Genomic DNA, 57,671 nt, shown 5'->3' with positions numbered 1-57,671 from the left:
GATGTGCTCCACGCCCGTCGTGAATATCCCTGACTCAGCTGCTTGATGCCCTCCAGAACGCTGCCTGGGTGCTAGGCAATGTCTGAAAACTGCCTGTGCTCGGCTATACGACGTTGAAAATCTGCTCGCGCGCGAGTCCGATCAAATTGCTCATTTACTCCTTGTAAACTCCGCATTTTCACAGATTTTCGCCTTGTCTAACCTTCGCTCGTCGACTTTTCAGACAGTGCCTAGGCATTGCCTGAAACCTGTCTGCACCCGGTTAGACGATGTTTACAGGTTACTCCGCTCGACCATACGGCGTTGAAATCTTCTCGCGAGCGAGTCCGATCAAAATGCTCATTGACTCTTTGGTGTGCTTCAGGCGCAGGGGTATTCACCGTGCCAGCTCTTCTTCCAGGGCTGCGAGGGTCTGGTCGACCTGGGCTTCGGTGTGCTCGCAGGAGAGGAAGAAGCGCAAACGGGCGCTCTGCTCGGGTACGGCGGGGTGCAGTATCGGCTGGACGTTGATGCCGCGCTCGAACAGGGAGTGCGAGAGGCCGGCGGCGCGGGCCGAGCTGCCGATGATCACCGGGACCACGGCGGCGCCGATGCTTTCCCCCGTGTCCAGCCCCATTTGCCGGGCCTGCTCCAGGAAGTAGCGCGAGATGGCCTGCAGGCGGTGCACGCGCTGAGGCTCCTGGTGCATGAGTTCCAGCGCCTTGAGTGAGGGGCCGGCGACCTGGGCGGGCATGCCCACGCTGTAAAGAAACCCCGGCGCCAGGTGGCGCAGGGTATCCACCAGTGCCTGGCAGCCGGCGATGTAGCCGCCACAGCCGGCCAGTGTCTTGCTCATGGTGCCCATCCAGATATCGACACTGTTGGCGGGCATGTCGAAGTGCTCACGCAGGCCCAGACCATGTTCGCCCAGTACGCCGAAGGAGTGGGCTTCGTCGACCATCAGCCAGCTCTGGTGGCGTTGCTTGATATCGACGAAGCGCGGCAGGTCGGGCAGGTCGCCGTCCATGCTGTAGAGCCCTTCGATGACGATCAGCACGCGCTCGAACTGCGGGCGATGACGGCGCAGCAGGTCGTCCAGGGCGTCGGCGTCGTTATGCGGGAAGCTCATGCGCCGGGCGCCGGAGAGCTGGGCGCCGACCAGGGCGCTGTTGTGGATGTACTCGTCGTGGAGGATCAGGTCGCCAGGGCCGAGCAGGTAGCCCAGTGTCGAGACATTGGTGGCGTGGCCGCTGACGAAGGCCACCGCCGCCTCGACGTCGTAGGCCTCGGCGATGGCGCTTTCCAGCTCGCCGTGGATGGGGCGTTCGCCGGAGACGATGCGGCTGGCCGAGACGGAGCTGCCGTAATGCTGCACGGCGTCGATGGCCGCCTGATTGACGCGCGGGTCGCCGGAGAAGCCCAGGTAGTTGTAACTGGCGAAGTTGATGACTTCTCGGTCGTCGATGCGACTGGTGGCCCCGGCATTGCCCTGGTGGCAACGGAAGAAGGGGTCGACCAGGCCGAGCCGCTTGGCGGCATCGCGCATCAGGGTCAGTTGCTGATAGCCGGGATGGGCATCGAAACGCGTGAAGCGTTCCGAGACGCGCCCCTGGCCGGCCGTGGCGCCCGGTTGTGGCTCGCCGGCGGGGCGCGAGCGCTTGCGGCTGCGCGCCCCGTCGAGGAGCTGGCGCTTGAGGTCATGGCGAGGGCCTTGTTGACTCATCGCGTCGTGGCCTCTTGCGGTTGCGTTTCACCGGAGTCGGCGATGGCATCGGCACCGTGCTGGGCCGCCAGCGAGGCCAATCCGGCCTGGTCGTCGCCGTTCTCGTCGTCTGCGTCGTCGCCGCGCGTCAGGCGCTCGATGAGCACGCCGCTGAGCTTGTCCAGCGTCGAGGCTTCGCTGAGCACCATGACGGGCACGCGTACCCCCAGCCGGGACTCGATGGCGGTCATCAGTTCGACGCCCATCAGGGAGTCGAAGCCCATGTCATAGACGGAGCGGTGAACGTCGATCTTGCTTTCCTCCACCAGCAGGATGCTGGCCAGTTCGGCCTTGAGCAGCTCGGTGACGGTGCCGTGGAGTTCTTCCGGCGAGAGGTCGGCGAGCAGCTGCGCGATGTCCTGGTCGCTGTCGTCCTGGTGGTTCTCGTCGCCGGCGGCGCGGGCTATCTCGCTGAAGCGCGGGCTGTCGGCGGTGGGCAACGAGCGGGCCAGCGCCGGCCAGTCGAGCTCGAGCACGCCGAGGCTGGGCCCCGGTGCGGCGAGCATGCGGCCGAGCACGCTCAGGGCGTCATCGGCGCGCAGGGCCGAGCCGCCGAGGCGCTCCTGGAGCGCATCCCGCGTGCGGGTATTGCGGGCCAGGAAGCCGGCATCCTCGATGGCGCCCCAGCGCACGCAGGTGGCGGGCAGCCCCTGGCCACGGCGGCTGGCGGCCAGGGCTTCGAGCCAGTGGTTGGCCGCCACATAGCTGGCCTGGCCAGGGTTGCCGAACAGGGTGGTCGCCGAGGAATAGAGGACGAAGAAGTCCAGGCCGTCCTGGCGGGTCAGTTCATCGAGCAGGCGCGCGCCCTCGACCTTGGGCGTCAGCACGCGTTCGATCCTGGTGTCGTCGAGGTTGCGGATCAGGCCGTCCTCGATGACCGCGGCGGCGTGAACGATGCCCTTGAGCGGCGGATGCTCGGCCCGGCAGCGCTCCAGCAGGGCGCTGAGAGAGGCGCGGTCGCCCACGTCACAGGCGGCGGCCTCCACCGTCACGCCCATGGCTTCGAGGCGGGCGATGCCGTCGGCGGCTTCCGGAGAGGCGGCGCCGCGACGACCCACCAGGATGAGGTGACGGGCGCCGCGCTCGGCGAGCCATTGCGCGGTGCGCAGCCCGAAGCCACCCAGGCCGCCGGTGACCAGATAGCTGGCATCGGCCTGCAGTGCGGGGGCCTCGAGTGGCGTGACCTGTTCGGCAGAGGCCAGTGGCTGGTCCTGAGTGACCACGACCTTGCCGATCTGGCGGGCCTGCTGCATGTAGCGGAAGGCCTCGACCACCTGCCGGTTGCCGAAGGCGGTGTAGGGCAGCGGGGTGAAGGTGCCGTCCTCGAACAGCGCCATCATTTCGCCGAACAGGGTCTGTGTCAGCTCGGGGCATTCCTTCATCAGCTGGTCGGAGTCGATACCGAAATAGCTGAGGTTATTGCGGAAGGGCCGCAGGCCGATATGGGTGTTTTCGTAGAAGTCGCGCTTGCCGAGCTCGAGGAAACGACCGAAGGGGCGCAGCACGCGCAGGTTCTGGTTGATGGCTTCGCCGGCCAGCGAGTTGAGCACCACGTCCACGCCACGGCCGTCGGTATCGGCGAGGATCTCCTCGGCGAAGGTCAGCGAGCGCGAGTCATACAGCCGCTCGATGCCGCTGAGGCGCAGGAAGTCGCGCTTTTCCTCGGCGCCCACGGTGGTGTGGATCTCGGCACCCAGCCAGCGGGCCACCTGGATGGCGGCGAGGCCGACGCCGCCGGCGGCGCCGTGGATCAGCACGTGCTCGCCGGGAGCCAGGCGCGCCAGGTGCTTCAGCGCGTAGTAGACGGTGAAGAAGGTGGTCGGGATGGTCGCCGCGGCGGCGAAGTCGATGCCGTTGGGCAGCGGCGCGATAGCGTGCTGGCTGGCGATCAGGCGGTCGCTGAAGCTGGCCGGGCCGAAGCCGACCACGGCATCACCGGCGGCCACGCCCTCGACGCCGGGTCCGACGTGCTCGACCACGCCGGAGAACTCGAGGCCCAGGGTTGGGCCGGCGAAGCCGTTCTCGATAGCCTCATCCGAGAGCATGCCTAGGGTGTACATCACATCGCGGAAGTTGAGGCCGGTGGCCTCGACGCGAACCTGGACCTGGCCTTCGCCGGCCTGCTCCAGGCTGGTGGGTTGCCAGCTCAGGTGACGCAGTTGACCGGGCATGGGGAAGCCCAGCGTCATGGCGCCGTGAGGCTGTGCCTTGGTGTTGGTGGCCGTCGGGCTTTCGCCCGGTGCCGGCATGACCCGCAGGCGGGTGGCATAGCGTTTACCCTGGGCATCGATGACCACCTCGGTCTCGGCGTCGCTGCCGATCAGCTCGTCGCTGAGTGCCGTGAAGGCGGCAGTCGGGAGCTCGCCGGCCGGCAGGTCGAGGAGTCGCACCGTATAGCCGTGGGCCTCGTTGGCCAGCGAGCGGCCGAAGCCCCAGAGGGCGGCATCGTCGCTGACCTCGGCTGCGGCGTCGTCGCGCCAGGTGCCGGCCACGTCGCGGGTGATCAGCCACAGGGTGGGCGCCTGGGCGGCGTTTTCCGCAACGGGCTCGAGAATGCCGGGCCAGCGGGCGGCCTGCTGGCAACGCTCCAGACCGCCATTGCGCAGGTCGATGATGCGGCTGGCGCGATGGGCGTCCTCGGCATCGCCGATCATGGCGTAATGGTCCTGACGCTCCAGGGCGGCGGCGAGCTCCTCGGCCAGGCTGGTATCCCCTTCATCGGCGACCAGCAGGAAGTCGCTGGAGGCCTCGGCGGTGGATTCGCGATCCGGCACGCCGTTGCCGGCCTGATGTGCCTCGGGCAGGCGGGCGTGGATCAGGTAGGCACCGGCGTCGTCCTCCAGCGGCAGTGGCTGAATATCGACGGCGCCGAGCTGGGACAGCCAGGCGCTGACATCCTCGAGCTCGCAGGCCGTGGGCCGGTTCGAGGTGTCGTCCAGGCCGGGCGTGGCCAGCAGGGTGTCGATCCAGGCCGAGGGGGCGACTCCCAGCAGCAGGACACTGGCACCGGGGGCCAGGCGCTGCGGCAGGGCATCGACCAGGCGGCGGCTGAGCTCGGGGTTGGTGACGTCCAGCGACACCAGGGCGAGCTGGGCCCGGGCCGAGGCCGTATCGTGATCGGCCGATTCGAGTGAGGCGACGTCGATCAACGGCTGGCGCTCGCGCAGTTGTTCGGCGTGCTGCCAGGCGAGTTCGCCGGCGGTGAGCAGGCGGTAGTCGCAGAGGTCCGGGTCGAGCAATCGGGTCAGACGCTCGCCCAGGGCCGGGGCACTGACGCCGGCTTCGAGCAGTGACAGGCGCTGGCCCTCGGGCAGTTCGGCCAGGGTCTCGCCGAGTGCCTTGCCGAGCGACGCGGCGAGTGCCTGCCAGCCGTGGTGGCCGATGAGTTGCCGATTGAGGCGTGTCAGGCGGTCACGGTCGAGGCCGATGTCCTCGGCACAGCGGTGTCCGGCCAGCAGCTCGCGCAGGTTGAGGCCGAAGCGGCCCAGGCGATGGATCGGGCCGATGTGGCCGGGATAGTCCTGCGCCAGCAGCCGCCAGATGGTGACGGCATCGACGTCGTCATCCGTGGCCAGCTGTGCCCAGCCGTGCTCGTGGCGCTCCAGGCGGCCGGCGTCGACGAGCAGGTGCAACAGCTGGTCGAGCAGGGGTTGTGTCTGGGGCTGGGCGGCGACCATGGCCTGGTAATGGGACTGGCTGAGTTCGCCATCGACCAGTTCGGGCGCCAGGGCCTCGGCGGCGAAGGCTTCCGCCAGACGGTCGAGCAGCGGGGCCAGCTCGCTGGCGTAGCGCTGTCCGGTGGCGGCGGCATAGCCGTCGACCAGCTCGGGCATGGCGGCAACCAGCGAACTGAGGTCGGCCGGCTGCTGCTGGCTCGGGTGCGGTGCCGGGGTCAGGCAGACGTCCAGGTGGCTCAGGCTCTGCTCGGCGTTGCTGGTCAGGCGTACGGCCTTGAAGCGGGTCTCGCTGACCACGGCCACGGCGCGGCCCTGGGCGTCGAACAGTTCGAAATCGGCGGTAAAGGAGTAGGGCGCGCGCTTGAGCAGGCGGGCCCGGGCCACGACCGGGCGTCCGGCGTCCGGCGACCACTGGATGCGGCCGACCCGAATCGGCACGAAGGCCAGCCCCTGGCGCTCGAATGCCTGGCCCTGACGCGCGCTCTGGCGCGCCAGCAGCGGCAGGAACAGCTGGAAGGCGCTGTCCAGGATGCCGGGATGCAGGTGCTGTGCCTCGAGTTGCTCCTCGATGACCGGCGTGGGGTTGATGCGACCCAGCACTTCCTCGTCCTCGATCCAGGCGCGGTCGATGGCCTGGAAGGCCGGGCCATAGTCGAGGCCCAGTCGGCTGGCCATGGCCAGGTGGTCGTCGAGGATCAGGTCCGGCTCGCGTTGTGGCAGGCCGGGAGCCGTGCGCTCGAGCAGCAGGCCCTTGCTCTGTTTCATGATGCGGGCGGTGGCATGCAGCTGCCACTCCTCGCCCGTGGCCGGTTCGCGGGAGTGCACGCTGATGCGGCCGTCTTCCGGTGCAATGGCCAGGCGGCTGAGTCGGCCGTGCTGGCCGTCGAGCATCATTGGGGCCTGGATCTCGAGTTCCTCGATATCCAGCGGGCGGGCGTCGCGCCAGCGGGCGGCGGCGGCCAGGGCCAGTTCGATGAAGCCGGCGCCGGGGAAGATGGCGGCATTGCCGACCACATGGTCGGCCAGCCAGGGACGGCGGCCGGTATCCAGCTGGCTTTCCCAGGTCAGGGTGTGCTGTGCCAGCCGATAGCCCAGCAAGGGGTGTTCGTAATGGCGGTTGAGCAGGTTCAGCCCGTCCGAGGTGCTGGGCATCCAGTAGGACTGATGCTGCCAGGGGTAGCGCGGCAGTTCCACCAGCTGGCCGGTCACCGGGAACCAGTGATCGGTGTCGGTGGCCAGGCCCGAGAGGAGCGTCTGGCCGATGGTGCGGTCGATGCACAACGGCCCGGCGAGGTCACGCTCCAGGGTGCCGATGACCTGACCGTCGAGTTCGGCGTCGCGCAGTGCTTCGCTGAGATAGCGCTTGAGGATCGGGTGGGCGCCGATCTCGATCAGCACATTGGTGCCATCATCGGTGAGCGCACGGGCGGCATCGGCGAAGCGTACCGGCTCGCGAATGTTGCGCCACCAGTAGGCGGCGTCCAGTTGCTCGCCGTCCAGCTCCTGGCCGGTGACGGTGGAGATGTAGGGAATGCGCGAGCGATGCGGGGTCAGGCCCTTGAGCGAGGCGATGAGGTCATCGCGGATGGGATCCATGGCCGGGCTGTGGAAGGCATAGTCCAGCCCCAGACGCTTGGCGAAATGCCGCTGACCATGCAGCTCGGCCTCGATACGCTCGAGTGCTTCGGCAGGACCGGCGAGCGTGACACCCTTGGTGCTGTTGATGCCGGCCAGGTGGATATCCTGATGGGCCGGCTGTTCCAGGTACTCGGCGATCGCTTCGGCCCCCAGGCCGACGGCGGTCATCTCGCCCTGGCCACGGGTCAGCCCCTGGAAGTGGCTGCGCAGATGGATGACGCGCACGGCATCAGCCAGTGACAGGGCGCCGCAGGCCCAGGCGGCGGCGACTTCGCCGACGCTGTGCCCGGTGACGGACACCGGTTCGATGCCCTGGGCGGCGAGCATGCGCGTGATACCGACCTGCACGGCAAAGAGGGCCGGCTGGGCGATTTCGGTGCGTTCGAAGCGCTCGGTGCCGTTGTCGCCATCCAGCTCGGCGCGCAGCGAGAAGTCCGCATGCCGCTGGAAGAGGGCATCGACTTCATCGATGGCGGCGGCAAAGACCTTGGATTCATGCAGCAGGTCGCGGCCCATGGTTTCCCACTGGCAGCCATTGCCGTCGTAGACGAAGGCCGGGCCCTGGGCGCTGGCGAGCCGCTGGCCACGAATCACCGGGTGTTCGATCTCCAGGCCGCGGCTGTCGGTGTCGCGCCCTTCGGCAAAGGCCGCGAGGCGCTCGGCGGCTTCCTGCTTGTCGTCTGCCAGCAGCAGGGCGCCATCGGTATGGTGCTCGCGGCGGCGATAGAGGCTATCGGCGATGTCGTAGAGGCGGCTGTCGGTGTGACGCAGCCAGTCGGCCAGCTCGCCGGCCATGGCGCGCAGAGCCGGTTCGCCCCGCGCGGAGAGGCGCAAGGGCAGTGCTTGCTCCGGCACCACGGGCGACGGCTCCGGCCGTGCCGGGGCGCTCTCGAGGATGACATGAGCATTGGCGCCGCCGAAGCCGAAGGAGTTGACGCCGATGACCAGGCGCCCTTCGGGCTTCAGCTTGCGTGCCTGGGTGACGATTTCCAGGTTCCAGTCATCGAAGCGAATCTTCGGGTTGGGGCGCCGAATGCCGATGGTGGCCGGGACTTCGCGATGACGCAGGCTGTAGAGCGCCTTGGCCAGGCCGGCCACGCCCGAGGCGGTTTCCAGGTGGCCCAGGTTGCTCTTGACGGAGCCGATGGGCAAAGGCGTGCGGCGGTGCCGGGCCAGGGCATCGCCGATGGCGTGTGTCTCGATGGGGTCGCCGACGGCGGTGCCGGTGCCATGCGCTTCCAGGTAGTCGATCTCGTCGGGGCTGATACCGGCGCGCTCGTAGACCTGACGCATCAGCTGGGTCTGGGCGTCCGGGTTGGGGACGGTCAGGCCCTGCTTGTGGCCGTCGGTGTTGACGGTCGAGCCGGCGACCACGCCCAGGATGTTGTCGCCGTCTTCCACGGCCTGGTCGTAGTCCTTGAGCATGAAGAGGCCGGCGCCTTCCGAGCGCACATAACCATCGCCATCGGCATCGAAGACGCGGCAGCGGCCGTTGGGCGAGAGCATGCTGGCCTTGGAGAAGATGATGAAGCCGTAGGGATGCAGGTGCAGGCTGATGCCGCCGGCCAGGGCCATGCTGGTCTCGCCGCTGCGAATGGCCTGGCAGGCCTGGTGGAAGGCCACCATGGACGACGAGCAGGCGGTGTCCACCGACATGCTCGGCCCGTGCAGGTCGAACAGGTAGGAGAGCCGGTTCGAGGCGATGCTGGAGGTGTTGCCGGTGGCGGTGGAGGCATCGATGGCCCCCATGTCGCCGGTATAGCGATACGAATAATCGAGCGCTGCGACACCCAGGAAAACACCGCACTGGCTGCCGCGCAGCCGAGAGGGGGCAATGCCGGCGCTTTCCATGGTTTCCCAGGTCAGTTCCAGCAGCATGCGTTGCTGCGGGTCCATGTTGGCCGCTTCACGCGGCGAGATGCCGAAGAAGTCGGCATCGAAGCCACTGATATCGCCCAGACTGCCGGCCGCGAAGGTCACGCTGGTGCCGGGGTTGCGCTTGTCAGGGTGCTGGAAGGCTTCATGACTCCAGCGGTCAGGGGCGACCTGGGTAACCAGGTCCTTCTCGTCCCTCAGGTCCTGCCAGAAGCCTTCCGGGGTGGTTCCCGGCATCCGGTGGGCAACACCGATGATGGCCACGCGTCTTGTCATGCTCGCTCCCGATGCTTCTGGTTGCAGTCGTCATCGGCGCCTTGTGCCTGATCGATGACGGCCTGCCATATCCGTAGACTCAATTGCTCGGCGCCCAGCGACTCGCTCGTCTGGGCCCTGTTACGGCGGCCGCGACTCGACCATAGCCAATAGGGCGTGTCGCCGTCGGGCTCGCCATGATGTTCATACGCGTTCGGCATGATCGGTACATGGTCACCATACCAGCACAGTAGGCCTTGTCTGGTGCTGGTTGCCAATTGTTGTCGCAGGCGCCCTGCCATGCGGTCGGCATTCTGCAGGTGCGCCAGGTAGCTGGCCAGCTCTCCGTCATCGTCCGGCAGCGGCGGGGCGCCTGGGGCCAGCGAGTCCCGGGACTGGTCAGCCGCCCACTGGTCCAGCTGCAAGGGGCCGTGGTTCTCCATGCTGATCACGAACACGAATAACGGCTTATTATCCGTATCAACGAGCAGACTGCCAACCTTATCGGCCACCGCGAGGTCGCCGATGTACTGACCGCAGTAGTCCGACCGTTCGAAGGACTGGATATCGATGAATTCATCGAAGCCGAGATGTGGCATGACGCGGTCGCGCTGGTAGAAGCTGGCGGCGTAGGGGTGAACGCAGACGGTGCGATAGCCGAGTCGCTTGAGTTCGGCGGCCAGGCTGGGTACCGGACGCTCGGCCAGCTGGTGGTAGGGATTGAAGCGGTGGATGCCCAGGCTCTGCTGGTCGAGGCCGGTCAGCACAGCGGCCTCGGTGCGCACGGTATTGGCGCCCCAGGCCGGCACTCGTAAGCGGCCTTGCAGCATGGCTTCATCGCGCAGTGCATCCAGGTTCGGCAACAGGTCGTCGCGGAGCTGGCCATGCCAGGGGCGCGGGTCGAAGAAGGATTCGCTCTGCACCACCACCAGGTGGGGCAGAGATGGCTGGTCCTTCAGGGTCTCCGGCGCGGGGGCATAGGGCGAGGCGAGCTCGCCGAGCGGCCGGCGCATCAGCAGGCCATAGGCCCAGAGGGCGCTGAACAGGCCGAGCCGATGGGTATCCTGCGCCGGGTCGAGGCTGCACGCCGGCAGGCGACGCAGGCTGAGCCGCAGTAGCAGGATCGAGGCCACGATGATCAGCGCGCTGCGCGACAGGAAGACCTCCCCGCCATACCGGGCCAGCAGTGAGGGCTCGATCAGCAGAAAACCGATGATGGCCGCCAGGCCGGCCAGGGTCGCACCAATCGCCAGGCCGATGCCGAAGAAGGGCACATAGAGGCGTGGATGGCGAATGGCGTCGAGAAAGTATTCGAAGTCCTGACAGATAAAGGGTTCGCGCAGGGTCCTGGATTTGGCATTGCTCGATTGCACTACCACCAGCTGCAACGCCACGAACAGCATCAGGGCGAACCAGGGGCGCTGCAGGATCAGTACCAGACCGCCGAAGGCCAGGCTCCAGGTGCCGACATGCACCGCCAGGGTCGAGGCCGGGCGCTGCCAGGCCGGCGATGGCGCGGGGCGCAGCAGAGACTCGGCGAACAGGCTGGCGATCAGTCCCAGCCCCCAGGGCCAGAGCAGGGCCAGCGTCATGTCGATCTCCCGTAGCCCATGAGGCGAAGTACCGGTTGCGCCAGGCCGGCGGGCATCACGCCGAGGCACCAGCAGCCCAGGTTGAGGGGAAAGGGAAAGCTGACCCGCGCCTTGTTGTGCTCGATGCCACGGGCAATGCGCCGTGCCGCGGAGTCGGCATCAATCTGCCAGGGCTTGGGGCCGGGCATGTCGTGACACATCCGCGAGCTGACATACCCCGGCATGACGACGGTGACGCCGACCCCGCGTGGTGCCAGCCAGCCGCGCAGGGCTTCGCCATAGGCCTTGATGCCGGCCTTGCTGGCGCTGTAGCTGGGCGTCAGCGGCAGGCCATGCCAGGCGGCCAGCGAGCTGAGGAAGACCAGCTGACCATGTCCGCGTTCGACCATGCGTGGTGCCAGGTGGCGGGCCATGGCCATGGGAGTGCGCAGGTTGATGTCGAGCAGCCGGCTGGTGGCCTGCCAGTCTTCCATTTCCGCGCCGTTTTCGGCGTGGATGTTCTGGCCGGCATTGGCGATCACCACGTCGGGCAGTGCCAGCTGGCCCAGCCACGCCTCGAGTGCCGTATCATCCGTCAGGTCGACCCGGCTCAGTTCGACCTCCGCGCCGGCATCACGACATGCCTGAGCCAGTGCCTCGAGGGGCTCGGCACGCCGGCCATGCAGGACCAGGCGAACCCCGGGGGCGGCATAGTGACGGGCCAGGGCGCCGCCGATGGCGCCGGTGGCCCCGGTGATCAGCAGACTGTGTGCCGTCATAGCAGGGCCTCGAGGGGCGAGGTGGGTTCTTCCAGGCGAGTGGCCACGTTGTCGATGGCCAGCTGAATGCCGGTGTCACAGTAGTAGCCGCCATTGAGCTGGACGGTGTGCATGATGGTGCGATGAAAGCAGCGGAAGAGTTCGTCGTCCGGGGCCTGTGCGTCTCGCCAGAAGTCGTCCAGTCCACCCTCGAAGGTCAGGCCATCCAGGCGGTAGATGGGCTGGCTGAGCGCGATGGTCGGGCAACGGTGTTCCAGGGCGACGATGCCCGAGGTGCTGTTGACCGTCACGGTGCCTGCAGCGGCATCCAGCAAACGGTTGAGGTCGCCGGATTCGAGGTAGACCGTGCGCCCTTCGATGTCGAAGCGCTTCTCCAGGCGCTTGATCAGGCCGGCGTAGTCGATCAGACCCATGTCCAACGGATGGTTCTTGATGCACAGCAGGCTGTCCGAGGGGGCCTGCCGGGCGAAGGAAGCCATGATGTGCTCGATGACCTCGATCATGTCGCCGAAGTCCGAATGATTGCGGATCTGGGCATCGCCATTGAGTTGCAGGGGCAGCACGTAGTAGGGCCGATTGCCGGCGACCAGTGCCTCGATGCGCTCGGTATCCCGGGGCTTCCACCAGCGCAGCTGGGTGAAGCGCTTGATATAGCCGGCGTACTCCACCGGCGCGGTGACGGGCGCATGGGTGCGATAGCGCGGGAACATTGCCGGGTTGCCGAGGCCGGCCAGGTGGTAGAGGACATCATGGCGGGCTCGGCGCTTGAACGACGAACGGAAGCGCTTGGGTCTTGCAGGCTGTGGCAGTCGACTGCCGACCTCGCGATACCAGTCGGCATCCTGCGGCAGCAGCGAATAGCCGTTGACGCCTTCACGCTCCAGGGTGATCCAGAAGGGGCGGAAATAGCCTTCCTCGAGCACATGGTTGCGGATGCCCTGCTTGCGGGCCTCCTCGATGGCGATCAGGTGCATGGGGCGCTGGTCGCCGAACAGGATCTGGTCGGTGGTGCCGTGCCGCTGCCAGAGCTCTCTGAGGAATGCGGGCAGATCTTCCAGCTTGCCGCGGAAGTTGTGGCCGGGGCCGGCGCTCTTGCACCAGTAGGCCATGTCACCTGCGGCGAAGTTGACCTTGGCGACATGATGACCATCGGCGCTCAGCTTCCTGCCCAGGCGCGGGAAGAATGGCGAGCAGACACCCTGAAGGAACAAGAAAGAACGTTTCGGCGAATTCAAGATTAATGCTTTCCAATAAAGGTGTTGCGGTACCAGCGATACAGGTGGGTCCACCAGGCCGGGCGATGATGTTGGGCACGCTGTTGTTCGAGTAGTGTCACCACGGTTTCGGCATTGCAGAGTCGGCGGCTGCCGGGGTCGACGTAGAGCGGGTAGAGGATCAGGGTCGCTGCCACCAGGGCATCCAGCTCCAGGGTTCGCCGCCGACGCGGGCAGTGATGGCGATCTTCGGTGAGTCCCCAGCCCGCATAGAACGGCATGCCGTAGGTAACGACATGCTTGCCGCGCAGCAAGCCTTCGAAGCCCGCCAGTGATCCCATGGTATGGACCTCATCGACCATGTCCAGCAGGTCGACGATATCGACATCACTGACCTGCTCGTCGTGCAGGCGCTCATGCTCCGGGTCGAGGGCGCCGATGCGAGCGCCGGTCAGCACGTCCGGGTGAGGCTTGTAGAGAATCCGGGCGTCCGGGTTGGCCTCGCGCACGGCGGCCAGCAGGTCGCCATTGGTGCGGATATCGAAGGTGCCATTGGCGATGGATGCATCGGTTTCCACCTGACCGGTCACCAGCAGAACGCGGTCGCCCTGGGGCCGTTGGCAAGGTCGCCTTCCGGGGAGGTTGTACTTCGAGAGGCGCAGGGCCACCAGGCGTTGGCGCAGTCCGGCGGCCCGCTCGAGCAGGGCCGGCGAGAACTCGGCCTCGTTGAGCAGACGCTCGAGCTCGCTTTCCCGGTGTGCATCGTAATGAATGCCCAGTGCATCGACGACCAGCGAGAGCGGACGGGCAAGGTCGACGCCCAGACCGATGGAGCGCAGAAAGCCATCCTCCATGCGCCACAGGGTATGGCCGGCGTGCTGGCAGCGTTGCTCGGCGTCGGCGTCCAGTCGTGACGCCCAGCACAGGATGCGTTCATGGTCCTCGGCATCCTGCGGCGGTTGGTCGTGCGCAATATGGCGGACCCGGCTGAGGGCGCCGAGGAAGTCGCCGACGAAGCCGCGCTTCCATGAGGAGAGGCCGTAGACGGCCCAGTCGCCCGCCAGGCGCTGCTGCTGGCGAGTCTGGTCGCCGATCAGTTCAAGGGCTTCCTCGAAGTCGGTGGCCAGACCGGTATAGGGGTTGGCGTAACGGGCATAGCGCAGATAGGCCGCGGCGAAGACCTGCTCCAGGCTGCGTGGCAGATTGCGTCGCGCACAGGGCTTGCGGTCATCGGTCAGTCCCCAGCCGGCATAGAAGGGCACGCCGTGACAGACGACCCGTTTGCCGGCCATCAGGGCCTCGAAGCCCAGCTGACTGCTGACGACGTGCACGCACTCGACGGCATCCAGCAGCGACCAGGGGTTGAGAACCTCCCCGATCAGACGGCAGCCGGGAATCTCGCCGGCATGCAGCAGGTGGCCGGCCTTCTTGCCGGCGATGACATCGGGATGCACCTTGACCAGGATTTCCGCGTCGGGATGTTCGCTGCGTGCATGATCGAGCATGCACTGGAAATCCTCGGCCGCCGCCAGTGCCCCTTCGATGGACGCATCGCCGGCGGTCTGGTCGACGATCAGTACGCGCGGGCGCCGGTCGTTGAACAGCTGGCGATCCGGGGCATGGTTGTACTTGGACAGACGCAGCTCGCGAAGCCGCTGCATGCCGCGGCGTGCCCGCTCGAGCTCGTTCGCCGGGAAGTTGTCGGCTGCCTGAATCAACTGCTCCAGCTCGGAGGGTCGGCTGGCGTCATAGTAGATGCCCACCGAATCGACGATCAGGCTGTGGGGGGGATGCCCCTCGACGCCGAGCCCCCAGGAGCGCAGGAAACCATCCTCGACGGCGAGATAGGGCAGCCCCTGCGCCTCGGCATGGTCACGCGCCTTGCGTGAACTCGGCTTCAAGCCCCAGCCCGCGATCACCCCCGCACGACGCGCCGCCCAGCTACCGAACACGGGGAAGTGCTCGAACTCGGGCAGGCAGGCACGCAGAATCGGCAACGCCCGCATGCGACGCGTGGATACCGCGACAGTTCTGGTAGCTTTGGCTGATCGAGACCTGGTCAAGTGCTTGTCCTGTAAATCCACGAGCCGATTTATCAAACGGGCGATTGTATCAGGATGTGCAGGAATCGGCGCGGTGTCGCAGGTGAACAACGTAAAACCCGCCGGGCTTCGCCCGGAGCTTGAAGCCGGAAGCTTGAAGCTGGAAGAAAAACCAACCGGGCTGGACCCGGAGCTTGAAGCCGGAAGCTTGAAGCTGGAAGAGAAACCAGCCGGGCTGGGCCCGGAGCTTGAAGCTGGAAGACAAAGCAACGGCTCCCAGCCGGGTCTGTTTGGTTTGGACCCTGGGGTGACTTCCAGCTTCGAGCTTCCAGCCGCGAAGCGGCGCTCTTCCAGCTTTGATCTAGCGGCGCTCTTCCAGCTTTGGGTGCACCCCGCTCGCCTTGCCGGTACAATTGCCGCATTCCTCATCCATACTCGCCTGGCTGCTTCCGGAATTGAGTACAGGGGCTAGTACAAAGTAGAGCCGAGTAGTAATGACAGACGCCAAGCAGGCCCATGAGACCGGGCTTCGTAGGACCTTCGCCATCATCTCGCACCCAGATGCGGGCAAGACGACCATCACCGAGAAGATGTTGTTGTTTGGTAACGCCATCCAGATGGCGGGGTCGGTGAAGAGCAAGCGGGATGATCGCCACGCCACCTCCGACTGGATGAAGATGGAGCAGGAGCGGGGCATCTCGGTGACCACCTCGGTGATGCAGTTCCCCTATAACGGGCGCATCGTCAACCTGCTCGATACGCCGGGCCACGCTGACTTCTCCGAGGATACCTACCGCACGCTGACCGCCGTGGATTCGGCGCTGATGGTGATCGACGGGGCCAAGGGTGTCGAGGACCGGACCATCAAGCTGATGGAGGTCTGTCGCTTGCGGACGACGCCGATCCTGACCTTCATCAACAAGATGGATCGCGATATCCGTGATCCCATCGAGGTGATGGACGAGGTCGAGGAGGTGCTGAAGATCAAGTGTGCCCCGATGACCTGGCCGATCGGCATGGGGCGCCACTTCAAGGGGGTCTACCACCTCTACGATGACGTGATTCACCTCTACAAGCAGGGGCAGGGCAACCGCATCCCCGAGGACAACCGCATCGAGGGGCTCGACAACCCCGAAGTCGATGAGGTGCTCGGCGCGGATGCGGCCGAGGAGCTGCGCATGGAGGTCGAGCTGGTGCGCGGCGCGTCCTATACCTTCGACCACGATGCCTATCTGCGCGGCGAGCTGTCGCCGGTGTATTTCGGCACCGCCATGGGCAACTTCGGCGTGCGCGAGATGATGGACGGTTTCGTCGAGTATGCACCGTCCCCGCAGCCGCGCGACACCAACTTGCGCACCGTCGAGGCCGAGGATGGCAGCTTCAGCGGCTTCGTCTTCAAGATCCAGGCCAACATGGACCCCAACCATCGGGACCGGGTGGCCTTCCTGCGGGTATGCTCCGGCAAGTACGAACGCCACATGAAGATGCGCCATGTACGCATCGGCAAGGACGTCAAGATCGCCGATGCGCTGACCTTCATGGCATCGGACCGGGCTCACGTCGAGGAGGCCTGGCCGGGCGACATCATCGGCCTGCACAACCACGGCACCATCCAGATCGGCGATACCTTCACCCAGGGCGAGAGCATGCGCTTCACCGGCATTCCCCACTTCGCCCCGGAGCTTTTCAAGCGTGTGCGTCTCACCGACCCGATGAAACTCAAGTCCCTGCAGAAAGGCCTGCAGCAGCTCTCCGAGGAGGGCGCCACCCAGGTGTTCATGCCGCTGGACAACAACGACCTGATCCTCGGCGTCGTGGGTGTCCTGCAGTTCGATGTGGTGGCCCACCGGCTCAAGCAGGAATACAAGGTCGACTGCATCTATGAAGGCATCAATGTGCAGACCGCCCGCTGGATCGAGTGCGACGACCCCAAGATGCTGGAAGACTTCAAGCGCAAGGCCAGCGCCAACCTCGCCATCGACGGCGGCGGCCACCTGACCTACATCGCCCCGACCCGCGTGAACCTGCAGATGACCCAGGAACGCTGGCCGAACGTGAAGTTTCATCATACGAGGGAGCACTGACCAGGCCGTGCCCGGGCTTCGCCCGGGCACGGCCTGGAGCTTGAAGCTGGAAGAGCGCGGCTAACGCCGCTGGAAGCTGGAAGAAAAACCTCCCGGGCTTCGCCCGGAGCTGAAAGTTATAAGCTGGAAGCTGGAAGAGAAATCAACTGCACCTAAACAGGGTCTGTCTGGTTTTGACCTTGGGTTTACTTCCAGCTTCAAGCTTCCGGCTTCAAGCTTAAGACAGCTTCAAGCTTCCGGCTTCAAGCTTAAGACAGCTTCACAACCCCAACTCCTCCACGGCTTCTTCCCGCATCCTGAACTTCTGCACCTTGCCGGTGACGGTCATCGGGAATTCGTCGACGAACTTGATGTAGCGGGGGATCTTGAAGTGGGCGATGCGGTCCTGGCAGAAGGCCTTGAGGGCGTCTTCGTCGAGTGACTCGCCTTCGCTGAGCTTGATCCAGGCCATGATTTCCTCGCCGTACTTCTCGCTGGGCACGCCGATGACCTGGACGTCGGAGATGGCGGGGTGGGTGTAGAGGAAGTCCTCGATTTCGCGGGGGTAGATGTTCTCGCCGCCGCGGATGATCATGTCCTTGATACGCCCCACGATGGCGACGTAGCCGTCGTCGTCCATGGTGGCCAGGTCGCCGGTGTGCATCCAGCCGGCCGGGTCGATGGCGTCGTGGGTGGCTTCCGGGTTGTTCCAGTAGCCGAGCATGACGCTGTAGCCCCGGGTACAGAGTTCGCCGGGGGTGCCGGGCGGTACCACGCTGCCGTCGTCGGGGCTGATCAGCTTGACCTCGGTGTGCGGGTGTATGGTGCCGACGGTGGTCACGCGCTTGTCGAGCGGGGCGTCGGTCCTGGTCTGGAAACTCACCGGGCTGGTCTCGGTCATGCCGTAGCAGATGGTCACTTCCTGCATGTGCATGCGTTCGATAACGCGGCGCATGACCTCGATGGGGCAGATGGAACCGGCCATGATGCCGGTGCGCAGGGTCGAGAGGTCGAAGTCTTCGAACTCGGGGTGTTCGAGCTCGGCGATGAACATGGTGGGGACCCCGTACAGGGCCGTGGCGCCTTCCTCGCTGACGGCCTGAAGCGTCAGCAGCGGGTCGAAGCCCTGGTCCGGGTAGATCATGGTACTGCCGTGGGTCATGCAGCCCAGGTTGCCCATCACCATGCCGAAGCAGTGGTAGAGCGGGACCGGGATCACCATGCGATCGCTGGCGTCGAGCTTCATGGTGCGGGCCACGAAGAAGCCGTTGTTGAGAATGTTGTGGTGCGAGAGGGTGGCGCCCTTGGGCGCGCCGGTGGTGCCCGAGGTGTACTGGATGTTGATCGGCTCGTCGAACTGCAGACTGGCCTGGCGCTCGGCCAGCGCCTCGGGACTGACGTCATCGGCATGCTGGCGCATGGTCTGCCAGGAGCGGATGCCGGGCAGGGCACGAGTGGCATCCAGGCAGATGACGCCTCGCAATTCGGGCAGGCGCTCGGACTGCCAGTTGTCTGCGCCGTTGGCATCGTTCAATTCGGGGACCAGTTCGGCAAGCGCGGCGACATAATCCGACCCCTTGAAGGCGCCCTGCAGTACCAGGGTCGAGGTGGCCGACTGCCGCAGCGCGTACTCCAGCTCATGGGTCCGGTAGCTGGGGTTGATATTGACGAGAATGGCGCCGAGCTTGGCCGTGGCGAACTGGGTGATCGCCCACTCGGCACAGTTGGGTGACCAGATGCCCACCCGATCACCTTTCTCCACGCCCAGCGCCATCATCGCCCGCGCCACCCGATCCACCTCGTCACGCAGCTCCCGCCAGCTGTAGCGCAGCCCCTGGTGACGGCTGATCAAGGCATCCCGATCCCCGAAACGGGACACGGTGTCGTCGAAGCAATCCCCGATGGTCTGGCCTTTCAGTGGGGTATCGCTGACCCCGCTGACGTAACTGATCCGGCGTGACATGGCGGCTCCTTTTGTTGTGTCGCGAGCTACGAGTTTCGAGCGACGAGTTTCGAGCTGTTGGCTGCAAGCTTTAGGCTGAGTGCACGATTTTCAGCTGCGGGCTACGAGCTGCGGCCTTGACGGCCAAGCGCGCGGTGGCAATATTCTGCTCGCTTCTCGCTTCTCGCTTCTCGCTTCTCGCTTCTCGCTTCTCGCTTCTCGCTTCTCGCTTCTCGCTTCTCGCTTCTCGCTTCTCGCTTCTCGTTTCTCGCTGAATGACGGCTACCTATCCAGCGCGTCCAGCGCATCCCTCGCTTTCTGATCGACGTCGTCCATTTCCCGCCGCATCTGGCGGATGTCGTCTTCCTGGCGGTCGAGGTCGGCGCGTTTTTCCTCGAGGATCTCGATGAGTCGCTTGAGCTGCCGGGCGTTTCCGTCGGGCATGGCGTCGTACATCATCACCACTTCGCGGATCTCGGCGAGTGAGAAGCCGAGGCGCTTGCCTCTCAGGGTGAGCTTGAGACGCACGCGGTCCTTGTCGCGGTAGATGCGTTTCTGGCCCTGGCGCTGGGGTGACAGCAAGCCTTCCTGTTCGTAGAAGCGGATGGTGCGGGGCGTGACCTCGAAGAGGCCGGCCAGCTCGCTGATGCTGTAGGTGCGTTGCTGTCGGGGCAGTGCCTGGCTGCCGGCATCGCTGCCGCTCGTTGTCGCCTGGTCGGCTGATGCATGCTTGTCTGCGGTGGTCTCTTCGATCATCGAGTGTAGGTGTCCTGTTGACCTCTGAGCGGCCTGGCTACAAGGCTTCGCCGTCCGGGACGGTGCCTGGAGAAGCGTTTGCCGATATGTCGCAAAGCCTAGATCAGCTTTACGTTTACGTAAAGTGCTTGTTCGACCATGGTGAGGTGTGGGATAAACCAAGCAACTGCTAGGGTAAATGAAGCTGCATGCCCGGGGCATGGGTCTCGGTCGGCGCGAGGGCGCTCAGCGGCTTGCTGTCTGGTAGTACCTGCCCGGGTGTCGCCCTTGCGGTCATCGCCCGGTTTCCTGTCGTCTTGTGAGAGGTTCCCATGGATTTTGCGCTGAGCGAGGATCAGAAGGCACTGGCCACTGCGGCCGCGGATTTTGCCCGGGCGGAGTTCAGCGAGCATGCCGCCGGCTGGGATGCGGAGTCGCATTTTCCCGTGGATGTGATTCGGCGCGCTGGAGAGGCCGGTTTTCTGGGCATCTATATTGCCGAGGAGCAGGGTGGTCTGGGGCTGTCGCGTCTCGATGCGTCCCTGATCTTCGAGCAGCTGGCCCAGGGCTGTGTCTCCACCACGGCGTACCTGACCATACACAACATGGTGACCTGGATGGTCGCCTGCTGGGGCAGCGACAGCCTGCGTGATCAACACCTCGCGTCGATGATAGCGGGCGAGTCGCTGGGCTCCTACTGCCTGACGGAACCCGGCGCCGGCTCGGATGCGGCGAGTCTCAAGACCCGGGCGGTGCGCGATGGCGATGACTATGTACTGAATGGCTCCAAGATGTTCATCTCCGGCGCCGGTGACACCCAGATGCTGGTGGTCATGGCACGCACCGGCGAGCCCGACAGTGGTGCCGCGGGGATCTCGGCCTTGCTGGTCCCGGCGGATGCCGCCGGCATCGAGTACGGCAGGAACGAGGACAAGATGGGCTGGAAGAGCCAGCCGACCCGTCTGGTGAGCTTCGATGATGTTCGCGTGCCGGTCGGCAATCGCCTGGGGGAAGAGGGCGAAGGCTTCCGGCTGGCCATGCGCGGTCTGGATGGCGGCCGCCTGAACATCGCCAGCTGTTCGCTGGGGGCCGCCCAGCAGGCGCTGACCCTGGCGCGCGACTACATGGCCCAGCGCAAGCAGTTCGGACGCGAGCTGTCGACCTTTCAGGCCTTGCAGTTCAAGTTTGCCGACATTGCCAGCGAGCTGACCGCGGCACGGCTGATGGTGCGCCACGCCGCCTGGCGGCTGGATGCACAGGACCCGGAGGCCAAGGCGCACTGTGCCATGGCCAAGCGGTATGCCACGGATGCGGGCTTTCACGTCTGCAACGAGGCCCTGCAACTGCATGGTGGCTATGGCTATATTCGTGAGTATCCTCTGGAGCGTCTGGTGCGTGATACGCGGGTGCATCAGATCCTCGAAGGCACCAACGAGATCATGCGGTTGATCGTGGCGCGCCGCCTGCTGGCCGACGGTGTCATCGAGTCCTTTCAATAACTTTTAACCCCCTCTCAGGAGAGTCCAGATGAGCGAAGCCCTGGTGCACTTTGAAGAATGGCCGACGCGCGGGGGAGAACGCCTCGGCCTGGCTAGGTTGAATGCGCCGAAAGCCCTCAATGCCTTGTCGCTGGAGATGATCCGGCTATTGAACGAGCAACTGGATGCCTGGGAGCAGGATGACGCCGTGGTGGCCATCTGGCTGGAAGGGGCCGGCGGCAAGGCCTTCTGTGCCGGTGGTGACGTGGTGGCTCTGTATCGATCGCTGCAGGAAGACAGTCGTGCCGACTTTGCCGAGACCTATTTCGCTGCCGAGTATGCGCTGGATCATCGGTTGCATACCTGCCCCAAGCCGCTGCTGGTGTGGGGCGACGGCATCATCATGGGTGGCGGCGTGGGCCTGATGGCCGGTGGCTTTCAGCGCCTGGTCACCGAGACCAGCCTGATGGCCATGCCGGAAATCACCATTGGTCTGTACCCGGACGTGGGCGCCAGCTGGTTGCTGGCTCGTCTGCCGAGGGGGATCGGCGCCTATCTGGGCCTGACGGGAGCGCAGCTCAATGCCCGTGACATGCTGGACCTGGGGCTGGCGGATCGCTTCGTGCCGCGTGACCGGCGTGATGCACTGCTGGCGGCGTTGACCGAGGCGGATTACGGGGCGCGCGACATGGCCGGCTGTCGTGGCGCGGTGATCGAGGCGGTGGCGAGTGTCGAGGATCGGCGCCAGGCCCCGCAAGGGCGGGTCATGGCGCAACGCGATCATGTCCAGTCGCTGACCGATCGCGGCACGGTCAGCGAGGCCGTGACGCAGGTGCTGAATGATGACAGCGAGGATGCCTGGCTCGCTGCCAACCGCCAGCGGCTGGCCACGGGCTGCCCGATGACCGCCCATCTGGTGTGGCGGATGCTGGAACGCCATCGTCACAGCAGCCTGGCCGAAGCATTTCGCGATGAGCTCGGCGTGTCGGTCCAGGTGTCTCACCACGGGGATGTCGGCGAGGGCGTCAGGGCCCTGCTGGTCGACAAGGACAAGCAGCCGCGCTGGTCACATGCCGACGTGGCCAGCGTGCCCCCGGCGGACGTCGAGGCTCTTCTGCGCTCGCCCTGGGATGACGCCGATCACCCCTTGAAAGATCTGGGCTGAACGGCGTGTGACCGGAGCCCTGGCGGAAATCCGCCAGTGATTCGAAGCGCAGCATCCTGCTGCCAACATCGAGGAGCAACGCCATGAATATCGCCTTTATCGGACTGGGCAACATGGGCATGCCCATGGCCGGCAACCTGCTGGCCGCCGGACATGATGTCGTCGTCAATGATCTGGTCCCCAGCGCCATGCAGGCCATGGAAGAACAGGGGGCGACACGTGCAGCGAGTGCCGCAGCGGCCTGTGCCGAGGCCGAGGTGGTGATCTCGATGCTGCCGGCGGGTGAGCATGTGCGCGGGCTCTATCTGGGGGACGATGGACCGGGGCTGCTGGATGCCCTGGCGCACCAGCCATTGATCATCGATGCTTCGACGATTTCCCCGGATGATGCGCGCCTGGTCGGTCAGGCGGCCCGCGAGCGTGGCCTGACCTACCTGGATGCGCCGGTTTCCGGCGGCATCGGTGGTGCCCGGGCGGGCACCCTGACCTTCATCGTCGGCGGCGATGCGGCCGGCTTCGAGCTGGCCAGGCCCGTGCTCGAGTGCATGGGGGGCAATATCTTCCACGCCGGTGATATCGGTGATGGCCAGGTGGCCAAGATCTGCAACAACATGCTGCTGGGCATTCTGATGAGCGGTACGGCCGAGGCCCTGTCGCTGGGCGTGAAGAATGGCCTGGATCCTGCCGTATTGTCGGAGATCATGAAGCAGAGCAGTGGCGGCAACTGGGCGCTGAACGTCTACAACCCGTGGCCGGGCGTGATGGCGGAATCGGCGGCGTCGCGGGATTATCAGGGCGGCTTTCTCACCGACCTGATGGCCAAGGACCTGGGGCTGGCCTGGGAGCTGGCGCAGAAGACGCGGGCCACGGTGCCCATGGGCTCCCAGGCGCGCAATCTGTTCGCTCTGCACAGCGCTCAGGGCAGCGGCAGGCTGGACTTCTCGAGCATTCAGAAGCTCTACCGTGCCGGTGAAGACGACTGACGGCGTGGCGGTCCTTGCCAGCAGCATCGAAGTCGAGCCGTCGGGGTGACGGGGTTGGTTTTTCGGCTCGTTTAGTCTACATTTTGTAAAAATATCGATATTTTTATGTGGAGCCTCGCATGAGCCAGATTACCCGCATGACCTGGGACGACCCCTTTCGTCTGGTCGACCAGCTCGAGGAGGACGAACGCCTCGTCCAGCAGACGGCGCATGACTACTGTCAGGACAAGCTGCTGCCACGCGTGCTCGAGGCCAATCGTCACGAGCGCTTCGACCGCGAGATCATGACCGAGATGGGCGAGCTGGGCCTGCTGGGGGCCACCATCGAGGGCTATGGCTGTGCGGGGATGAACTATGTCAGCTATGGCCTGATCGCCCGCGAGGTCGAACGCGTGGATTCCGGCTATCGCAGCGCCATGAGCGTGCAATCGAGCCTGGTGATGTACCCCATCCATGCCTTCGGCAGCCAGGCCCAGAAGGATCGATACTTGCCGCGCCTGGCCACCGGCGAGTGGGTGGGGGCCTTCGGCCTCACCGAGCCGGATCACGGCTCCGATCCGGGCAGCATGTCGACCCGGGCGGTGCGCACCGAGCATGGCTGGCGCCTCAACGGCACCAAGACCTGGATCACCAATTCCCCGATCGCCGATGTCTTCGTGGTCTGGGCGCGGGACGAGGAAGGCGTGGTGCGGGGATTCATCCTCGACAAGGGCATGCCCGGGCTCACGGCGCCCAGGATCGACGGCAAGTTCAGCCTGCGTGCCTCGGTCACCGGGCAGATCGCCATGCAGGATGTCGAAGTGAGCGATGAACAGCGCCTGCCGGACGTTTCCGGGCTCAAGGGGCCGTTCTCCTGCCTGAATCGTGCTCGCTACGGCATCGCCTGGGGCAGCATGGGCGCCGCCGAGGCCTGCTGGCACGCGGCCCGCGACTACACCCTGGAGCGCAAGCAGTTCGGTCGTCCGCTGGCGGCCAACCAGCTCATCCAGAAGAAACTCGCCGACATGCAGACCGAGATCGCCCTGGGACTGCAGGGCACGCTGCGCGCCGGTCGCATGATCGACGACGGCCAGCTGGTGCCCGAGGTGATCTCGCTGATCAAGCGCAACAACTGCGGCAAGGCGCTGGATATCGCCCGCCAGGCCCGCGACATGCATGGCGGCAATGGCATCAGCGACGAATATCACGTGATCCGCCACGTGATGAACCTCGAAGCGGTCAATACCTACGAAGGCACCCATGACGTCCACGCGCTGATTCTGGGGAGGGCGCAGACCGGTCTGCAGGCGTTCACTGGTAGGTGAAGTGGCTGCGCTCGGTTATACGGCGTTAAAAATCAGCTCAAAGTACTCATTTACTTGACTGTAAACTCCGTCTTTTCGCTGATTTTTGCCTTGTCTAACCCTTCGCTCGCCGACTTCTCGAAATCTCCGAGGCGTCGAGCGAAGCCCCTTGTGACGTTGGCAAGAGTCCTTTTCGTGTAGTTCTGCAAGGAGCCAGGATGAGCGGACCATTGGCAGGCGTCGTGGTGCTGGATATGTCGCGCGTGCTGGCCGGTCCCTGGGCCGGTCAGCTGCTGGCGGATCTCGGTGCCCGTGTCATCAAGATCGAACACCCCGAGCGCGGCGATGATACCCGCGGCTGGGGCCCGCCCTGGTGGCAGGGCGAGGCGGATGCCGAGCGGCTGGCCGCCTACTACCTGTGCGCCAATCGCGGCAAGCAGTCGCTGGCCGTGGACATCGCCACCCCGGATGGCCAGGCACTGATCCGCGAACTGGCGGCGGGCGCCGATGTGCTGCTGGAAAACTTCAAGGTCGGCGGCCTGGCGCGCTACGGCCTGGATCCGGCCAGTCTGCGCGAACGCAACCCGCGCCTGATTGCCTGCTCGATCACCGGCTTCGGCCAGGACGGCCCCTATGCAGGGCGCGCCGGCTATGACTTCATGATTCAGGCCATGGGCGGGCTGATGAGCCTTAGCGGCGAACCCGACGGCATGCCGATGAAGACCGGGGTGGCGATCACCGATGTGATGACCGGGCTCTATGCCACCATTGGGGTGCTGGCCGCCCTGCATGAGCGGCGTGATTCCGGGATCGGGCAGCATATCGATCTCGCCTTGCTGGATGTCCAGGTCGCGACCCTGGCCAATCAGGCCCTCAATACCCTGGTCAGCGGCAGCAGTCCGCAGCGTCACGGCAATGCCCATCCTAATATCGTGCCTTACCAAGCCTTTGCTTGCGCCGATGGCTATCTGGTGCTGACCGTGGGCAATGACGCCCAGTTCGCCCGGCTTGCCGAACTGCTGGGCCAGCCGGCCTGGGCCGAGGACTCGCGGTTTGCTACCAATGCGGCGCGGGTGGCCCATCGCGAGACACTGGTCGAGGCGATCAAAGGGGGGCTGGTGACGCGTCGCCGCGATGACTGGCTGGCCGAGCTGGAGGCGGCGGGCATTCCGGCGGGTCCGATCAATACCCTGAGCGAAGCACTGGCCGACCCTCAGGTACAGCACCGTGGATTGTGTCGTGAGCTCGAGCGGGACGGCCAGCGTCTGCCGCAGGTGGCCAACCCGCTGCGCTTCGACGGCCAGAGTGCCACCAGCGACACGCCGCCGCCGACACTGGGGCAGGACAGCGATGCCGTGCTCGGCGAGATGGGCCTGTACGCCACGGAGATCGCCGAGCTCAGGCGACGCGGCATCGTGCGCTGAGGCGCGGGCGGCGTGGTGCGCTCAGGTCAGGTGGTTGTCCCAGCGTATCGGCAGCTCGTCGAGCTGCTGCACGGCGCTGCCGTTGCCGCTGACGCGATACAGTCCGCCACGCCCCGATGAGACCAGAAAGCCGCCCTGGCCGTCACAGCGCGCGCCGGCGGCATCCGGCAGGTCGTGACTGGCGAGCAGTTCGCCGTGGCGGCTGTCGAGCACCAGCACCCGATGACCGCGTGGAGCGGTCACCAGGGCAAGCGGTGAGCGACGCGAGAGGGCGATGCTGGCGGTGTACTGGCGCAGCTCGGCGGTCAGGGCATTCGGCAGTTCGATCTCACGATACTCGCCTTGTGGTGACAGGCGTCCCAGGAGCGGGCGCCGTTCCCACTCCGGGCCCTGGTATTGATAGCCGGCGATCACGGTGCCATCGGCACCGACATCCAGATGCCGACAGCTGAGCTGATGGTGGCTGGGCCGATGGCGTGCCAGGATCTCGCCGTTGCGGCGGTCCATCAGCAGCAATGCCGGCTCCATGTCGTCCAGGTTGAGCTTGGCCCGGCCGTAGTCCGGATGGGTGCGAATGCCGCCCAGGGCCACGGCCAGGGTCTGTCCGTCCGGCATCAGGCGCAATTCGTGGGGCCCGATGCCATCCAGCGGCATGTCGGCGAGATGGCGATAATCCGCCCTGGCATCGTAGACGCGCACCAGGCCGGCGGCGTCGTCGATGCGGTTGGCCGTGACATACAGGTGATGGCCGTCGGCGTCGAAGACGCCATGCCCATAGAAGTGAAAGCCTTCGCCGGCGTCGATGCGCCGGATTTCGGCCCGGGCCTGCCCATCGATGACATGCAGCGAGCGCCCCGGGCGGCGGGCAAAGAGCACGGCCTGGGCGCTGCCGGGGCGCAAACAGCCACCGTGGCACCGCTCCGAGACGGCAATGCGATAGGCCTGCTCGCGGCCGGGAGCGAAGGCCTGGATATAGTGGCGGCCTTGGGCGTCATCGGCGGCACTGAACAGCCATTGGGCGTCGTCCCGGGCGGGCAGTCCCCAGCCCAGAGAAGGCAGACTCATGGCGCCGAGACCGAGCAGTCCGTTCTTGAGCAGGGTGCGACGCTGCATGATTCAGTCTCCATCGCTCGAATTGAAGCCGCGTACCATGCCCAGCTCATGGCCGATGGTCTCGAGCCGGTGTCGCAACTGGCCGACCTGGACATACAGGCCCTGGAGGGCCCGAAAGCGGTCGCGGTCGTCGAGCGCGGGCGCCACGCCGGCCGCCATCTCGGCGGCGCCCTGGCGTGCCTTGTCCAGCCCTGCGCCGAATTCGGCGGCCAGATCGGGCTTGCCGCGGGCGTTGAGCAGGGTCCTGAGGCCGGGCAGGAAGGTGTCTTCCAGGCCACGCAGGCTGGCCTCGATCAAGCGCACGGAGCGCTCGCTGCGCCAGGCTTCGGCCAGGTAGCCATTGGCACTGCCGCCGGTCAGCCCCATGGGCTCGCCGAGTCGCTTGGTCTCCAGGGTTTCCAGGGCGAGCAGGGCGCCATGCAGGGTGGCGGTGGTGTAACTCTGAGTGCCCCGATAATGGTCGCCGAAGCGCTGCCAGTCGCGTTGCAGGGCGCCGGCGGTATCGGCCAGATGGGTGGCAATGGCGCTCATCAGGCCGCAGGCAACCGGCTGCGCCAGGGCATCCGTGCCCTGCATGCTGTCATCGAACAGCAGATACTCCAGGGCCGGAAAGCCCTGGGCGGCGACGCTGTCCTCGGCGATCTGTTCGGCGGTGGGCGCTTCTTCCCGGGCGAGCCAGGCCTGCATCTTGCGGCCGACGAGGTTCTTGCGATCGGGCCAGAACTGCATCTGCCAGGCGCGGCTGTTCTGTTCGATGGGCCCGAAGTCGACGAAGCGAACGGCCTGCCAGGCCTGCCAGGCTTCCAGCCAGTCCCGGGTGAGACGCTGGCGGTGGGAGTCGCTGGCCTCGTTGCAGAAGCGCTCGGCACTGGCCTCCAGGCGTTCACTGGCGTCATTCAGGGCGCCATAACGCTGCTCGATGGCCTGGTGCCAGTGCTCCCTGGCCTGGGGCGAGGTGTCATCGGCCAGCAGGGAGGCGCTGGCCAGGGTGAGGGCAGCCAGGCCGAGTCGGCCAAGCTGCTTGAATAGGCGTGGTGTCATCATCAGGGGTCCTTCACAGGGATTCGAGAAACCGAATCAGCGCCTGGCGCTTGTCCGCCGGCAGATGGCGATAGGCGGCGGCGCTGGCCTCGGCTTCGCCGCCGTGCCACAGGATGGCTTCTTCCAGGGTGCGGGCGCGGCCGTCGTGCAGGAAGCCGGCGCGTGGATTGACCTTGTGGGTCAGGCCGATGCCCCAGAGTGGCGGAGTACGCCATTCCCGGCCACTGGCCGCGAATTCCGGACGATGGTCGGCCAGGCCCTCGCCCATGTCGTGCAACAGGAGGTCGCTGTAGGGCCAGATGGTCTGGTCGGCCAGGGCGGCGCGTTCGGTGTCAGACGGTGTCTGGTGGCGCGGTGTGTGACAGCTGGCGCAACCGATGTCGTTGAAGATCCGGGCTCCGGCCTGTACCACGGGGTCGTCGAGGTTACGCCGCTGGGGCACGGCCAGGCTGCCGGCGTAGAAGGTGATGAAGCCTGCCACCTTGTCGCTGACTTCCGGCTCGCCGCCATGCGGGAAGCGTTCGCATTCCTGGCTGGGCATGCAGTCGGTGGCAGGCACCAGGTTCGAGGTCAGGCCCATGTCGCCGGCGAAGGCGTGCAGGCTCTGCTGCTCGATGCTCGGCTCGCCGGCCTTCCAGCCGAAACGACCGACGACGGTCTGCTCCTGGCGGATGTCCCAGACGCGGTTGACGCGCCCGGAGATGCCGTCGCCATCTTCGTCGTGCGGATCGGCAGCGGCTTCGAGGGCCTCGGCGGGGAGTGTCTCGAGCAGGCCCAGGCCGATCATTGGCGGCGCCACGCGTGGCGAGGTAAGCAGGTTGTCGGGTAGCGGCCCGTAACCCGGCGCTTCGATGGCATAGTGTGGCTCGCGCAGGGAGACCACTTCGCCATCGTCCAGCTCGACCCGGCGTTCGCTATAGGTCAGCCGCATCCTGCCTTCCGGGTCGGCGCCGGTGATAGCGGCGGTCTGCAATTGGGTGCCATAGTTCGGCACCGGGTGCACGCCGCGTTGCTCCAGGGTCTGGTCGGTAGCGCCGGCGTCCGGCAGCGAGAGGCGCAGGAACAGCGAGACGGCGGATTCATCGCCGCTCGGTGGATGACCGCGCCCATCCTTGATGTGGCAGCCCTGGCAACTGTTGGTATTGAACAGCGGGCCCAGGCCGTCGCGTGCCTCGGTGCTGGCCGGCGCCTCGACCCAGGGGTTGCGAAAGAAGCTGTTGCCGACGCTGAAGTCGAGCCGTTTGGTCATCGACATATTGTCCAGGGGCAGGGAGTAGGCGTTGTGGTCGAACTGCTTGACCGTGCCCTGGCCGCCGGTGGCGGGCGTCTGCTGAACCGGCGGGGATGCATTGTCCGAGGCCTGCGTCGCCCCGGTGAGGCACAGGGTCAACATGCTGGCCATGCCGACCGCGTGGCGTCTGGATAAAGCTGTCAGGCGTGTATGCCGGCGCATCATGTTCATGCCTTGCGGTGACGAGAACGCCGCCGGGCGGGCCGGCGGCGAGTGAGGAGCAGGTGCTGGCCGAGCGTGTAGAGTGCTCGATCCTGTGGTTGGCCTAGAAGTTGTGGCCGGCATCGTCGGATTGCAGCGAATCCACGCCCAGCGCACCGGCGGCCTTCTCGATCGAGCCGGTCTGCTCGACCAGTGAGGCGATGGCGCTGTTGACCATTTCGGCGCCTTCCTCGTTCCCCGGGGCGATCATCATGTCGAAGTACATCGGATTCTCGGCGGCCTGCTTGATCTCGCCGAGCTGCTGCATGCTGGCCTCGAGCTGGCTGGACAGGGTGGCATGCAGCTCGGCGTCGTGGCTGGCGAGCAGGTCGGCCAGAGCCGGGCCTTCCAGGGTGCTGCCGTCCTGACGCTCGTAGCGGCCGGTGTAGACGTTCTGGACACCCTGACCGTTGAAGTAGTGCGAGTTGTGGGTGTTGTCGCTGAAGCAGTCGTGTTCGTCCTCGACGGAGTTGGCCTCCAGGGCGACCTTCATGCGCTCACCGGCCAGTTCGCCGAGAGACAGCGAACCCATGCCGAACAGCATGCGGCGCAGACCTTCCTGCGGGGATTCTGCCAGCAGGGCCTGGCGATAGTTGTCGTCCGATTCGGGCGCCCACTGCGCGACCATCCATTCGAGGTCATTGATCAGCAGCTGGGAGGCGGTTTCGAGATAGGTGCCGCGGCGCTCGCAGTTGCCGTTGGTGCAGTCTTCACCGCTCATGAAGTCGCTGGCCTTGCGCTCGCCATGACCGGCATCGAAGCCGTTGAGGTCCTGGCCCCAGAGCAGGAATTCGATGGCGTGATAGCCGCTGGCCACATTGGCCTCGGAGCCGCCGATCTCGTTGAGGTCGGCGAGCAGCTCGGGCGTCAGCTCGCTGACATCCACCTGTTCACCGCCCACCTGGATGCTCTGGTTGGCGATGATGTTGGCCGTGGCGCCGGCATTGCCGAGCTCGTGCTGGTAATCGTCGCTCTTCACATAGTCGATCATGCCTTCATCCAGTGGCCAGGCGTTGAGCTGGCCTTCCCAGTCGTCCACCACTGGGTTGCCGAAGCGGAAGACCTCGGTCTGCATGTAGGGAATGCGCGCCTGCCGCCAGGCATCGCGGGCGGCCTGCAGGGTTTCCTGGCTGGGGTTGTCGAGCAGGGCTTCGATGTGCTGATCGAGGGTGCGTGCCGCTCCCAGGGCATCGTCAAAGTTGGCATGTGCCAGATCGGCATAGTGGCCGACGACCTTCTCGGCGGTGACATCGCCCTCACTGGCAATGGCGGACGCCGGGAGCAGGGCGGCGAGCAGTACGGCACGGCGCAGCGGGCGCTGGGCGAAACGAGTCGGCATGAGGAAGTCCTTTTGGTTATTGGCAGATACGCTGACTGGCGGCGTAATGATAACCAATATCGGATAAGGACGCGAATGCGATTTTTTAGCATTTGTTAACGAGATGCGAGAAACGAGAAACGAGTAGTGTGCTGCGAGACTTCAGCCAAGCAGCTCGATGCTCGTCGCTCGTTTCGCGTCGCTGGCCGTTCAGCGCGGTGAGAAGCGTCGGTTGATGCCGGTTTCGGCGATCATGCGCGTCGAGATCTCTTCCACCGAGAAGCGGGTGGTGTCGATGAAGGGGATATGCATGCGCCGATACAACGCTTCGGCCTGGGTGACTTCCTGAACGCACTGGTCCATGGAGCTGTAGCGGCTGTTGGGGCGGCGTTCGTGACGAATGGCCGCCAGCCGGCGGGGGTCGATGGTCAGGCCGAACAGCTTGTGGCGATGCTGTTCCAGCACCTTCGGCAGCTTGAGCTTGCCGCTTTCGTCCAGGTCGTCTTCGGTGAGGGGGTAGTTGGCGGCGCGGATGCCGAACTGCAGGGCCAGGTAGAGCGAAGAGGGGGTCTTGCCGCAGCGCGAGACGCCGACCAGGATGATGTCGGCCTGGTCGTACTGGTGGGTGCGGGCGCCGTCGTCGTTGTCCAGGGCGAAATGCACCGAGTGAATGCGGTCCATGTAGACATCGTCGCTACCGATGGCGTGGGTCCGCCCCACGCTGTAGGAAGAGTGGGTCGCCAGCTCCTGTTCCAGCGGCTCCAGGAAGGTGGAAAAGATATCGACCTTGAAGCCCGGCGCTTCGCGGATGACCTTGCGGATTTCGCTGTCGACCACGGTGTCGATGATGATCGGCTTTTCCCCGTCACGGGCCGCGGTGGAGGCGATGACCGCCGCCAGCTGATGTGCCTTGTCGACGCTGTCGATGTACGGCTTGGTGATCATCCTGATCTCGACGTTCTCGAACTGCGCCAGCAGGCTGCGGCCCAGGCTCTCGGCGGTGATGCCGGTGCCATCGGATATGAAGAAAGCGGTACGTGTCATGTGACTCTCGACGCCAGGTGGAGGTTGCGAGCATTGTCAGTTGCCGAGAGGGATTGCACAAGCGGCCCTGCCGGCTAGCGAGCCGCGAGATGCGACGCGAGATACGAGTCGCGAGACACGAGAAACGAGCAGAATGTTGTCACCGCGCGTTTGGCTCTACAGGTCGCCGCCCATAGCCTGTCCCTCACACCTCACACCTCACACCTCACACCTTGCTGCCCGCAGCTCGCCGCTCGAAGCTCGCGACTACATAACCCCAGCCATTTCGACGAATGTTGTAAAAAACCTCCAGTGACTTCGATGTTAGACCAATGGCGAATATGGAAGGCCGCTGGTAGAGTCGCGATCATCCATTCATGACGCCGTGTCATGGACTTTCTTGCGTCGACATCCAGGGGGTTGCGTGGACGATAATATTCTGTGGTTCGAAGAGTTGGGCATGAACGATGTCGAGCGAGTCGGGGGCAAGAATGCCTCGCTCGGCGAGATGATTTCCGGCCTGGCCGGTGCCGGTGTCACCGTGCCGGGCGGGTTCGCGACCACGGCCCACGCCTACCGCGAGTTCCTGTCTCACGAAGGCCTGAACGAGCGCATCAACCAGCGTCTCGCCAAGCTGGACGTGGATGATGTCAATGCGCTGGCCGAGGCCGGGGCGGAGATTCGTCAGTGGGTGATCGACACGCCCTTGCCGCCGGCCTTCGAGCAGGCGTTGCGCGAGAGCTACGAGCAGCTGCAGGTGCGTCACCCCAATCTCAAGGTGGCGGTGCGCAGCTCGGCTACCGCCGAGGATCTGCCGGATGCCTCCTTCGCCGGGCAGCAGGAGACCTTCCTCAACATCGAAGGCTTCGACAACATCAAGCGTGCCGTGCATGAGGTCTTCGCTTCGCTGTTCAACGACCGGGCCATTTCCTACCGCGTGCACCGTGGCTACCCCCACGAGAATGTCGCGTTGTCGGCGGGTATCCAGAAGATGGTGCGTTCCGAGACTGGGGCCTCCGGCGTGATGTTCACCCTGGATACCGAGTCCGGCTACCGCGATGCGGTCTTCGTCACGGCTTCCTGGGGCCTCGGCGAAACCGTGGTACAGGGTGCGGTCAATCCCGATGAGTTCTATGTGCACAAGCCGACCCTGGCGGCGGGGCGGCCGGCGGTGCTGCGCCGCAACCTGGGCTCCAAGCTGATCAAGATGATCTACACCGAAGACGCCAGTGCCGGCAAGTCGGTGGAAACCGTGGATGTGCCCTTCGCCGACCGTGCGCGTTTCTGCATCAATGACGACCAGATCATGTCGCTGGCGCGTCAGGCGGTGACCATCGAGAAGCACTATGGCCGACCCATGGATATCGAATGGGCCCTGGATGGTGACGATGGTGCCCTCTACATCGTGCAGGCGCGCCCCGAGACCGTGGTATCCCAGCAGGAAGGCGGCAAGCTCGAGCGTTTCCAGCTCAAGGAAAAGGGTCGCACCCTGGTGACCGGCCGCGCCATCGGTCAGCGTATCGGTCGCGGCGAGGTCAAGGTCGTGGATGCGCCGGACGACATGTACAAGGTCAATGCCGGTGATGTGCTGGTGACCGACATGACGGACCCGGATTGGGAGCCGATCATGAAGCGGGCCTCGGCCATCGTCACCAACCGCGGTGGGCGTACCTGCCACGCGGCGATCATCGCCCGTGAGCTGGCGATCCCGGCCGTGGTGGGCTGCGGGGATGCCACGGCTGCCCTGAGCGATGGCCAGGAGGTCACGGTCTCCTGCGCCGAGGGCGATACCGGCCATGTCTACGAGGGGCTGCTGGAGTTCGATCGCAACGTCACCAGTGTCGATGCGATGCCCGAGATTCCCTTCAAGATCATGATGAACGTGGGCAATCCGGATCGTGCCTTCAGTTTTGCCAGCCTGCCGAATGCGGGGGTCGGCCTGGCACGCCTGGAGTTCATCATCAACCGCATGATCGGCGTGCATCCCAAGGCGCTGCTGGAATACGACAAGCAGACCACCGATCTGCAGCAGACGATCGATCTGCGCACGGCCGGCTATGATGATCCGGTGAGTTTCTATGTCGACAAGCTGGTCGAGGGCATCTCGACCCTGGCGGCGTCCTTCTACCCTGAGCGAGTGATCGTGCGCCTGTCGGACTTCAAGTCCAACGAGTACGAGAACCTGATCGGTGGCAAGCTCTACGAGCCGGGGGAAGAGAACCCCATGCTCGGCTTCCGCGGTGCCTCGCGCTATCTATCCGAGGCCTTCCGCCCCTGCTTCGAACTGGAGTGCCGGGCACTCAAGCGGGTGCGTGATGAAATGGGGCTCGACAACATCGAGATCATGGTGCCCTTCGTGCGGACCACCGAAGAGGCGAAGGAAGTCGTCGACCTGCTGGCGGCCAATGGCCTGGAACGCGGTCGCGACAATCTCAAGGTCATCATGATGTGCGAGCTGCCGGCCAACGCCCTGCTGGCCGATGAGTTTCTGCAGTACTTCGACGGCTTTTCCATCGGTTCCAACGACCTGACCCAGCTGACCCTGGGGCTGGATCGCGACTCGGGGATCGTGGCGCACCACTTCGAGGAGCGCAATCCGGCCGTGAAGAAGCTGCTGGCCATGGCCATCCAGGCGTGCAAGGCCCAGGGCAAGTACGTGGGCATCTGCGGCCAGGGCCCGTCGGACCATCCCGATCTGGCCAAGTGGCTGATGGAGCAGGGCATCGACTCGGTATCCCTGAATCCGGATGCGGTGCTGGAGACCTGGTTCATGCTGGCAGGCGAGAAGCTCGGCTGATCCGCCTTTCTTCCGCTTCACCGCGACGCTCGACACCCGGCCCTGTGCCGGGTGTTGCCATGTGCGGCCTGGCGGGATGTCCACATTGGTGCGGGTTTTTGGCACCATGTCGCGTCTATCCTGATCAAGGACTCGCGCGATGACGTATTTTGTGGTGATGGGGGGCCTGGCCCTGTCACTGAGTGTGTTGGCGGGCTGGACCCTGTGGCGATGCCTGCGCTGGCTGGGCGGCCGGCTGGGCCTGTCGCGGGGCCGTCAGCAGGCCCGGGGCTCGAGCGGGCGTTCGACCCGGGCCCATTCACGGCCGAAGCAGGAAAAGCTCAAGCTGAGCCAGGCGGAGCAGGCGAAATCCGGCAAGGCCTCGGCGCAGAAAGCGACTTCACAAAAAGCGACCTCACAAAAGGCCGGGGAGCGGTCAGCGTCGCAGCGCGGTCGGGATCGGACACCCAGCGAGCCCTGGAAGCTGACCCGCGCCCTGGCGCCCCTGGCTGCGACCTGGTCGCTGGCGCTGGTGGCCGGCCTGCTCTATGGCGGAGCCCGGCTGGCGGAATTCGGCATGGCCGCGCGGCCGGGATCGGCGCCGGCGGCGTATCACCGGCTGGTGGAGATTCTGGGCCTGGGTGCCGCCGGTCTGGCCGCTATCACCCTGATCGGGGGGCTGGCCTGGTGGCGCTGTCATCGCGCAGACAAGGCCCGGAACTAAAAGAAACACTGCTCAAATGCCTGTGCATGCAAATCGCTAGTCCTTAGTCGCCATCCTTGGCGACTACGCATAGGGCCCAGCAAGAAGACGGTTAACACTCGCCCCTGGTGCCCTGCTTGACCTCAGGGATGCTTAAATCGCAATGGTTAGTCGGAAACGGTTTGGCCTTTACTATGCTCGGTAATTTATTCAGAGTATCGAAATAATCTGGTTGATGGCAGCTAGTGGCCTTCCCTGGCCTTTCCAGACGATTGATAGATTTTACGGCGAATAGCGATCAAGAGCGGGCCGTGAACTACTTTCTCGGGTATCTGACACTGCCACAGGGAATAGGTGATCGAGCATGAAGAGTGTCTTTATCGATGGAGGGTCAGGGACCACGGGACTTCAGGTTCGCGAACGTCTGGCCCGCCACCCGCAAATCGAGGTTGTGAGCATTGATCCGGACCGAAAACGCGATGCGACTGAAAAATGTCGCTTGATGCGGGAGGTTGATGTTGCATTACTCTGTTTGCCAGATGCCGCTGCGAAAGAGTCGGCTGCGCTGGCACGGTCAGTAGACTGTCGTGTGCTTGATGCAAGCTCAGCCCATCGGACAGCCGAGGGGTGGGTATTTGGGTTGCCGGAACTGAACGGATAGCAGCGTTCTGCGATTGTTGATGCGCAGTGTGTAGCCAATGCTGGTTGTTATGCGTCAGGCGCCATTCTGATGCTGGCACCCTTGGTCTCAGCTGGCGTTCTGCCCTCAGATGCTGTCTATGCTATCAATGCCATCTCGGGCTATTCTGGAGGTGGAAAGTCCCTCATTGAGCACTACGAGAGCCAGGTAGCTCAGAACCCCGCTGTGGCAGCTTATGGAATGGATTTTCAGCACAAGCATATCCGAGAGATCCAGGTGGTCAGCGGCTTGATTCATGCTCCTATCTTTATACCGAGTGTGGGAAACTACCGACAAGGAATGTTAGTGAGTATCCCATTGCCACAGGTAAGTGAAGAACAGCTTATGCTGATGCAGAACGCTCTCGAGAAGGCATATCATTCAGAAGATTTTGTGTTAGTTAAGGCCTTCAATAAACTCGATCCAGAAACGGCACCATTCTTGACACCGCATGGCTTGGATGGAAGCAACAAAGTTCATATCCATCTCTTCGGATCCGTGGATGGTAATCGGGGGCTGCTGATGGCTAAACTCGATAACCTTGGCAAGGGGGCATCCGGTGCGGCAGTACAGAACTTAAATCTGATGCTTGGGCTTGATGAATCCTTGGGTGTTGAACTCTGTTGAGCTAGTCAGAAGTGACTGATAGTTCCTAGCCAATAATGTGTGGACTGGACTGTTACTTTCGGTAAACCCATCGGTTCGGCAGCGCTGAGGAAACTTCATTTGGTGGTGGAAAGATATGGAACCGCTGTCTGTTGCCATTTTCGCAGGCGCCCTGCTCCTGAATGCGGGTACTCCAGGACCCAGTATCGCGGCGCTGGTTTCCCGTGTCATTACTAACGGGTGGCGAGACATAATCCCCTTCGTTGTCGCGATGTGGGTCGGTGAAGTGATTTGGCTCACGATGGCGATGTCTGGGCTGACTGCACTGGCTCAAACGTTCCAGCTTAGCTTTCTTGTTGTGAAGTGGCTCGGTATTGCCTATCTATGCTGGCTGGCAGTCAAGATGTGGCGGCAACCTGTGGAGGAAAGTGTTGATCAACTGCCTCGTCACTCCACCTCGTTGTCCATGTTCAGTGCTGGCATAGCTCTCACCATTGGTAACCCAAAGATTATGGTATTTTACTTAGCGTTATTGCCTTCGTTAATCGATCTTTCGGCGGCAGGTTTCCAAGAGTGGGCAGTTCTCGCAGCCGTAACTTTGATCACGCTAGCGGCGGTTGATCTGGTTTGGACCTTCCTCAGTCATAAGGCACATCTTTTGTTGCGTACACCTCGAGCAACACGTATTGCCAACCGAATTGGTTCACTTGCTCTGGGTGGAGCTGCATTGGCTGTTGCAACTCGTAATTGAAACTCCTGACATCCAGGTTTGATTTCCTTGTACATGGTCGCGAGGGTATCTAAGGGAAAGCGTAAGTGATAGTGCAGAATTCATTGTGTGCTACTTACCATAGAATAGGCTCTCAGCTAGCGATTGAACTTCGGACATTAATTTTAGTTTTGGCGCGGAATTGGTCAGATGCTCGCGATGCTACATCTGCTCCAGAATCTTGCGCTTGGACACCTGGGTGCGATGCATTCGGGCCTACTACTGTGAAAGCATCAGGGCTGTTGAGTAAAAAAGTGATCAAATGCCTCGATGACTATCTTTGTTGTCATTTGATAGGCCAGTTTCCCCTCAAGGCTTGGGGTAAGTATGTGGAAAAAAGCCTTGTGTCTCTCCGGCTTGTTGATTAGCTACCAGCAGGCTTGGCATCAGGGTGAGTACCCACAAAACCTAGTCCCTGACCCAGTGTCGCAGCTTGCCCAGCATCAGGGCGCCATCACTCATTTCGGCCCGTTCGGCCAGCAGTTCCTTCAGGCGACCGGGGCGGTCGGTGATGATGCCGTCCACGCCCAGGTCGATCAGGCGTGCCATGCGTGCCGGGTCGTTGACCGTCCAGGCGTAGAGTCGGTAGTCATTGCGGCGGGCGCGCTTGACGTCCTGCAACGTGATGCGGTTATGACGCAGGGCCAGGGTGTCGAAGGGTTGCAGTGGCAGTGTGCCGCGCATCACCAGTTGTGCCAGCAGGGTGGTGCGAGCCTCGGGACGATGCCGTTGTACCTCATTCAGTAGATCATACGAGAGGGCGGCCAGGCTGACCGATTGCCAGGGATCGGCCGGGCCGCAGTCCTCGGGGGGCTCGTGTTGCCGGCAGTCCGCGCGCGCCTGGCGTTCGGCTTCCAGGGCTGCCTCCACACCGGCGATCAGTTCGCTTTCCCGGCCCCGCGAGGGCTTGAGTTCGATCATCAGGCGCGTCTGGCCGCGGGTGCGTTCCAGCGCCTCGGTGAGGGTAGCAATGGGTTCGCCGACGAAGGCGTCGCCGAACCAGCTGCCGACATCGACGCCGGCGAGCACGTCACTGCCCAGGTTGTCGATGCGTCGCGGGTCCCCGGCCAGGCGGCGGAGGGTCGCATCATGATGCAGCACGACCTGGCCGTCTCCGGTCAGACGGGCGTCCACTTCGATGCTGTCGGCTCCATCGCGCATCGCCAGCTCGATGGCGGCTAGGGTGTTCTCGGGTGCCTGGGCCGAACTGCCCCGGTGGGCGATGATTTCCACGTCTTCCTGTATCTCGAACCGGTTCAGAATCAGCCAGGCCTGACTCAGGGCAAAGACGACGACAGCGATCTCCACCGCCCAGGCCAGGCGCCCGGGGTGAGCCGGATGCCGAGCGTCATGTGTCGTTCGGGCTGGTCGTTCGGCCAGGCGCTGATAGACACAGGTGCCCAGCAGGGCGTTCAAGGCGATGCCCAGGAAGGTGACGGCCAGGGTGAGCAGTACATAGGCGCCGACATAGCCGAGCATGGCGGGCAGCAGAATCAGCTGTCGTTCCGGCAGCCGGGTGATCAGTGGTGTGAACAGCGCATCGAAGAGGCGAGTCGCCACGATCGGGGCCAGCACGATGATCGCCAGCAGCAACAGGATGGCGCCGGCGATATGGCGTCGCTGACCGTGCGTCAGGCGCACGCTGCGGCGAAGTGCCTGGCGGGGTGTCAGCTCCTCGAGGACCATTGCCGGGAGCGCCAGGTGCCAGCGCGCATAGAGGGTGCCGGCCAGCCAGCACCAGAGGACGACGAGCGGCAGGCTGCTGGCGGCAAACCACCACAGGGCGGGTGGTTTCACCTGCTGGATATAGTAGCTTTCCAGGTTGCCGAGGAAGTGCTGATAAAGGCCGACCACGGCCAGGACCACCGGCAGGAGCAGCAGCAGGTGACTGCCTACCTGGATGATCACCAGCCCGCTCAGGGCGGGCAGCCGGCGTGCACTGGTCACCAGCGTCTCGAAGGCCAGCCGATAATGATTGCCCCGGGGCCGGATGGCCACCAGGGTCATGCCGGCCTGTTGAAGATACAGCAGCAGGAAACTGACGCCGAGTGTCACCAGCAACCAGCCAAGGCCGGCGGGCGTGAGCAGGGCAGCGACAAGGTCGGCGTTGGAGATCAAGGGGTGGCCGACATGGCCGAGCAGCCAGGCCAGGGTCCAACCGGCCGCTGGAAGCAGCAGGCTGGATGCCAGGATGGTGTAGAAGAGGTGATAGGCGATCAGCGGGCGCAGATGCTGACGCAGGTTGCTCAGTACATCGGCGCCGAGCGACTTGATAGCGGTCATGGGCAGACAGATCGGGTGGTGATGAAATCAGCCTGACACTCTATCTGACATCCTCGCAAACGCGTCTTAGGAAACACTGCTTAAATGCCTGCGCATGCAAATCGCGGCGTTGTGCGGTGCGCGAAAGCTCGCCTAACTACCTGACATCCTCGCAAACGCGTTTCAGCCCAGCGAAAGCTGACGCTCGCTGATCACGACACCGTTGTTGTCGGCATACAACCACTGGCCGGGGGAGATGGTCACACCGCCGAAGGTGACGGGAGTATCGCGCTGACCTTCACCACGCTTCTCGCTCTTGCGCGGATGAGCGGCCAGCGCCTGGATGCCCAGTTCGGTCTCGGCCAGTTCGTCGACGTCGCGTACGCAGCCGTACATGATCACCCCGGCCCAGCCATTGCCGGCCGCCTTTTCGGCCAGCATGTCGCCGAGCATGGCACAGCGGGTGGAACCGCCGGCATCGACCACCAGGATGGCGCCTTCGCCGGGCTCGTCGATGGCCTGCTTGACCAGCGAATTGTCCTCGAAGCATTTGACGGTGCGCACCGGCCCGCCGAAGGCCTCAATGCCACCGACATTCAGCAGCATGGGGTCGAGCACGGCGACTTCGGGATATTCATCGCAGATATCGGGGGTGATGATGGTCGTCATGGTGGGCGACCTTCTCATGATGCGTGAAGCCCCGATGATGCCACAGCCGGCGACAAGGAAAATACTCCCTTGGTGGGTACAAAGGGGCAGGCCGGACATAAAAAAAGCGCCCCGTGGGGCGCTTCTGTCATCGGCTCCAGCCGCGCCGCCGGGGCGGCGCGACCTTCGATGTTGCGAGCATCGGAGTCGAGCGTACTGATTCCTCAGGCCTCCTGGGCCACCGGAATCACGTTGGAGGCGGCGTTCTGGAACTCCTCGATCTCGTGGAAGTTCATGTAACGGTAGATCTCGCCTGCCATGGCATCGAATTCTGCCATGTAACGACGGTACTCGTCGACACTTGGCAGACGACCCTCGACGGCGGAGACGGCGGCCAGCTCGGCCGAGGCCAGGAAAACATCGGCGCCGTCACCCAGACGGTTGGGGAAATTGCGCGTCGAGGTGGATACCACGGTGCTCTTGGCGGCGACGCGCGCCTGGTTACCCATGCACAGTGAGCAGCCGGGCATTTCCATGCGCGCGCCGGCGCGGCCATAGATGCCGTAGTAGCCTTCCTCGGTGAGCTGGTGCTGGTCCATCTTGGTCGGTGGCGCGAGCCACAGCTTGGTCTTCAGGCTGCCGGCGGGCTGCTTCTCGAGCAGCTTGCCGGCGGCGCGGAAGTGACCGATGTTGGTCATGCACGAGCCGATGAAGACCTCGTCGATGGAGCGGCCGGCGACATCGGAGAGCAGGCGGGCGTCGTCGGGGTCGTTGGGCGCGCAGAGCACCGGCTGGTCGAGCTGGTCGAGGTCGATCTCGATGACTTCGGCGTACTCGGCGTCCTTGTCGGCACGCATCAGGCTGGGGTTATCCAGCCATTCCTGCATGGCCAGGATACGGCGTTCGATGGTCCGCTTGTCGCCGTAGCCGTTGGCGATCATCCACTTGAGCAGGGTGACGTTGGACTTGAGGTATTCGCTGACGCTGTCCTCGGAGAGCGTGATGGTGCAACCGGCGGCGCTACGCTCGGCGGAGGCATCGGAAAGCTCGAAGGCCTGTTCGACGGTAAGATCCTCCAGGCCCTCGATTTCCAGGATGCGGCCGGAGAAGGCGTTCTTCTTGCCGGACTTCTCGACGGTCAGCAGGCCCTTCTGGATGGCGTAGTAGGGGATCGCATGGACCAGGTCACGCAGGGTGACGCCCTGCTGGCGCTTGCCCTTGAAGCGCACCAGCACGGATTCCGGCATGTCCAGCGGCATGACGCCGGTGGCGGCGGCGAAGGCCACCAGGCCGGAACCCGCCGGGAAGGAGATGCCCATCGGGAAGCGCGTGTGCGAATCGCCGCCGGTACCCACGGTGTCGGGCAGCAGCATGCGGTTGAGCCAGCTGTGGATGATGCCGTCGCCGGGGCGCAGCGAGACGCCGCCACGGTTCATGATGAAGTCGGGCAGGGTGTGGTGGGTTTCCACGTCCACCGGCTTGGGATAGGCGCTGGTGTGGCAGAAGGACTGCATCACCAGATCGGACTGGAAGCCCAGGCAGGCCAGGTCCTTGAGCTCGTCGCGGGTCATCGGACCGGTGGTGTCCTGGGAGCCGACGGTGGTCATCTTCGGCTCGCAGTACATGCCGGGGCGCACGCCTTCCATGCCGCAGGCCTTGCCGACCATCTTCTGGGCCAGGGTGAAGCCACTGTTGCTGTCCGCCGGCTGTTCCGGGCGACGGAAGACCTCGGACGGCTCGAGTCCCAGGTAGTCGCGTGCCTTGGCGGTCAGGCCGCGGCCGATGATCAGCGGAATGCGGCCGCCGGCACGCACCTCGTCGAGCAGCAGCTGTGTCTTGAGTTCGAAGGTGGTCAGGACTTCGTCGGTGCCGTGACGGCAGACCTTGCCTTCATACGGGTAGACGTCGATGACATCGCCCATCTCGAGCTTCTCGACATCCATTTCGACGGGCAGGGCGCCGGAATCTTCCATGGTATTGAAGAAGATGGGCGCGATCTTGCCGCCGAAGCAGAAGCCGCCGGCGCGCTTGTTGGGGACATTGGGGATGTCGTCGCCGAAGTACCAGAGCACGGAGTTGGTGGCCGACTTGCGCGAGGAACCGGTGCCGACCACATCACCCACGTAGGCGACCGGGAAGCCCTGGGCGCGGACGTCCTCGATCTGCTTGAGCGGGCCGATACTGCCGGGCTCGACCGGCTCGATGCCGTCACGCTCGTTCTTGAGCATGGCATTGGCGTGAAGCGGAATGTCGGGGCGCGACCAGGCATCCGGTGCCGGCGAGAGGTCGTCGGTGTTGGTCTCGCCGGGCACCTTGAAGACGCTCAGGGTGATCTTCTCGGCCAGTGCCGGCCGCGACAGGAACCATTCGGCCTCGGCCCAGGAACGGATGATGTCCTTGGCGACCTCATTGCCGGCCTTGGCGCGTTCTTCCACATCATGGAAGGCATCGAACATCAGCAGGGTGTGCTTGAGCTGTTCGCCGACTTCGCCGGCCAGTGCCGCGTCATCGAGCAGTTCGACCAGCGAGACGATGTTGTAGCCGCCCTGCATGGTGCCGAGCAGCTTGACGGCGTGGATCCTGTCGATCAGCGGGGACTCGGCCTCGCCCTTGGCGATGGCGGTGAGGAAGGCGGCCTTGACGTAGGCGGCTTCATCGACGCCGGGGGGAACGCGGTTGGTCAGCAGATCGAGGATGAGCTCTTCCTCGCCGGCCGGCGGGTTTTTCAGCAGTTCGACCAGGGCGGCCGTCTGCTCGGCATTCAGCGGCTTCGGCGGAACGCCGTCCCGGGCACGTTCCTCGACATGTTGGCGATAGGCTTCAAGCACGTGGTGGCCCTCATTGGTTATGGCGGCCGACGCTGTCGGTCTGGCGGGCAGCGGGCCCGACAGGGGCGGGTCGGCACTTGGACGTCGCAGTCATCGGTTGCAATATTCTAGAAGAAACTGTCGACAATGTTAAGAAGGCCCGTGATGGCGGGCTTTGAACTTTGGTCGGCGACACGCTGTTAATGGCCCGCACGGGGTGCCAGACGGACGTTATCGCGTTACCATAGCGACCCTATCGAGGGAGGGTCTGCGATGTCCGGGCGCGTGGTGTCACCCTGTGTCGGCGTCTGCTCGACAACGCTCGGCGACCGGGTGTGTCGTGGCTGCCAGCGAATCGATGACGAGATTCGTGACTGGCCGGCGCTCGAAGCCGACCAGCGCGGTGAACGCATGGCCGAGCTGGATGCCTTGCGGGCGAGCGTCGCGAGCCGCCATCTGCGAGTGGTGGACGCCGTGGCCTTGCAGGCACAGCTCGACCGCCATCGGATTCGCTATCGCGAGGACCAGCCGGCGCTGTCGCGTGCGGTCGAACTGTTGCGTGTCGGGCGTGGGCGTATTCGTGACCTGTCGCGCTACGGGCTGGAACCTCACGCGTGCCTGGACGCCGAGGCGCTTCACGAGCGCCTGGCGGAGGAGCTGTGCCAGTCCGCCGAAGCGCGTCGCCGACGTCTTGCCTCCATCATCTAGCCGATCTGGGGCCGGGTGCGGCCAACCATCAGACGCTAGCGGAACCCGTTTTGACCGGAATTGCCATGACTGCCACACATGACCCCAGACTGCCCGGGGAAATACTCGACTTCCTGGCCTGCCCGACGCCTGCCGCCTGGGTCGACTGGGCACTGGAGAACCCCGAGACCCTGCTGATCGACCATGCGCAGTGCGAAAAGAAGGCGGCTTCGACGGCCATGAGCCTGCTGTATCGTTATGTCGACGACAGCGAGCTGTTGACCAAGATGGCGCGTCTGGCTCGTGAAGAATTGTTGCACTTCGAGCAGGTGGTCAAGCTGATGGAAGGGCGGGGCATTGCCTACCGGCCCATCGGGGCGGCCCGCTACGCCGAGGGTATGCGTCGCCATGTGCGCAGCCAGGAGCCGCAGCGGCTGGTGGATGTGCTGATCGTCGGCGCGATCATCGAAGCGCGCAGTTGCGAGCGCTTCGCGCGATTGATCCCACACCTGGATGATGAGCTTGCAAAGTTCTATCGCGGTCTGGTTAAGTCGGAAGGCCGACATTACGAGGATTACCTGATGCTCGCCAGACGGCTTGGCGAAGAGTCGATCGATGACAGGGTCGCCTTCTTCATTGCCCGGGAGGCGGAGTTGATCACCACACCAGACACCGAATTTCGTTTTCACAGCGGGGTGCCGGCCTGACGCCGGCTTCTGCCGCCCAGCAGGATAGTGCCATCATGCGGGATGCTTCCGAAGACGTCGTTCGTGAAGAGCAGGACAGCCTGGCTCTTTTCGGACATTTCTCGCTGACCCTCGGCGATGATGCCCTGACGCATTTCAGTTATGACAAGGTCAAGGCATTGCTGGTGTATCTGCTGTTGCACGATCAGCCGGTCAATCGTGCCTGCCTGGCCGAACTGCTGTGGCCCGATCAGGGCCTGTCCTCGGGGCGTACCAATCTGCGCCATGCGTTGCATTGCCTGCGCCAGGCCATGGGCGAGCAGGCCGATCAGGTATTGATCGTGTCCCGCCAGACCATCGCCTTCCGGCTGCCCGAGCACTGGACCTTCGATCTCCACGAACTGCAGACGTTGCTGGATGGCCCGCCCAGCGTCGAGACCCTGGAAGAAGTCCTGTCACATTATCAGGGTGACCTGGTCGAGGAACTGCAGTTGCCCAACTGCTCCGAATTCCTGCGCTGGCTGGTGCAGGTGCGCAATGAATGGCGCCAGCGCGTGATCCGCTTTGCCGAGGCCGTGCTCGACCAGAGCGAGCCGCTCCCCGATCAGCTTCTCGAGGCCCTGGTCAGCCGTTTCTCGGGTTACGGCCCCTTCCACGAAAAACTCGTGCGCCAGCTGGCCGAGCATGGTCAGCAGGCCGCGGCCCACGAGCAGTACAATGCCTATCTGCAACAGCTGGCCCTGAGTGGTCAGCAACCCGATCCGAGCTTTCTGCAGCTGGCGCGCTACTGGTCGGATGGTTCGTCCGAGCCGGCGGCGACCGGTCCGAGTGGTGCCTTCTCGCGGACCATTGCCGACAACACGGCACCGATCCGCGAAGACGAGGTCGAGCAGCGCCAGCTGTCGGTCATGGCCATTCGCCTGAACATCGATGCCGACCTGTCGTCGCGCAGCGAAGCTCGCGACTTCCTGGCCCTGCAGATCGAACTGATGCGCTGGCTGGAGCAGCAGTGCCATCACCTGGGCGGTTTCTGGCTGCCCGGCGCCACCGGCGGCCTCGGCCTGGCCTGTTTTGGTACCCATGGCCCGGCGCATCAGCTGGCCGAGCTGGTGGCCCTGTACGAACATTGCCGCCATGCCTTGCCGGAGGAGTGCCAGCGGCACTGGAGCGGCGAAGGTCAGCCGCCGCTGTTCGAGTTTGCCGCCGGCCTCAACAGTGGTCGGGTGGTCTACCTGCCGGAGCGTCATCTGGTCGATCCGCTGGGCCAGGTGACACAGGTGGCGGTGGCATTGATGAATGCCGCCGAGGGCAGCGAGCTGGTGATCTCTCAGGAAGCCAGTCAGCACATGCCGCCGGCCCTGGATCTTCAGCCGCGCCTGACGTCGCGCCTGGTCGCCAATGATGGCCGGGTGCGCCTGCGTGCCCTGGTGCTGGGCGACAACGAGGGTGGACGTGAAGCCACGCCGCCCAGCCTGGTGGGGCGCGAGACAGCATTGCGGACCCTGCGTGATGCCCTGACCCGCGCCGGCATCGGCCTGCGTCAGAGCGTGCTGGTGCGTGGGCCCTCGGGACTCGGCAAGTCGGCGCTGCTGGTGGGCTTCCGTCAGCTCGATCAGAGTCGCGAGGCGTTGATCTGCTGGCAACCCACGACGCGTTTGTCCGTCCAGGAGCCGTATGGCGTGGCTCGCCAGCTGGTGCGCTGGCATCTGGAGAGCGATATCAGTTGCGCGGACTTCGATGAGCGCCTGGTCGAGCTGATGCCGGACAATCTGTCCGATGAGCGTCGGTTGTTGCTCAAGGAAGCCCTGGGGGTCTGCGAGCCGCGCGAGGGGGCGGCCCTGATCAAGAGCGGCGAGGCCGTCGAGCTGGTGGTGGCCCTGCTGACGCGCCTGATCGCGGCGCTGACCGAATCGCGTACCCTGGTGCTGATGGTCGATGACCTGCAGTGGCTGGACGAACCGTCGTTCAAGGTGCTGGCCGCGCTGCAGGCGCGCCTGCCGATCAACTGTCCCTTCATGCTGGTGGCCAGCCACCACGGGCGCGAGGCCCTGCCCACCCGACTCGACTGGGATCAGCAGGTGACCCTGGGGCGCCTCGACGAGACCCAGTCATCCCGGCTGCTGACGCAGCTGGCCAAGCGCTATCGACTGCATCTCAGCCCCAGGCTGCGCAGTCAGATCATCGAGCGCTGCGATGGCGTACCGCTGTACCTGCAGGAGATCTGCCGCCGCGTCGACATGGATCGTCGCGAGGGTCGCACGACCCAGCTCGACGAGCTGCCGCGTGGCCTGCTGGGGCTGCTGGCCAGCCGCATCGACCAGTTGGACACCGACCGCGAGGTGGCGCATGTGGCGGCGGTGCTGGGGCGTCAATTCCGCCTCGATCTGCTGGCCGAGTGCAGCGGCTGGGACATGACGCGTCTCAAGTCGGCCATCGAGCAGATGATTCGCCTGGAGATCATCGAGCCGGTGGACAACGACAGCGAGGGGCGTGAATACCAGTTCACCCACCAGCTGCTGCAGGAAGCGGCCTATCTGTCGTGCCCGCGGGATATCCGGGTCGATCTGCATCGTCAGGTGGTGGGCTTGATCGAGGAGCACTTCCCGGTCTGGATCAGCCGCCATCCGGGGGATTTCGCCACCCATCTACGCCGCAGTGGCCACTACGCCCGGGGCGCTCGCTATTTCGAGCTGGCCGCTCGCGAGGCCCTCAAGGTCAGCGCCAATCGCACGGCGCTGCGCATGGCCGACTTCGGCCTGGCGAGCCTGCGTCACGTGGAGGACCAGGTCGAGCGCGAGATCAGTCTGCATACCGTGCGCGGTCAGGCCGCCTTTGCCCTGGAAGGGCACGGTTCGCCGACCGCGCACGAGAGTTTCGTGCGTGCCCGCGAGCTGCTGAATAGCTGCGACGAGCTGCCCGAGGACAACGAGGATCTCGAGCAGGTCTTCCTGGTCAAGTGGGGGCTCTGGGTCGGCTGCAGTCAGCGCAATGCGCATGCCGATGCCTTCATGCTGGCATCGCGGCTGGCCGATGTGGCGGCGCGCCTCGAGGACCCTCGCTACCGTCGCCTGGCGGATTTCGCCCGTGCCAGCTGCGAGTACTGGGCCGGGCGTATCGAGCAGGCCTATGAGCATCTGGAGGAGATCGATCCGCTCAATTCGCCGATGATGATCGAGTGGTTGCCGTTCTCCGATCATCCACAGGTGGCGGCTTCCTGCTTCCAGGGCTGGGCGCTGTGTCTGCGCGGCGATTATAAGCGTGCCGAGCGCCAGGCCGAGGCGGCGATTCGCCTGGCCGAGCATTTCAATCATCCCGGCAGTCTGGCCATGGCCTTGATGTATGCCGCGGCCCTGTATCGCCAGCTGGGCCATGTGCACCTGGCGTCGAGCCGCGCCGAGCGGGCTTACCGGATCACCGGCTCGTCGGATCTGCATCTGTGGCAGATTTCGGCGCGCAGCGTGCTCGGCTGGCAGCGTGCCATGGCCGGCGACCGGGAGGGTCTGGCGGTGCTCGAGGGCACCCTGCAGGAGCTCACCGACCTGACCGGCCGTGACCCGCATCAACGCCCGGCGCTGTGGTTCGTCGATGCCTGCGTCTCCATGAACGAACTGGAGCGTGCCGAGGATTATCTCGACCAGTCCCTGCTGGTGGCTCGCGAGCGTTCGACGCTGTTCATTCCGGAGCTGTCCATCCAGCTGGCTCGGGTCCGGCATCACCTCGGGCGTCCGGCCGAGGTCGTGCGCGGCCTGGCCGAGCAGGCCCTGCAGCAGGCGCGCGATGATGGCAACCTGCACCAGGAGCTCTGCGGACTCGAACTGTGGCTGACCCTGGTCGACCCGGAGGACAGCGAGGCCCGGGAAGCCTTCCGGCGTCTGCTGGGTGACGTCAGTCACAGTGATGCCCCGGTGCTGGTGCGCTGGCGCAACCTGCTGGACAAGCGACTGCCGCATCTGGCGGATGTCTAGGGACTGGCGGTGAGTGACGAGCGGCGAGAAACGAGCCGCGAGTTGCGGGCGCTGCGGGATGCGAGTGGCGAGGAACGAGAAGCGAGCCGCGAGTGGCGATTAGTATGCAAAGGTGCCGGTCCCGGCCCTGGAGTTCGGCTTCCAGCCGCTCGCAGCTCGGCTCTCGAAGCTCGAGACAAGCTGTTGGCGCCAACCTGGGTATGTGGCAGCTAGTGTGGGGGCCGGTCGCCTACGAGCCTCAACGGTGGGAGGATACGTCAATGGCAAGGCGCGATCAGGATCAAGAGGCGCGCTCCTCCGCTGATACGGGGTGCCGTGCGGGCTGTGGCGCCTGCTGCATTGCGCCGTCGATCAGCTCGCCGATTCCGGGCATGCCCGACGGCAAGCCGCAGGGCGTACGCTGCGTGCAGCTCGACGCCGACAACCTGTGCAGGTTGTTCGGCGACCCCCGCCGCCCCGAGGTGTGCCGGGCCTTCGACTATGACCCTGAACTCTGCGGCGAGAATCGCGACCAGGCCCTGGCGCGTATCGCCGCCCTGGAAGTGAGTACCTGAATTTCGAGCAGCCGAGCTGCGAGCGACGAGCGGCTGGCAGTCGAGTTACAGGGCCAGGAGTAGCATTCGCGTTTACTGCTCGCCGCCCGTGCCCTGCAGCCTACTATCATGCGGTCGTCGCTCGTTGCTCGCCTCTCGTTTCTCGACCCCGCAGCCGAATACCCAGCTCTAGCAACTCGCGGTTCGTGTCTCGACCCCGCAGTCTGCTACCAAGCGCTCGTTTCTCGCGGCTCGTTTCTCGCCGCTCGTGTCTCGTTTCTCGCCCCTCGTTTCTCGCCGCTCGTTTCTCGCCTCTCGAGCCTCGTTACTCGCCGCTTCGAGCTTCGGCGATAGCCCCCTTGTCGATGCCTTCGAAGGCCTGAACCCGGGTCCGCTGTCCGCTCTCCCGGGCGATTTGCGACGCCAGCCAGGCGGCGATGTTTTCTACCGTGGTGGCATGGGGCATGACCACGCAGCGTTCACGGGGCAGGTTGACCACGAAGCGGCCCTGGTCGGCGCGGTAGCTGGCGATCAGCCGCCCCATGAAGGAGGCCTCCAGGCCTTCCGCGACATCGGCTTCGTCGACCAGATAACAGTCCGCCAGGCGCTGCGCCCAGTCGGCCTCGAGGCTCGGCACGCGCTGACCGTTCTGCCAGATGCGCAGCCGCGAACGATGTCCATGGGTGATGCGCTGGCAGTTGCCGTCGTGACGCCTGAGGCCATGGCTGTAGGTGTAGTGGGCACCCTCGATGGCTTCATCGGCAAGTGTCAGGCGCACACCCTCGACGTTGGTCGGCGGCTGGCGCATCAGCATCTGCTCGAGATGCTCGGCTAGCCGCGCCAGGCTGATCGTCGGCCAGGGCAGCAGGCTGAAGGCCTGGCGAGGACCGCGGACCTCCATGGCATAGGGCGTCTCGGTGCGAATGCGCAGACCTTCCGGGCAGGGCTGAACGTTCACCCCGGGCGCCTCGGTGGGCACCAGCAGGGTGTGATCGAGGCTCTGGTCGAGGCGTGACTTGATCCACGGCTTGACCCGGCCGAAGTCGAATAACATGCCGTCGTCGCCGAGCTCGCCGTCGAGTTCGGCATCGACCTGCCAGCTGGTGCCGATCAGGCCTCGCGTCGGGCACCACATGGAGGTGTCCAGTTGTGTCAGGCGGTTGACGAAGAGTGTCATCAGTCGATCCCTGCGATCTTGTGGGTCTGCAACGAGAGCCGCCAGCGCGGGTTGGCCAGGCAGTAGGCCACGGTGCTGGCCATGGTGTCGCCGCTGTGTTCCATGCTGGCCAGCGGTGCGCTATCCATTGGCTGCAGATAGAAGTGCCGGAAGTCCATGCCGGTGAAGCGCTCGGGCGGTGCCTCGGCCTGGGGGTAGACCAGCTTGAGTTCATCGCCCCGGGTCTGGACCAGCGGGTTGCGGCCCTTGGGGCTGACGCACAGCCAGTCGATGCCGGCCGGGGCTGCCAGGGTGCCGTTGGTTTCCACGGCGACATCGAAGCCGCGCTCGTGCATGGCGGCGATCAGGGCATCATCCAGCTGCAGCAGCGGCTCGCCACCGGTGAAGATCACCTGGGGATGAGCGCCATCCGGGCCGCCCGGCCAGAGTGACTCGAGATGGGCGCCGAGGGCGTCGGCATCACCAAAGCGACCGCCGTTCTGACCGTCGGTGCCGCGGATGTCGGTGTCGCAGAAGTGACAGGCAGCCGTGGCACGATCGGCCTCGCGCCCCGACCAGAGGTTGCAGCCGGCGAAACGGCAGAAGACGCTGGCGCGGCCGGCCTGACCGCCTTCGCCCTGCAGGGAGTAGAAGGCTTCCTTGACGCTATACATCCTCGCGGCCCTCGCTCGACCCGGCTGACTCAGCGGTGGCGGCATAGGCCAGCGGGTCGCTGGCCCGGTTGGCGGCAAAGGCCGCCAGTCGCTCGCGACAGCTGCCACAGCGCCCGCAGGCGAGCTCGGCGCCTTCGTAGCAGGTCCAGGTGGCGGCGTAATCGAGTCCCATGGCGAGGCCATCGGCAAGGATCTCGGCCTTGCTGCTGTGCAGGTAGGGCGTGTGAATGGTCACCGGCTCGAAGTTGGCGATGCCGGCCACGGCGTTCATGGCCTCGACGAAGGCCGGGCGGCAGTCCGGATAGAGGACATGGTCACCGCCGTGGGCGCCGTAGTCGACCCGGCCGGCGCCGATGTTGACGGCCTTGGCGATGGCCATGGAGAGCAGCATCATGTTGCGGTTGGGCACCACGGTGGCCGTCAGGTTGTCGGCGTCGTAGTCCCCGTCGGGCATGCTGCGGTCGCTGTCGGTGAGAGCCGAGTTGTCGATCAGGGAATGGATGGCACGGATGTCGATGACCTGGTGAGGCACCTCGAGCGCGGCGCAGACACGCCGGGCAACCTCGATTTCGCGGCTGTGACGCTGACCGTAGTCGAAGGAGAGGGCGTGTACCTCGAGACCTTCACGCAGCGCACGGTGCAATACGGTATAGGAGTCCATGCCGCCGGAGTAGATGACCACGGTGGCACTGGAAGAGGAAGACTGGGACATTTCGGGCCTGCAAGTCGGAGAATTTGATGGCCGGGTTCCGGTCCGGCGGGCGCATAGTCTACGTTGCCGAGGGCAGGGGCGCCAAGTTCGGCAGGTCGGCAGGGAGGGCGCCGGCCATGGCGGGCGATGTTTCGTGGTTCGGGTGCCACGCACGGGCTGATATACTGGCGCTGCAGTCAGCCGCCGCCGACAGCGTCCGACGTTGCCGCTGTATCACATGCCTTCATGGGGTCATCATGTCCACGATCGAACACAGCGCCACTCTCCATGCGCCTCCCGAGCGGGTATTCGCCCTGCTGGAGCGGGTCGAGGACTTTGTCGACTACTCCGACCTGATCGAGGCCATCGAGCCGTTGGGTGACGCGCATTACCGCTGGCACGTCAGGGCGGTGGGCATGGACTGGACCTTCGACGTGGTCATCACCGAGTCGGTGGCGCCCTCGGTGCTGGCCTGGGAGTCCGTGGATGGTGTTCACAATACCGGGCGTTACCAGCTGACCCGGGTGCCGGAAGGCACGCAGGTCGCGCTGTGCGTGGAGTACGAGATCAAGAACCGCTTCGTCGAGAAGGCCGTGCGGCGGGCGGCCACTCCCCTGGTCAATCGCGTCAGCCAGCAGATCCTAGACCGCGTCGCCGCGCGTCTCCACGCGGGGGAGTGAACCCCGCGTCAGCCGGTCTTGCGCAGCGAGGCATCCAGGTGATCGACCACCTCGGCCCAGTCCGCGTCGGCTTCCAGCGCCTCGCGCAGCAGCTCCGACTGCCCCTCGTTCCAGCAGGGCGCATCGGGCAGGGCGACGTCCTCGGGAATCGGCGCGTGATGGTCGATGAAGCGCTTGATGGAGTCGGGATCCGACGCCAGGCCGAGCTGATCGAAGAGTTCGCTGAAGGGATGGTCATAGGCTTCCATGACAGGCTCCTCGTAATGCGTGTCGATGAGTGAAGACTAGACGCTGATGGTGTTGTTTGCTTACGAGCTACGAGCTACGAGCTACGAGCTACGAGCTGCGGGCTACGAGCTATGAGTTTCGAGCTGCGGGCTTCGAGCTGCGGGCTTCGAGCTGCGGGGTACGAGCTATGAGCTGTGGGGTACGAGCTGCGAGCTGAGAGCAGTTGGTTGCGGGCTTTGGCGTGTGAGCTTACTGCCATCGGCGCGGTGAAAAACACCCAGCTCGCGTCCCGCTTCCAACCGCTCGTGGCTCGTGGCTCGCACCTCGCCGCTGCTCTTTGCTTCCAGCTTACATCTCGACCAGCGGTGCGCTGCGTTCGCCGACCAAAGGGGTCAGGAATCGTCGGCGTCGTTCGGCGTCGTCCAGCGGTTGGGCGAGCAGGTGAACCAGCTTGGTCACGGCGGCTTCCGGGGTCATGTCATCGCCGGACATCACGCCGGCGTCCACCAGCCCCTGGCCGGCGGCGTAGTGGCCCAGGCTGATGCCACCCTGAGGGCACTGACTGATCGCCGCGAGCAGCTTGCCTTCCCCGGAGGCCTGGGCGAGGACGCCCAGAATGGCCGGGTCTTCCGGTACGTTGCCGCCGCCCCAGACTTCCAGCAGGGCTCCCTGGACGCGCTCGTCGAGCAGCCAGGCTTCCAGCTGCCAGGCGCTGATGCCGGGCCAGAGTGCGATCCGGGGCACGCCGCCGGCACTCAGGCTGCCATAGTCCGGCAGCTCGAAACGCGGTGCGCCACGCTGATGGTCGGTCAAGCCGCGTCCGGAGTAGATGACGGCCTGGTTGTCGATGAAGGCGCCCAGAGGCGGGTGGTTGGGGCTGGTGAAGGCGTCCGCCTGCTGGGTCTGCCACTTGCGGCTGCGCACGCCGCGCAGCAATTGACCGTTGAAGCAGAGCGCGACTTCCGCGAGATCGGGCCGGATGGCAAAGTGCATGGCTGCCTCGATATTGCCCAGGGCGTCGCTGCCTTCACGCTCCAGCGGGGCCATGGCACCGCTGATGATGACCGGGCAGTGGATGCCCTGAAGCTGGTAGGCGAGGCTGGAGGCCGTCCAGGCCAGGGTGTCGGTGCCATGCAGGATGAGCACGCCCTGATACGCCGAATAGTGAGCGGCGATGAGGTGACCGAGGCGTTGCCAGTCGGCCGGTGTGGCGGCGCTGGAGTCGATCGCCGGCTCGGTCTGCATCCATGTGAAGTCGGGCAGGGCGTCACGCCTGTCGGCTGGCAGTGCCTGCAGTGTCCGACGCAGGCGGCCCTCGAAGTCCGGGCCCGGCACCAGGCCCGATTCGCTTTCCACCATGCCGAGCGTGCCGCCCGTGTAGATGACCAGCAGTGAGGGAGTGGTGGCTGACATCGCGGCTCCTTGAGGTCTCGTCGCGGCGCTCAGTGGTAGATGCGCGTGAACAGGCGGCCCTGTTCATCGGTTTCCAGACGGCGTTGGCGCCCGGCGAGCACGGCGAAGCCGGCGGCCAGGGCGGCGATAGCGAGCAATACCAGATTGATGGTCATCAGGCTCAGGTCATACTCCCGCATCAGACCAACGGCCAGCGGCCCCAGGGCTGCCAGGCTATAGCCGCCGCCCTGGGCCAGTCCGGAGAGCCGGCCGGCCAGGCGCGAGTCGGCGGTGCGCAGCACGATCAGTGTCAGCGCCATGCTGAAGCTGCCGCCCTGGCCGAGCCCCAGCAGCGTCACGCCGGCCCAGCGCCATTCGATGGGGCCCACTAGTAGCACACTCAAGCCGGTCGCGACCATCGACAGCATCAGCAGCAGTGCCGGGCGCTGATCACGCCCCAGCCGTGCCAGCCAGGGGGCTGCCAGCGCCGATACCAGCTGGACCATCACCGAGGCGGCCATCATCCAGCCGGCCCGGGCATCGTCATAGCCACGTTCGATGAGCAGGCTGGGCAGCCAGCCGAAGACGATATAGGCCAGCGAGGACTGCAGTCCCATCAGGATCATGACCTGCCAGGCCAGTGGCTGACGCAGCAGCGCCCGGATGCTGCCGCCGCTGGCGTGCTGGATCGCGGGGCTGGATGGCTGCGGCATCAGGGCCAGCCAGGCGACCAGGGCCGTGATCGCCAGTGCCGACCAGGCCACCAGGGCCAGCGGCCAGCTGTGCAGGGCATCGGCCAGGGGGATGCTGAGGCCGGCGCCCAGCGCGCCGCCGAGACACAACGCCATGGTGTAGACGCCGGTCATCAGATCCGCGGCAGCGGGGAGTTCACGCTTGACCAGGGCGGGCAGCAGACTGCCGGCCACGCCGATGCCGGCGCCGACCAGGAAGGTTCCGGTGAACAGCCAGACGGGGCTGGCCAGCCCGCGCAATCCCAGTCCCGTGGCCAGGACCAGCAGAGCCAGGGACAGGCTGCGTTCGGCGCCCAGCCGACGAGCCAGCCAGGGGGCCAGGGGGGCAAAGAGCCCCAGGCAGAGCACGGGCAGGGTTGTCAGTGCGCCGATACCGCCCACGCTGATGTCGGTCTGGGCTTCGATGCGCGGCAGTACGGGGGCCAGTGACGACAAGGCCGGCCTCAGGTTGAGGCCGACCAGTATCATCAGCAGCATGAACAGCGCCGGGTGGGCGGTCTGACGGGAGCCGGACATGTGAGCCTATTTCATGTGCTGGCCGAGATCGCCGCGTGCCGAATCCAGCAGTGTGATGAACTGCATGTCCTCGCCGCCATTGACGCGGTCGACCCTTGCCATGCTGGCCATGCCCTGGTCGACCTTGAGGTGTTCGAAGATTTCCAGGGTGACCTTTTCCGCCGGCTGGTCGCCCGGATTCAGTCGGCCATCCTGCAGGGTGAAGGTGGTCAGCAGGGTGGCACGCACGCGGGTGGTACCGCCTTCGGCGAGCACGCGACGAACGAACAGCCAGCCTTCGCAGGCGAGTGCCTGGCCTTCGACGTTGCGCAGGAAGAGGGTGCGATAGCAGGCGCCCTCGCTGGCCGCCTTCTCGGCCATGCTGCGATAGGCCTCGGTCATGCGGGTGGCCGACACGCGGGACTTGTCCAGCTCGCGCACGGCGGCACTGTGTTCGCGTTCGAGTTGAGCCTGGCGCTGGAAGGTCAGCCAGCGATTGTAATCACGGAGCAGATTCTGGGTGTCCATGGCGTTCCTTGCTTGCCGTTCGAGTGGGCCCGCGCAATCGCGCGGTGCCCTGGGTGCATGGTGCCAGGCCGTCGCCTGGCGTGGTGCCCGGAGGTAGTGCCTGGCGTTACCGGCGGCGTCTCCGGGCGTGTCGGCTGTGTCAGTATCAAGCCTGTTGACGTTTCTGACCACCGCGGCGACTCCGCTTGCGGCCCGGGGCCTCACGGTTGCCGGCATCACCGTCGCCCGTGCCCTTGGCATTGGCGGGCTTGCCGCCGCTGGACTTGCCGCCACCGGGGCCACCGCGCCCACGGCCACGACCGCCGCGGCCATTCTCGATGGGCTCCGGCTTGGCATTGGGGTCCGGCTCGAAGCCGGGCTCGACATGCTTGACCAGATCACGCTTGATGAGACGCTCGATGTTCTTCAGCAGACCGTGTTCGTCGACGCAGACCAGCGACACGGCCTGGCCTTCATTGCCGGCACGGCCGGTGCGGCCGATGCGATGGACATAGTCTTCGGCGACATTGGGCAGCTCGAAGTTGACCACATGGGGCAGTTCGTCGATGTCCAGACCGCGGGCGGCGATGTCGGTGGCCACCAGGACCTGCAGATCGCCGGCCTTGAAGGCGGTCAGCGCCTTGGTGCGCGCCGACTGGCTCTTGTTGCCGTGGATGGCCATGGCCGGGATGTCGCGCTTGCCCAGGTGTTCGGCCAGCCGGTTGGCGCCATGCTTGGTGCGGGTGAAGACCAGCACCTGGAACCAGCGCTGGGAGTGAATCAGGTGGGCGAGCAGGTCGCGTTTCTGCTCGCGGTCGACGCGGTACACGGCCTGGTCGACGGTTTCGGCGGTCGTGTTGCGGCGCGCCACCTCGATCAGAGTCGGGTTGTCGAGCAGCTGGTTGGCCAGGGTCTGGATCTCGTTGGAGAAAGTGGCCGAGAACAGCAGGTTCTGGCGCTTGACCGGCAGCAGCTTGAGCACCTTGCGGATATCGTGGATGAAGCCCATGTCGAGCATGCGGTCGGCTTCATCGAGGACCAGGATCTCGACGCCGGACAGGTCCACATGACCCTGCTGTTGCAGGTCGAGCAGCCGGCCCGGTGTAGCCACCAGGATGTCGAGCCCCTGGCGGATGGCATCCACCTGGGGTTGTTGGCCCACGCCGCCGAAGATGACGTGGGAGCTGAGCGACAGGTTCTGGCCATAGTCGCGCACGCTCTCGCCCACCTGAGCGGCGAGCTCGCGGGTCGGGGTCAGTACCAGGGCGCGCACGCCGCGCTTGGCGGGGCGCTTGCCGCCGGCCAGACGCTGCAGCATCGGCAGGGTGAAGCCGGCGGTCTTGCCGGTGCCGGTCTGGGCGCTGGCCAGCAGGTCCTGGCCGTCGAGCACGGCCGGAATGGCCTGGCGCTGGATGGGGGTCGCTTCGGTATAGCCTTGTGCCTCGATGGCATTCAGCAGTTCAGGCCTCAGGCCTAGGTCGGAAAAACTCATGCAGTCTCCGCAGCAACGTCGCGATCCGTGCCGGTTGCTGTAGGCAGCCGGCCAGTCCCGGATCGAGACGCAGGAATAGGGTCAGACGCGGCAGGAGGGACCAGCGATGCCGCGAAGGGCGCTATTATGGCATATCCCTGGCCTCAGCGCAGCTGCCGGATGCGGTCGGCGAGCTGTTCGGCGAGGCTGTCCAGGTCGGCGCCGAGGGCCTTGACCAGCGCCGGGTAGCCGTCGGCCTGCAGCGGGGTGGTCTGGCGGAAGGGCGTCAGGGCGAGCAGCTCGCCGCTGGCGTCGCGCAGCTGCCAGCGTCCTTCGGCGATGGCCTGGCCATCATGATGGCCCTGGAAACGGGTCATCTCGATGCGCAGGGCGACCGGCGTGTCCTGGCGGCGCGTCTCGTCGTCCAGCAATACGCGTGTATCCGGCAGCCGGGCGGCCAGTCGATCGCGCAGGCCGCGTTCCAGTTGCCGGCCCAGCGGTTCGGCCCATTGGTGGCTCTGGGCGGCGCGCACGGTCAGCTCGTCGACCTGGAAGACGATGCCTTCGACGTCCAGGTAACTGGCCAGGCGAATCGGGCGAATCACCAGCTGGTGTTCGGCCGAGGCGTCGATATCCTGCTGGGCGACGGCGG

The 57,671-nt window shown here is 65.1% G+C and carries 43 protein-coding genes (2 of these 43 only partly in view); 18 read left to right on the top strand and 25 right to left on the bottom strand.

What is annotated here, in order from left to right:
* On the top strand, positions 1-33 hold the 3' end of the coding sequence (locus QWY79_RS15080) for a type II toxin-antitoxin system RelE/ParE family toxin (RefSeq protein WP_290274562.1). Its footprint begins 243 nt before the window's first position; the window shows 33 of its 276 coding nt (coding positions 244-276); its start codon lies beyond the left edge, outside the window; its stop codon occupies positions 31-33.
* A 343-nt stretch (positions 34-376) separates the two neighbouring features.
* On the opposite strand, the gene QWY79_RS15075 is transcribed toward QWY79_RS15080, so the two are convergent.
* Genes QWY79_RS15075 through QWY79_RS15050 form a run of 6 tightly spaced genes read right to left on the bottom strand, consistent with a single transcriptional unit; the run spans position 377 to position 14,756 of the window.
* Positions 377-1,702 (bottom strand): aminotransferase class I/II-fold pyridoxal phosphate-dependent enzyme, encoded by a 1,326-nt coding sequence (locus tag QWY79_RS15075; RefSeq protein ID WP_290274559.1) that lies wholly within the window; start codon positions 1,700-1,702, stop codon positions 377-379.
* Positions 1,699-9,207, bottom strand: a complete 7,509-nt coding sequence (locus QWY79_RS15070; RefSeq protein WP_290274556.1) for a type I polyketide synthase — start codon at positions 9,205-9,207, stop codon at positions 1,699-1,701. Before QWY79_RS15070 ends, QWY79_RS15075 begins: the two co-directional genes overlap by 4 nt.
* On the bottom strand, positions 9,204-10,778 hold the full coding sequence (locus QWY79_RS15065; RefSeq protein WP_290274554.1) for an LTA synthase family protein: 1,575 nt from the start codon (positions 10,776-10,778) through the stop codon (positions 9,204-9,206). Before QWY79_RS15065 ends, QWY79_RS15070 begins: the two co-directional genes overlap by 4 nt.
* Positions 10,775-11,536 carry an SDR family NAD(P)-dependent oxidoreductase gene (locus QWY79_RS15060; RefSeq protein WP_290274550.1) on the bottom strand — a complete coding sequence of 254 codons (762 nt, stop codon included), beginning with the start codon at positions 11,534-11,536 and terminating at the stop codon, positions 10,775-10,777. Before QWY79_RS15060 ends, QWY79_RS15065 begins: the two co-directional genes overlap by 4 nt.
* Positions 11,533-12,747 (bottom strand): capsule polysaccharide biogenesis protein, encoded by a 1,215-nt coding sequence (locus QWY79_RS15055; RefSeq protein ID WP_290274548.1) that lies wholly within the window; start codon positions 12,745-12,747, stop codon positions 11,533-11,535. The genes QWY79_RS15060 and QWY79_RS15055 overlap by 4 nt, the downstream gene beginning before the upstream one ends.
* Positions 12,748-12,773: 26 nt before the next feature.
* Positions 12,774-14,756, bottom strand: a complete 1,983-nt coding sequence (locus QWY79_RS15050; protein WP_290274545.1) for a capsule polysaccharide biogenesis protein — start codon at positions 14,754-14,756, stop codon at positions 12,774-12,776.
* 130 nt (positions 14,757-14,886) lie between these two features.
* Here QWY79_RS15050 and QWY79_RS15045 point away from each other — a divergent pair, with 130 nt between their 5' ends.
* Positions 14,887-15,264, top strand: coding sequence for a hypothetical protein (locus QWY79_RS15045; protein ID WP_290274542.1), 378 nt, complete (start codon positions 14,887-14,889; stop codon positions 15,262-15,264).
* Between the two features lie 22 nt (positions 15,265-15,286).
* Entirely contained in the window at positions 15,287-16,876 is a 1,590-nt protein-coding gene (locus tag QWY79_RS15040; protein ID WP_290274540.1) for a peptide chain release factor 3, read from the top strand.
* 259 nt (positions 16,877-17,135) lie between these two features.
* Here the strand turns inward: QWY79_RS15040 and QWY79_RS15035 are convergent, their stop codons facing one another.
* Complete coding sequence (locus QWY79_RS15035; RefSeq protein WP_290274537.1) at positions 17,136-18,818, bottom strand: AMP-binding protein; 1,683 nt, start codon at positions 18,816-18,818, stop codon at positions 17,136-17,138.
* 261 nt (positions 18,819-19,079) lie between these two features.
* Positions 19,080-19,553, bottom strand: a complete 474-nt coding sequence (locus QWY79_RS15030) for a MerR family transcriptional regulator (protein ID WP_290274534.1) — start codon at positions 19,551-19,553, stop codon at positions 19,080-19,082.
* A 311-nt stretch (positions 19,554-19,864) separates the two neighbouring features.
* Here QWY79_RS15030 and QWY79_RS15025 point away from each other — a divergent pair, with 311 nt between their 5' ends.
* The 5 genes from QWY79_RS15025 to QWY79_RS15005 all read left to right on the top strand — a co-directional run bounded on the left by QWY79_RS15025 (position 19,865) and on the right by QWY79_RS15005 (position 25,865).
* On the top strand, positions 19,865-21,031 hold the full coding sequence (locus QWY79_RS15025; RefSeq protein WP_290274531.1) for an acyl-CoA dehydrogenase family protein: 1,167 nt from the start codon (positions 19,865-19,867) through the stop codon (positions 21,029-21,031).
* A gap of 28 nt (positions 21,032-21,059) precedes the next feature.
* The gene (locus QWY79_RS15020; protein ID WP_290274528.1) at positions 21,060-22,175 is read left to right on the top strand and encodes an enoyl-CoA hydratase/isomerase family protein; all 1,116 of its coding nucleotides are present in this window, start codon (positions 21,060-21,062) and stop codon (positions 22,173-22,175) included.
* 83 nt (positions 22,176-22,258) lie between these two features.
* Positions 22,259-23,158 (top strand): 3-hydroxyisobutyrate dehydrogenase, encoded by a 900-nt coding sequence (mmsB, locus tag QWY79_RS15015; protein ID WP_290274524.1) that lies wholly within the window; start codon positions 22,259-22,261, stop codon positions 23,156-23,158.
* Between the two features lie 119 nt (positions 23,159-23,277).
* Positions 23,278-24,462 carry an acyl-CoA dehydrogenase gene (locus QWY79_RS15010; protein ID WP_290274521.1) on the top strand — a complete coding sequence of 395 codons (1,185 nt, stop codon included), beginning with the start codon at positions 23,278-23,280 and terminating at the stop codon, positions 24,460-24,462.
* Between the two features lie 197 nt (positions 24,463-24,659).
* Complete coding sequence (locus QWY79_RS15005; protein WP_290274518.1) at positions 24,660-25,865, top strand: CaiB/BaiF CoA transferase family protein; 1,206 nt, start codon at positions 24,660-24,662, stop codon at positions 25,863-25,865.
* A gap of 21 nt (positions 25,866-25,886) precedes the next feature.
* Here QWY79_RS15005 and QWY79_RS15000 read toward each other — a convergent pair whose 3' ends face one another.
* The 5 genes from QWY79_RS15000 to ppsR form a co-directional block, all read right to left on the bottom strand.
* Positions 25,887-26,978, bottom strand: coding sequence for a DUF1513 domain-containing protein (locus QWY79_RS15000; RefSeq protein ID WP_290274516.1), 1,092 nt, complete (start codon positions 26,976-26,978; stop codon positions 25,887-25,889).
* A gap of 3 nt (positions 26,979-26,981) precedes the next feature.
* Positions 26,982-28,022: an imelysin family protein gene (locus QWY79_RS14995; protein WP_290274514.1), complete on the bottom strand. Its 1,041-nt coding sequence runs from the start codon at positions 28,020-28,022 to the stop codon at positions 26,982-26,984.
* Positions 28,023-28,032: 10 nt separating this feature from the next.
* The gene (locus QWY79_RS14990) at positions 28,033-29,421 is read right to left on the bottom strand and encodes a di-heme oxidoreductase family protein (protein ID WP_290274511.1); all 1,389 of its coding nucleotides are present in this window, start codon (positions 29,419-29,421) and stop codon (positions 28,033-28,035) included.
* Between the two features lie 154 nt (positions 29,422-29,575).
* Positions 29,576-30,850, bottom strand: a complete 1,275-nt coding sequence (locus QWY79_RS14985) for an imelysin family protein (RefSeq protein ID WP_290274507.1) — start codon at positions 30,848-30,850, stop codon at positions 29,576-29,578.
* 189 nt (positions 30,851-31,039) lie between these two features.
* Positions 31,040-31,873, bottom strand: a complete 834-nt coding sequence (gene ppsR / locus QWY79_RS14980; RefSeq protein WP_290274505.1) for a posphoenolpyruvate synthetase regulatory kinase/phosphorylase PpsR — start codon at positions 31,871-31,873, stop codon at positions 31,040-31,042.
* Between the two features lie 403 nt (positions 31,874-32,276).
* Between ppsR and ppsA the strand changes: the two genes are divergently transcribed.
* The 5 genes from ppsA to QWY79_RS14955 all read left to right on the top strand — a co-directional run bounded on the left by ppsA (position 32,277) and on the right by QWY79_RS14955 (position 37,367).
* A complete protein-coding gene (gene ppsA / locus QWY79_RS14975) occupies positions 32,277-34,649 on the top strand; it encodes a phosphoenolpyruvate synthase (protein WP_290274502.1) in 2,373 nt (790 codons plus the stop codon).
* Between the two features lie 139 nt (positions 34,650-34,788).
* On the top strand, positions 34,789-35,352 hold the full coding sequence (locus tag QWY79_RS14970) for a hypothetical protein (protein ID WP_290274500.1): 564 nt from the start codon (positions 34,789-34,791) through the stop codon (positions 35,350-35,352).
* A gap of 343 nt (positions 35,353-35,695) precedes the next feature.
* A complete protein-coding gene (locus QWY79_RS15845; protein WP_353960378.1) occupies positions 35,696-35,992 on the top strand; it encodes a hypothetical protein in 297 nt (98 codons plus the stop codon).
* Between the two features lie 12 nt (positions 35,993-36,004).
* Complete coding sequence (locus tag QWY79_RS14960) at positions 36,005-36,637, top strand: hypothetical protein (RefSeq protein ID WP_435389798.1); 633 nt, start codon at positions 36,005-36,007, stop codon at positions 36,635-36,637.
* A gap of 115 nt (positions 36,638-36,752) precedes the next feature.
* Positions 36,753-37,367, top strand: a complete 615-nt coding sequence (locus tag QWY79_RS14955) for a LysE family translocator (RefSeq protein ID WP_290274495.1) — start codon at positions 36,753-36,755, stop codon at positions 37,365-37,367.
* A gap of 426 nt (positions 37,368-37,793) precedes the next feature.
* Here the strand turns inward: QWY79_RS14955 and QWY79_RS14950 are convergent, their stop codons facing one another.
* The 3 genes from QWY79_RS14950 to acnB form a co-directional block, all read right to left on the bottom strand.
* Positions 37,794-39,668 carry a glycerophosphodiester phosphodiesterase family protein gene (locus tag QWY79_RS14950; protein ID WP_290274493.1) on the bottom strand — a complete coding sequence of 625 codons (1,875 nt, stop codon included), beginning with the start codon at positions 39,666-39,668 and terminating at the stop codon, positions 37,794-37,796.
* Positions 39,669-39,830: 162 nt separating this feature from the next.
* The gene (gene rraA, locus QWY79_RS14945; RefSeq protein ID WP_290274491.1) at positions 39,831-40,316 is read right to left on the bottom strand and encodes a ribonuclease E activity regulator RraA; all 486 of its coding nucleotides are present in this window, start codon (positions 40,314-40,316) and stop codon (positions 39,831-39,833) included.
* Positions 40,317-40,519: 203 nt separating this feature from the next.
* Positions 40,520-43,123 carry a bifunctional aconitate hydratase 2/2-methylisocitrate dehydratase gene (gene acnB, locus QWY79_RS14940; protein WP_290274489.1) on the bottom strand — a complete coding sequence of 868 codons (2,604 nt, stop codon included), beginning with the start codon at positions 43,121-43,123 and terminating at the stop codon, positions 40,520-40,522.
* A gap of 252 nt (positions 43,124-43,375) precedes the next feature.
* On the opposite strand from acnB, the gene QWY79_RS14935 reads away from it, so the two are divergent.
* The 4 genes from QWY79_RS14935 (at position 43,376) to QWY79_RS14920 (ending at position 48,994) form a co-directional block, all read left to right on the top strand.
* Complete coding sequence (locus QWY79_RS14935) at positions 43,376-43,810, top strand: DUF1289 domain-containing protein (RefSeq protein ID WP_290274487.1); 435 nt, start codon at positions 43,376-43,378, stop codon at positions 43,808-43,810.
* A gap of 65 nt (positions 43,811-43,875) precedes the next feature.
* Entirely contained in the window at positions 43,876-44,496 is a 621-nt protein-coding gene (locus QWY79_RS14930; protein WP_290274485.1) for a MiaE family protein, read from the top strand.
* 35 nt (positions 44,497-44,531) lie between these two features.
* Positions 44,532-48,440: an ATP-binding protein gene (locus QWY79_RS14925; protein WP_290274482.1), complete on the top strand. Its 3,909-nt coding sequence runs from the start codon at positions 44,532-44,534 to the stop codon at positions 48,438-48,440.
* Positions 48,441-48,700: 260 nt separating this feature from the next.
* A complete protein-coding gene (locus QWY79_RS14920; RefSeq protein WP_290274479.1) occupies positions 48,701-48,994 on the top strand; it encodes a YkgJ family cysteine cluster protein in 294 nt (97 codons plus the stop codon).
* 304 nt (positions 48,995-49,298) lie between these two features.
* Here the strand turns inward: QWY79_RS14920 and QWY79_RS14915 are convergent, their stop codons facing one another.
* The 3 genes from QWY79_RS14915 to queC are packed head-to-tail and all read right to left on the bottom strand — an operon-like array spanning position 49,299 to position 51,515.
* A complete protein-coding gene (locus QWY79_RS14915) occupies positions 49,299-50,150 on the bottom strand; it encodes a 6-carboxytetrahydropterin synthase (RefSeq protein WP_290274477.1) in 852 nt (283 codons plus the stop codon).
* On the bottom strand, positions 50,150-50,803 hold the full coding sequence (queE, locus tag QWY79_RS14910; RefSeq protein WP_290274474.1) for a 7-carboxy-7-deazaguanine synthase: 654 nt from the start codon (positions 50,801-50,803) through the stop codon (positions 50,150-50,152). Before queE ends, QWY79_RS14915 begins: the two co-directional genes overlap by 1 nt.
* Entirely contained in the window at positions 50,796-51,515 is a 720-nt protein-coding gene (gene queC, locus QWY79_RS14905; protein WP_290274472.1) for a 7-cyano-7-deazaguanine synthase QueC, read from the bottom strand. Before queC ends, queE begins: the two co-directional genes overlap by 8 nt.
* Positions 51,516-51,751: 236 nt before the next feature.
* Here queC and QWY79_RS14900 point away from each other — a divergent pair, with 236 nt between their 5' ends.
* Positions 51,752-52,174 (top strand): SRPBCC family protein, encoded by a 423-nt coding sequence (locus tag QWY79_RS14900; RefSeq protein WP_290274470.1) that lies wholly within the window; start codon positions 51,752-51,754, stop codon positions 52,172-52,174.
* 8 nt (positions 52,175-52,182) lie between these two features.
* Here QWY79_RS14900 and QWY79_RS14895 read toward each other — a convergent pair whose 3' ends face one another.
* The 6 genes from QWY79_RS14895 to QWY79_RS14870 all read right to left on the bottom strand — a co-directional run.
* Positions 52,183-52,422, bottom strand: a complete 240-nt coding sequence (locus QWY79_RS14895; RefSeq protein ID WP_290274468.1) for a DUF2789 domain-containing protein — start codon at positions 52,420-52,422, stop codon at positions 52,183-52,185.
* 328 nt (positions 52,423-52,750) lie between these two features.
* Positions 52,751-53,815 carry an asparaginase gene (locus QWY79_RS14890; RefSeq protein ID WP_290274466.1) on the bottom strand — a complete coding sequence of 355 codons (1,065 nt, stop codon included), beginning with the start codon at positions 53,813-53,815 and terminating at the stop codon, positions 52,751-52,753.
* Positions 53,816-53,844: 29 nt separating this feature from the next.
* Complete coding sequence (locus QWY79_RS14885) at positions 53,845-55,062, bottom strand: MFS transporter (RefSeq protein WP_290274463.1); 1,218 nt, start codon at positions 55,060-55,062, stop codon at positions 53,845-53,847.
* 6 nt (positions 55,063-55,068) lie between these two features.
* A complete protein-coding gene (locus QWY79_RS14880) occupies positions 55,069-55,569 on the bottom strand; it encodes a hypothetical protein (protein WP_290274460.1) in 501 nt (166 codons plus the stop codon).
* Positions 55,570-55,714: 145 nt separating this feature from the next.
* Entirely contained in the window at positions 55,715-57,040 is a 1,326-nt protein-coding gene (locus tag QWY79_RS14875; protein WP_290274458.1) for a DEAD/DEAH box helicase, read from the bottom strand.
* 143 nt (positions 57,041-57,183) lie between these two features.
* Positions 57,184-57,671, bottom strand: the 3' portion of a protein-coding gene (locus QWY79_RS14870; RefSeq protein WP_290274456.1) for a PqiC family protein. 109 nt of this gene lie beyond the right edge of the window; 488 of the gene's 597 nt are visible here — the last part of the coding sequence; the start codon falls outside the window, past its right edge; its stop codon occupies positions 57,184-57,186.

The sequence above is a fragment of the Halomonas sabkhae genome (assembly GCF_030409265.1).
GTDB classification, from domain to species: domain Bacteria; phylum Pseudomonadota; class Gammaproteobacteria; order Pseudomonadales; family Halomonadaceae; genus Halomonas; species Halomonas halmophila.
Note: the sequence above shows the minus strand (reverse complement) of the source record. Positions and strands in the feature narration are given on the sequence as shown.

Bases quoted from the DNA above. Each gene is read 5' to 3' on its own strand.
- QWY79_RS14880 (WP_290274460.1), bottom strand. From the start codon at position 55,569: ATGGACACCCAGAATCTGCTCCGTGATTACAATCGCTGGCTGACCTTC.
- QWY79_RS14995 (WP_290274514.1), bottom strand. From the start codon at position 28,022: ATGATGACACCACGCCTATTCAAGCAGCTTGGCCGACTCGGCCTGGCT.
- QWY79_RS15020 (WP_290274528.1), top strand. From the start codon at position 21,060: ATGAGCGAAGCCCTGGTGCACTTTGAAGAATGGCCGACGCGCGGGGGA.
- QWY79_RS15000 (WP_290274516.1), bottom strand. From the start codon at position 26,978: ATGCAGCGTCGCACCCTGCTCAAGAACGGACTGCTCGGTCTCGGCGCC.
- queC (WP_290274472.1), bottom strand. From the start codon at position 51,515: ATGTCCCAGTCTTCCTCTTCCAGTGCCACCGTGGTCATCTACTCCGGC.
- QWY79_RS15075 (WP_290274559.1), bottom strand. From the start codon at position 1,702: ATGAGTCAACAAGGCCCTCGCCATGACCTCAAGCGCCAGCTCCTCGAC.
- QWY79_RS14895 (WP_290274468.1), bottom strand. From the start codon at position 52,422: ATGGAAGCCTATGACCATCCCTTCAGCGAACTCTTCGATCAGCTCGGC.
- QWY79_RS14930 (WP_290274485.1), top strand. From the start codon at position 43,876: ATGACTGCCACACATGACCCCAGACTGCCCGGGGAAATACTCGACTTC.
- rraA (WP_290274491.1), bottom strand. From the start codon at position 40,316: ATGACGACCATCATCACCCCCGATATCTGCGATGAATATCCCGAAGTC.
- QWY79_RS14925 (WP_290274482.1), top strand. From the start codon at position 44,532: ATGCGGGATGCTTCCGAAGACGTCGTTCGTGAAGAGCAGGACAGCCTG.
- QWY79_RS15040 (WP_290274540.1), top strand. From the start codon at position 15,287: ATGACAGACGCCAAGCAGGCCCATGAGACCGGGCTTCGTAGGACCTTC.
- QWY79_RS14990 (WP_290274511.1), bottom strand. From the start codon at position 29,421: ATGGCCAGCATGTTGACCCTGTGCCTCACCGGGGCGACGCAGGCCTCG.
- QWY79_RS14900 (WP_290274470.1), top strand. From the start codon at position 51,752: ATGTCCACGATCGAACACAGCGCCACTCTCCATGCGCCTCCCGAGCGG.
- QWY79_RS14955 (WP_290274495.1), top strand. From the start codon at position 36,753: ATGGAACCGCTGTCTGTTGCCATTTTCGCAGGCGCCCTGCTCCTGAAT.
- QWY79_RS14875 (WP_290274458.1), bottom strand. From the start codon at position 57,040: ATGAGTTTTTCCGACCTAGGCCTGAGGCCTGAACTGCTGAATGCCATC.
- QWY79_RS15065 (WP_290274554.1), bottom strand. From the start codon at position 10,778: ATGACGCTGGCCCTGCTCTGGCCCTGGGGGCTGGGACTGATCGCCAGC.
- QWY79_RS15030 (WP_290274534.1), bottom strand. From the start codon at position 19,553: ATGATCGAAGAGACCACCGCAGACAAGCATGCATCAGCCGACCAGGCG.
- QWY79_RS15050 (WP_290274545.1), bottom strand. From the start codon at position 14,756: ATGCGGGCGTTGCCGATTCTGCGTGCCTGCCTGCCCGAGTTCGAGCAC.
- QWY79_RS14890 (WP_290274466.1), bottom strand. From the start codon at position 53,815: ATGTCAGCCACCACTCCCTCACTGCTGGTCATCTACACGGGCGGCACG.
- QWY79_RS15845 (WP_353960378.1), top strand. From the start codon at position 35,696: ATGAAGAGTGTCTTTATCGATGGAGGGTCAGGGACCACGGGACTTCAG.
- QWY79_RS14970 (WP_290274500.1), top strand. From the start codon at position 34,789: ATGACGTATTTTGTGGTGATGGGGGGCCTGGCCCTGTCACTGAGTGTG.
- QWY79_RS15005 (WP_290274518.1), top strand. From the start codon at position 24,660: ATGAGCGGACCATTGGCAGGCGTCGTGGTGCTGGATATGTCGCGCGTG.
- mmsB (WP_290274524.1), top strand. From the start codon at position 22,259: ATGAATATCGCCTTTATCGGACTGGGCAACATGGGCATGCCCATGGCC.
- QWY79_RS14935 (WP_290274487.1), top strand. From the start codon at position 43,376: ATGTCCGGGCGCGTGGTGTCACCCTGTGTCGGCGTCTGCTCGACAACG.
- QWY79_RS15025 (WP_290274531.1), top strand. From the start codon at position 19,865: ATGGATTTTGCGCTGAGCGAGGATCAGAAGGCACTGGCCACTGCGGCC.
- QWY79_RS14915 (WP_290274477.1), bottom strand. From the start codon at position 50,150: ATGACACTCTTCGTCAACCGCCTGACACAACTGGACACCTCCATGTGG.
- QWY79_RS14985 (WP_290274507.1), bottom strand. From the start codon at position 30,850: ATGCCGACTCGTTTCGCCCAGCGCCCGCTGCGCCGTGCCGTACTGCTC.
- QWY79_RS14920 (WP_290274479.1), top strand. From the start codon at position 48,701: ATGGCAAGGCGCGATCAGGATCAAGAGGCGCGCTCCTCCGCTGATACG.
- QWY79_RS14950 (WP_290274493.1), bottom strand. From the start codon at position 39,668: ATGACCGCTATCAAGTCGCTCGGCGCCGATGTACTGAGCAACCTGCGT.
- QWY79_RS15060 (WP_290274550.1), bottom strand. From the start codon at position 11,536: ATGACGGCACACAGTCTGCTGATCACCGGGGCCACCGGCGCCATCGGC.
- QWY79_RS14885 (WP_290274463.1), bottom strand. From the start codon at position 55,062: ATGTCCGGCTCCCGTCAGACCGCCCACCCGGCGCTGTTCATGCTGCTG.
- QWY79_RS15035 (WP_290274537.1), bottom strand. From the start codon at position 18,818: ATGTCACGCCGGATCAGTTACGTCAGCGGGGTCAGCGATACCCCACTG.
- queE (WP_290274474.1), bottom strand. From the start codon at position 50,803: ATGTATAGCGTCAAGGAAGCCTTCTACTCCCTGCAGGGCGAAGGCGGT.
- ppsR (WP_290274505.1), bottom strand. From the start codon at position 31,873: ATGACACGTACCGCTTTCTTCATATCCGATGGCACCGGCATCACCGCC.
- QWY79_RS15070 (WP_290274556.1), bottom strand. From the start codon at position 9,207: ATGACAAGACGCGTGGCCATCATCGGTGTTGCCCACCGGATGCCGGGA.
- QWY79_RS15010 (WP_290274521.1), top strand. From the start codon at position 23,278: ATGAGCCAGATTACCCGCATGACCTGGGACGACCCCTTTCGTCTGGTC.